Source organism: Methylovulum miyakonense HT12 (assembly GCF_000384075.1).
In the GTDB taxonomy this organism is placed as follows: domain Bacteria; phylum Pseudomonadota; class Gammaproteobacteria; order Methylococcales; family Methylomonadaceae; genus Methylovulum; species Methylovulum miyakonense.
The window spans coordinates 3,057,730-3,114,786 of sequence record NZ_KB913025.1 but is presented as its reverse complement, the minus strand read 5'-3'; the positions used below and the strand labels follow the sequence as shown (position 1 = coordinate 3,114,786).

Annotated in this window: 57 protein-coding genes (1 of these 57 only partly in view); 35 read left to right on the top strand and 22 right to left on the bottom strand. The window is 51.9% G+C overall.

Going from position 1 to position 57,057, the window contains the following annotated elements:
- Positions 1-821, top strand: the end of a protein-coding gene (locus tag METMI_RS0115375) for an Eco57I restriction-modification methylase domain-containing protein (protein WP_029151739.1). The gene continues 931 nt to the left of window position 1, outside the view; only the last 821 of its 1,752 coding nucleotides appear in the window; its start codon lies off the left edge, out of view; the stop codon is at positions 819-821.
- Here METMI_RS0115375 and METMI_RS0115370 read toward each other — a convergent pair.
- From METMI_RS0115370 to METMI_RS0115355, 5 genes are all read right to left on the bottom strand, one after another.
- Entirely contained in the window at positions 798-1,856 is a 1,059-nt protein-coding gene (locus METMI_RS0115370) for a hypothetical protein (RefSeq protein WP_019867186.1), read from the bottom strand. The genes METMI_RS0115375 and METMI_RS0115370 overlap by 24 nt on opposite strands.
- Positions 1,834-2,088 (bottom strand): helix-turn-helix domain-containing protein, encoded by a 255-nt coding sequence (locus METMI_RS26340; RefSeq protein WP_083930339.1) that lies wholly within the window; start codon positions 2,086-2,088, stop codon positions 1,834-1,836. The genes METMI_RS0115370 and METMI_RS26340 overlap by 23 nt, the downstream gene beginning before the upstream one ends.
- A 117-nt stretch (positions 2,089-2,205) precedes the next feature.
- Complete coding sequence (locus tag METMI_RS0115365) at positions 2,206-3,378, bottom strand: beta-ketoacyl-[acyl-carrier-protein] synthase family protein (RefSeq protein ID WP_019867185.1); 1,173 nt, start codon at positions 3,376-3,378, stop codon at positions 2,206-2,208.
- Positions 3,359-3,925, bottom strand: coding sequence for a DUF3261 domain-containing protein (locus METMI_RS0115360; RefSeq protein WP_019867184.1), 567 nt, complete (start codon positions 3,923-3,925; stop codon positions 3,359-3,361). The genes METMI_RS0115365 and METMI_RS0115360 overlap by 20 nt, the downstream gene beginning before the upstream one ends.
- Positions 3,910-5,127 (bottom strand): NAD(P)/FAD-dependent oxidoreductase, encoded by a 1,218-nt coding sequence (locus tag METMI_RS0115355; RefSeq protein ID WP_019867183.1) that lies wholly within the window; start codon positions 5,125-5,127, stop codon positions 3,910-3,912. Before METMI_RS0115355 ends, METMI_RS0115360 begins: the two co-directional genes overlap by 16 nt.
- A 319-nt stretch (positions 5,128-5,446) precedes the next feature.
- On the opposite strand from METMI_RS0115355, the gene METMI_RS0115350 reads away from it, so the two are divergent.
- The 12 genes from METMI_RS0115350 to METMI_RS0115295 all read left to right on the top strand — a co-directional run bounded on the left by METMI_RS0115350 (position 5,447) and on the right by METMI_RS0115295 (position 14,348).
- Entirely contained in the window at positions 5,447-5,668 is a 222-nt protein-coding gene (locus METMI_RS0115350) for a hypothetical protein (protein ID WP_019867182.1), read from the top strand.
- 122 nt (positions 5,669-5,790) lie between these two features.
- A complete protein-coding gene (locus tag METMI_RS0115345; protein WP_040572797.1) occupies positions 5,791-6,492 on the top strand; it encodes a beta-ketoacyl synthase chain length factor in 702 nt (233 codons plus the stop codon).
- Positions 6,477-7,271: a lysophospholipid acyltransferase family protein gene (locus METMI_RS0115340; RefSeq protein ID WP_019867179.1), complete on the top strand. Its 795-nt coding sequence runs from the start codon at positions 6,477-6,479 to the stop codon at positions 7,269-7,271. The genes METMI_RS0115345 and METMI_RS0115340 overlap by 16 nt, the downstream gene beginning before the upstream one ends.
- Complete coding sequence (locus METMI_RS0115335; protein ID WP_019867178.1) at positions 7,261-7,509, top strand: phosphopantetheine-binding protein; 249 nt, start codon at positions 7,261-7,263, stop codon at positions 7,507-7,509. The genes METMI_RS0115340 and METMI_RS0115335 overlap by 11 nt, the downstream gene beginning before the upstream one ends.
- Positions 7,510-7,516: 7 nt before the next feature.
- A complete protein-coding gene (locus METMI_RS0115330) occupies positions 7,517-7,765 on the top strand; it encodes an acyl carrier protein (RefSeq protein WP_019867177.1) in 249 nt (82 codons plus the stop codon).
- A gap of 36 nt (positions 7,766-7,801) precedes the next feature.
- Positions 7,802-8,353, top strand: a complete 552-nt coding sequence (locus tag METMI_RS0115325) for a COG4648 family protein (RefSeq protein ID WP_019867176.1) — start codon at positions 7,802-7,804, stop codon at positions 8,351-8,353.
- Positions 8,343-10,037 (top strand): AMP-binding protein, encoded by a 1,695-nt coding sequence (locus METMI_RS0115320; RefSeq protein WP_019867175.1) that lies wholly within the window; start codon positions 8,343-8,345, stop codon positions 10,035-10,037. Before METMI_RS0115325 ends, METMI_RS0115320 begins: the two co-directional genes overlap by 11 nt.
- Positions 10,038-10,115: 78 nt before the next feature.
- Positions 10,116-10,682 carry a DUF2845 domain-containing protein gene (locus METMI_RS0115315; RefSeq protein ID WP_232215236.1) on the top strand — a complete coding sequence of 189 codons (567 nt, stop codon included), beginning with the start codon at positions 10,116-10,118 and terminating at the stop codon, positions 10,680-10,682.
- A 32-nt stretch (positions 10,683-10,714) separates the two neighbouring features.
- Complete coding sequence (locus tag METMI_RS0115310) at positions 10,715-11,470, top strand: glycosyltransferase family 2 protein (protein WP_019867173.1); 756 nt, start codon at positions 10,715-10,717, stop codon at positions 11,468-11,470.
- Entirely contained in the window at positions 11,467-12,402 is a 936-nt protein-coding gene (locus tag METMI_RS0115305; RefSeq protein ID WP_019867172.1) for an LpxL/LpxP family acyltransferase, read from the top strand. The genes METMI_RS0115310 and METMI_RS0115305 overlap by 4 nt, the downstream gene beginning before the upstream one ends.
- Positions 12,392-13,927, top strand: coding sequence for an HAL/PAL/TAL family ammonia-lyase (locus METMI_RS0115300; RefSeq protein ID WP_019867171.1), 1,536 nt, complete (start codon positions 12,392-12,394; stop codon positions 13,925-13,927). Before METMI_RS0115305 ends, METMI_RS0115300 begins: the two co-directional genes overlap by 11 nt.
- On the top strand, positions 13,920-14,348 hold the full coding sequence (locus METMI_RS0115295; RefSeq protein ID WP_019867170.1) for an acyl-CoA thioesterase: 429 nt from the start codon (positions 13,920-13,922) through the stop codon (positions 14,346-14,348). The genes METMI_RS0115300 and METMI_RS0115295 overlap by 8 nt, the downstream gene beginning before the upstream one ends.
- Before the next feature lie 313 nt (positions 14,349-14,661).
- On the opposite strand, the gene METMI_RS0115290 is transcribed toward METMI_RS0115295, so the two are convergent.
- Entirely contained in the window at positions 14,662-15,114 is a 453-nt protein-coding gene (locus tag METMI_RS0115290; protein WP_019867169.1) for a beta/gamma crystallin domain-containing protein, read from the bottom strand.
- Between the two features lie 502 nt (positions 15,115-15,616).
- Between METMI_RS0115290 and METMI_RS0115285 the strand changes: the two genes are divergently transcribed.
- The 7 genes from METMI_RS0115285 to METMI_RS0115255 all read left to right on the top strand — a co-directional run bounded on the left by METMI_RS0115285 (position 15,617) and on the right by METMI_RS0115255 (position 20,812).
- A complete protein-coding gene (locus METMI_RS0115285) occupies positions 15,617-15,865 on the top strand; it encodes a type II toxin-antitoxin system Phd/YefM family antitoxin (protein WP_019867168.1) in 249 nt (82 codons plus the stop codon).
- A complete protein-coding gene (locus tag METMI_RS0115280) occupies positions 15,849-16,250 on the top strand; it encodes a type II toxin-antitoxin system VapC family toxin (RefSeq protein ID WP_019867167.1) in 402 nt (133 codons plus the stop codon). Before METMI_RS0115285 ends, METMI_RS0115280 begins: the two co-directional genes overlap by 17 nt.
- 149 nt (positions 16,251-16,399) lie before the next feature.
- Positions 16,400-16,609: a type II toxin-antitoxin system VapB family antitoxin gene (locus tag METMI_RS0115275; RefSeq protein ID WP_019867166.1), complete on the top strand. Its 210-nt coding sequence runs from the start codon at positions 16,400-16,402 to the stop codon at positions 16,607-16,609.
- Positions 16,602-16,988 carry a type II toxin-antitoxin system VapC family toxin gene (vapC, locus tag METMI_RS0115270; RefSeq protein WP_019867165.1) on the top strand — a complete coding sequence of 129 codons (387 nt, stop codon included), beginning with the start codon at positions 16,602-16,604 and terminating at the stop codon, positions 16,986-16,988. The genes METMI_RS0115275 and vapC overlap by 8 nt, the downstream gene beginning before the upstream one ends.
- Positions 16,989-17,010: 22 nt before the next feature.
- A complete protein-coding gene (locus METMI_RS0115265) occupies positions 17,011-17,622 on the top strand; it encodes an outer membrane lipoprotein carrier protein LolA (protein ID WP_040573138.1) in 612 nt (203 codons plus the stop codon).
- Positions 17,603-19,960: an MMPL family transporter gene (locus tag METMI_RS0115260; protein ID WP_232215235.1), complete on the top strand. Its 2,358-nt coding sequence runs from the start codon at positions 17,603-17,605 to the stop codon at positions 19,958-19,960. Before METMI_RS0115265 ends, METMI_RS0115260 begins: the two co-directional genes overlap by 20 nt.
- Before the next feature lie 81 nt (positions 19,961-20,041).
- Entirely contained in the window at positions 20,042-20,812 is a 771-nt protein-coding gene (locus METMI_RS0115255; RefSeq protein WP_019867162.1) for a polysaccharide deacetylase family protein, read from the top strand.
- A 128-nt stretch (positions 20,813-20,940) separates the two neighbouring features.
- Here METMI_RS0115255 and METMI_RS0115250 read toward each other — a convergent pair whose 3' ends face one another.
- The gene (locus METMI_RS0115250) at positions 20,941-22,827 is read right to left on the bottom strand and encodes a hypothetical protein (protein ID WP_019867161.1); all 1,887 of its coding nucleotides are present in this window, start codon (positions 22,825-22,827) and stop codon (positions 20,941-20,943) included.
- A 253-nt stretch (positions 22,828-23,080) separates the two neighbouring features.
- Here METMI_RS0115250 and METMI_RS0115245 point away from each other — a divergent pair, with 253 nt between their 5' ends.
- On the top strand, positions 23,081-24,424 hold the full coding sequence (locus METMI_RS0115245; protein WP_019867160.1) for a cytochrome P450: 1,344 nt from the start codon (positions 23,081-23,083) through the stop codon (positions 24,422-24,424).
- An 86-nt stretch (positions 24,425-24,510) separates the two neighbouring features.
- Here METMI_RS0115245 and METMI_RS0115240 read toward each other — a convergent pair whose 3' ends face one another.
- The 6 genes from METMI_RS0115240 to METMI_RS0115215 all read right to left on the bottom strand — a co-directional run bounded on the left by METMI_RS0115240 (position 24,511) and on the right by METMI_RS0115215 (position 28,071).
- Positions 24,511-24,843: a TusE/DsrC/DsvC family sulfur relay protein gene (locus METMI_RS0115240; protein WP_019867159.1), complete on the bottom strand. Its 333-nt coding sequence runs from the start codon at positions 24,841-24,843 to the stop codon at positions 24,511-24,513.
- The gene (gene tusB, locus METMI_RS0115235; RefSeq protein ID WP_019867158.1) at positions 24,834-25,124 is read right to left on the bottom strand and encodes a sulfurtransferase complex subunit TusB; all 291 of its coding nucleotides are present in this window, start codon (positions 25,122-25,124) and stop codon (positions 24,834-24,836) included. The genes METMI_RS0115240 and tusB overlap by 10 nt, the downstream gene beginning before the upstream one ends.
- Entirely contained in the window at positions 25,124-25,444 is a 321-nt protein-coding gene (gene sugE / locus METMI_RS0115230) for a quaternary ammonium compound efflux SMR transporter SugE (protein WP_019867157.1), read from the bottom strand. The genes tusB and sugE overlap by 1 nt, the downstream gene beginning before the upstream one ends.
- Positions 25,445-25,523: 79 nt before the next feature.
- Positions 25,524-25,961, bottom strand: coding sequence for an NUDIX domain-containing protein (locus METMI_RS0115225; RefSeq protein WP_019867156.1), 438 nt, complete (start codon positions 25,959-25,961; stop codon positions 25,524-25,526).
- A gap of 418 nt (positions 25,962-26,379) precedes the next feature.
- The gene (locus METMI_RS0115220; protein ID WP_269634459.1) at positions 26,380-27,342 is read right to left on the bottom strand and encodes a beta-ribofuranosylaminobenzene 5'-phosphate synthase family protein; all 963 of its coding nucleotides are present in this window, start codon (positions 27,340-27,342) and stop codon (positions 26,380-26,382) included.
- 36 nt (positions 27,343-27,378) lie between these two features.
- Positions 27,379-28,071 carry an HAD family hydrolase gene (locus tag METMI_RS0115215; RefSeq protein WP_040573136.1) on the bottom strand — a complete coding sequence of 231 codons (693 nt, stop codon included), beginning with the start codon at positions 28,069-28,071 and terminating at the stop codon, positions 27,379-27,381.
- Positions 28,072-28,272: 201 nt separating this feature from the next.
- On the opposite strand from METMI_RS0115215, the gene METMI_RS0115210 reads away from it, so the two are divergent.
- From METMI_RS0115210 to dapD, 4 genes are all read left to right on the top strand, one after another.
- A complete protein-coding gene (locus tag METMI_RS0115210) occupies positions 28,273-29,121 on the top strand; it encodes a 23S rRNA (adenine(2030)-N(6))-methyltransferase RlmJ (protein ID WP_019867153.1) in 849 nt (282 codons plus the stop codon).
- Between the two features lie 239 nt (positions 29,122-29,360).
- A complete protein-coding gene (locus METMI_RS0115205) occupies positions 29,361-30,137 on the top strand; it encodes a M48 family metallopeptidase (RefSeq protein WP_019867152.1) in 777 nt (258 codons plus the stop codon).
- A 68-nt stretch (positions 30,138-30,205) separates the two neighbouring features.
- Complete coding sequence (gene dapC, locus METMI_RS0115200) at positions 30,206-31,408, top strand: succinyldiaminopimelate transaminase (protein WP_019867151.1); 1,203 nt, start codon at positions 30,206-30,208, stop codon at positions 31,406-31,408.
- An 11-nt stretch (positions 31,409-31,419) separates the two neighbouring features.
- Complete coding sequence (dapD, locus tag METMI_RS0115195) at positions 31,420-32,238, top strand: 2,3,4,5-tetrahydropyridine-2,6-dicarboxylate N-succinyltransferase (RefSeq protein WP_019867150.1); 819 nt, start codon at positions 31,420-31,422, stop codon at positions 32,236-32,238.
- Positions 32,239-32,313: 75 nt separating this feature from the next.
- Here dapD and METMI_RS0115190 read toward each other — a convergent pair whose 3' ends face one another.
- Entirely contained in the window at positions 32,314-36,450 is a 4,137-nt protein-coding gene (locus tag METMI_RS0115190; protein WP_019867149.1) for a DEAD/DEAH box helicase, read from the bottom strand.
- Positions 36,451-36,679: 229 nt separating this feature from the next.
- Between METMI_RS0115190 and METMI_RS0115185 the strand changes: the two genes are divergently transcribed.
- The 4 genes from METMI_RS0115185 (at position 36,680) to METMI_RS0115170 (ending at position 39,144) form a co-directional block, all read left to right on the top strand.
- Positions 36,680-37,192, top strand: a complete 513-nt coding sequence (locus METMI_RS0115185) for a peroxiredoxin (RefSeq protein ID WP_019867148.1) — start codon at positions 36,680-36,682, stop codon at positions 37,190-37,192.
- 31 nt (positions 37,193-37,223) lie between these two features.
- On the top strand, positions 37,224-37,619 hold the full coding sequence (locus METMI_RS0115180; protein WP_019867147.1) for a VOC family protein: 396 nt from the start codon (positions 37,224-37,226) through the stop codon (positions 37,617-37,619).
- Between the two features lie 13 nt (positions 37,620-37,632).
- Positions 37,633-38,403, top strand: a complete 771-nt coding sequence (locus METMI_RS0115175; RefSeq protein ID WP_019867146.1) for an SDR family NAD(P)-dependent oxidoreductase — start codon at positions 37,633-37,635, stop codon at positions 38,401-38,403.
- Between the two features lie 81 nt (positions 38,404-38,484).
- A complete protein-coding gene (locus tag METMI_RS0115170) occupies positions 38,485-39,144 on the top strand; it encodes a pyridoxamine 5'-phosphate oxidase family protein (RefSeq protein ID WP_019867145.1) in 660 nt (219 codons plus the stop codon).
- 88 nt (positions 39,145-39,232) lie between these two features.
- On the opposite strand, the gene METMI_RS0115165 is transcribed toward METMI_RS0115170, so the two are convergent.
- The 4 genes from METMI_RS0115165 to METMI_RS0115150 are packed head-to-tail and all read right to left on the bottom strand — an operon-like array spanning position 39,233 to position 44,825.
- Positions 39,233-41,863, bottom strand: coding sequence for an EAL domain-containing protein (locus METMI_RS0115165; protein ID WP_019867144.1), 2,631 nt, complete (start codon positions 41,861-41,863; stop codon positions 39,233-39,235).
- On the bottom strand, positions 41,860-42,312 hold the full coding sequence (locus METMI_RS0115160) for a hydrogenase maturation protease (protein WP_019867143.1): 453 nt from the start codon (positions 42,310-42,312) through the stop codon (positions 41,860-41,862). The genes METMI_RS0115165 and METMI_RS0115160 overlap by 4 nt, the downstream gene beginning before the upstream one ends.
- Before the next feature lie 3 nt (positions 42,313-42,315).
- The gene (locus tag METMI_RS0115155; RefSeq protein ID WP_019867142.1) at positions 42,316-43,854 is read right to left on the bottom strand and encodes a nickel-dependent hydrogenase large subunit; all 1,539 of its coding nucleotides are present in this window, start codon (positions 43,852-43,854) and stop codon (positions 42,316-42,318) included.
- A 2-nt stretch (positions 43,855-43,856) separates the two neighbouring features.
- On the bottom strand, positions 43,857-44,825 hold the full coding sequence (locus METMI_RS0115150) for an NADH-quinone oxidoreductase subunit B family protein (protein WP_019867141.1): 969 nt from the start codon (positions 44,823-44,825) through the stop codon (positions 43,857-43,859).
- A gap of 206 nt (positions 44,826-45,031) precedes the next feature.
- Here METMI_RS0115150 and METMI_RS0115145 point away from each other — a divergent pair, with 206 nt between their 5' ends.
- From METMI_RS0115145 to msrA, 3 genes are all read left to right on the top strand, one after another.
- Complete coding sequence (locus tag METMI_RS0115145) at positions 45,032-46,144, top strand: ATP-binding cassette domain-containing protein (RefSeq protein WP_019867140.1); 1,113 nt, start codon at positions 45,032-45,034, stop codon at positions 46,142-46,144.
- Positions 46,145-46,360: 216 nt separating this feature from the next.
- Positions 46,361-47,347, top strand: coding sequence for a LysR family transcriptional regulator (locus METMI_RS0115140; protein ID WP_232215234.1), 987 nt, complete (start codon positions 46,361-46,363; stop codon positions 47,345-47,347).
- A gap of 102 nt (positions 47,348-47,449) precedes the next feature.
- The gene (msrA, locus tag METMI_RS0115135) at positions 47,450-48,484 is read left to right on the top strand and encodes a peptide-methionine (S)-S-oxide reductase MsrA (protein ID WP_019867138.1); all 1,035 of its coding nucleotides are present in this window, start codon (positions 47,450-47,452) and stop codon (positions 48,482-48,484) included.
- A gap of 429 nt (positions 48,485-48,913) precedes the next feature.
- On the opposite strand, the gene METMI_RS0115125 is transcribed toward msrA, so the two are convergent.
- Positions 48,914-49,879, bottom strand: a complete 966-nt coding sequence (locus METMI_RS0115125) for an ankyrin repeat domain-containing protein (protein WP_019867136.1) — start codon at positions 49,877-49,879, stop codon at positions 48,914-48,916.
- Positions 49,880-50,543: 664 nt separating this feature from the next.
- Between METMI_RS0115125 and METMI_RS0115120 the strand changes: the two genes are divergently transcribed.
- From METMI_RS0115120 to METMI_RS0115110, 3 genes are all read left to right on the top strand, one after another.
- Entirely contained in the window at positions 50,544-51,746 is a 1,203-nt protein-coding gene (locus METMI_RS0115120; RefSeq protein ID WP_019867135.1) for an NAD-dependent formate dehydrogenase, read from the top strand.
- Between the two features lie 602 nt (positions 51,747-52,348).
- A complete protein-coding gene (locus METMI_RS0115115; RefSeq protein ID WP_019867134.1) occupies positions 52,349-53,278 on the top strand; it encodes a DnaJ C-terminal domain-containing protein in 930 nt (309 codons plus the stop codon).
- Between the two features lie 6 nt (positions 53,279-53,284).
- Entirely contained in the window at positions 53,285-53,602 is a 318-nt protein-coding gene (locus METMI_RS0115110) for a chaperone modulator CbpM (protein WP_019867133.1), read from the top strand.
- Between the two features lie 303 nt (positions 53,603-53,905).
- On the opposite strand, the gene METMI_RS0115105 is transcribed toward METMI_RS0115110, so the two are convergent.
- The 3 genes from METMI_RS0115105 to METMI_RS24280 all read right to left on the bottom strand — a co-directional run bounded on the left by METMI_RS0115105 (position 53,906) and on the right by METMI_RS24280 (position 56,765).
- Positions 53,906-54,523: a nuclear transport factor 2 family protein gene (locus METMI_RS0115105; RefSeq protein ID WP_019867132.1), complete on the bottom strand. Its 618-nt coding sequence runs from the start codon at positions 54,521-54,523 to the stop codon at positions 53,906-53,908.
- A gap of 103 nt (positions 54,524-54,626) precedes the next feature.
- Positions 54,627-55,580, bottom strand: a complete 954-nt coding sequence (locus METMI_RS0115100; protein ID WP_029151731.1) for a UDP-glucuronic acid decarboxylase family protein — start codon at positions 55,578-55,580, stop codon at positions 54,627-54,629.
- Positions 55,581-55,592: 12 nt separating this feature from the next.
- On the bottom strand, positions 55,593-56,765 hold the full coding sequence (locus METMI_RS24280) for a glycosyltransferase family 4 protein (protein ID WP_019867130.1): 1,173 nt from the start codon (positions 56,763-56,765) through the stop codon (positions 55,593-55,595).
- Positions 56,766-57,057: the final 292 nt, after the last annotated feature.

Genomic DNA, 57,057 nt, shown 5'->3' with positions numbered 1-57,057 from the left:
CTACTCAAGCAACAGACACATGGCTGGCGACAGTTGAGAGCAACACTTGGCAGACGTTCCAACGCATTGGCAAGATCAGGGTAGGCGTCAAGTCAACGGCTGACAAGATTTTCATCCGCCATGATTGGGATGACTTGCCAGGCGGATGCCCTGAATTGCTGCGCCCCTTGATAACCCGCCATTGCGCCCGCCGCTTCAAAACGAATGTGCCAACCAATCCTAAGCACATTAAAAAAATACTCTATCCTCACGAGGTGACGGAGTATGGCCGAAGCGCGGTGGATTTAAATCGCTACCCAAAAGCGGCACATTACCTTGAGCAGTATCGTGATGTTTTGGCGGCAAGAAATTATGTTATCCAGGCTGGGCGGCAATGGTATGAACTTTGGGTGCCACAAGACCCGGCGGCATGGCCTTACCCTAAGCTGGTGTTTTTGGACATTTCCGATAAACCGGTTTTTTGGCTAGACACGGATGGCGGAATCGTCAACGGCGAATGCTATTGGTTACGATGTGAAAACGAAAGTGAACAGGATTTGCTATGGCTGGCGCTTGCCGTGGCCAATTCGACTTTTATTGAAACCTTCTACGATCATCGCTTCAACAATAAACTGTATGCCGGCCGCCGCCGCTTTATCACGCAATATGTTGAGCAGTTTCCTCTGCCGGACCCGAACCGCGAAGAATCAAAAACTATTGTTGCTCTGACAAAAGAAATCCATTCTAAAATCCCCTCTGTCGAGGCGGACAACTTGGCGTTGGAACTTGATGGGCGGGTTTGGCAGGTGTTCGGAGTATCACGAGAAAAAGTTACGCGGTAGCGGAATCTGGATTTTACCGTTTCTTATGTTGCCCTCAAAGCGTCGGAATCTCGTAAAAAAATCCTCGCCAGTCGTTACAATCACATGGGTTAAAGTCACGGAAATACCATCAGTATTTGCGTAAAACAGGACGTACCGGACATCACAATGGCGTGGGTGAAAGTTGCCAAGTTGTGGAACATCAAGGAGACTTTCGCTACTCGGCAGCACCAAGCCAAGATCAATTGTTGGTGACGTTTGCAGTTTAACTTCCAGCAATTGATGGCGAATATCAGGGAACTGGCCTTTGTCTTCATAACGACTGTAACCGAGGCGCGAGCAAATCAACTGATGAAGTGCAGCCCCCCGGTTACGTTCTTGATCCATCCCCGGATCGGCAAACGATTGTCCGACCAGAGGCGACAATCGTTCAAAAACTTCATTAATGGAAAGTAGTTTGCCACTTTCTGGATCATCAGTGGGATTGGTGGATGGAGCTAAAAAAATTTTAGGACTGACGTGCGGTAGCATTGGGACGGTATCTTGGGGTGATACCAATTCGTGCGTGTTGGTAGTTGTTTCAAGTCTTGCCTGATATTTTGTTGTGATAGTGCCTGTGGTATCAAGAAGCGCCAGTTCCTGTCCATTAACGACCCGCACTTTTAGCACTACGTCATCTTCTGAGATTTGGATGATTGCGTAACGACGGTTAGGAGCAAGTTCTTCATTCCATATCTGCAAATTCATTGATTTTTGCGCATAGGTGTCAAATTGTTGCCCGACAAAGCGGGGTTGGGTTTTCTTAAAGGATTTCGGAATCGGGTAACCCAAGGCTTCGCAAGCATACATTTTTACAATCTTTGAGCGCGTCCGATTGGGCAGTGTCCTGCCTTGCTCATCCTGTAGGATTTTGCTTTGCAAGCCTTTGTTAAGCAGCGCCTCTAGTTGTATTGTGGGAATCCAGAAATCAGTATCGCCAATTTCAATGGCATCATAGATGGTCTTGCCGGACGATAGGATGAGGTTTTTGTAATCAGTTGGAGTTTTTTGCATCATGCTGGGACTTCGGGGTTAGCAGTTCCGCGACGCTAACACCAAGAACCTCAGAGAGAACTTCTAGCGTACTTAAAGAAACATTTCGCTCTTGACGCTCCACCGAGCCAATGTATGTGCGGTGTAATTGGCAACGATCCGCTAGTTCTTCTTGTGAAATGCTCTGTGCTTTGCGAAAAGCGCGGACATTTTCAGCAAGAGTGGTACGCAATGAAGAGCTTGGGATTCTGGGCATCGTCAAAACAAGTAAAAAAGTACATTATTTCTGACTGATGACTTTGATACTACAGACTATAAGTAGCAAACTTCATTATGGATATTGCAATAACTCGTAAGCCTCGTGTACCTTACGTCACGCCCTCGCAACCACAATAGACAAATTATTCCCGCCAAACGCAAAAGAATTGCTCTGGCAAACCTGAATCCCGCGCCCCAGGCTTTCGCCTTTTTGCACCAGATGCAGCGGCGCTAAGCCGGTATCCGGCTCATCGTCGTTAATATTGGGGATTAACGCCCCATGTTCGCTTTCAGTCAGCAGCAGCCAGCAAAAACCCAACTCCAACGCCGCCGCCGCGCCCAGGGTATGGCCGGTCATACCTTTGCTGGAACTGGCGGCGATTTGGTTGCCGAACACCGCGTTAACGGCCTTGCTTTCCATCGCATCGTTTAAAACGGTCGCCGTGCCATGCAGGTTCAGGTAATCGACCTCGTCCGGCCGCTTGCCGGCGTCGTGCAAGGCCTTTTGCATCGCTGCGATGACGGCGGTGCCGACCGGGTCGGGGGCGGAAAAATGATAGGCGTCGCTGCTTGCGCCTATGCCCAGCAACGCGACCGGCCCCGGTTCCTTGCTCAGCACAAAAAGGCTAGCCGCTTCGCCGATGTTGATGCCATTGCGATGCAGGCCGAACGGTTTGCAATAGCCGTTGCTGAGCGATTCCAGCGCGGCGAAACCGTTAATGGTCAGGCGGCATAAGCTGTCCGCGCCGCCGACGATGACCGCGTCGCATAACTCCAGGTTGATCAGGCGGCGGGCCGAAGCGAACGCCTTGCCGCTGGATGAGCAGGCGGTGGAAATGGTGTAGGCGGGGCCGGTCACGCCTAAGTATTCGCTAAGAAAATCCGCGCCCGCGCCCATTTGCTGCTGTTTGTAATGGAAGCCTTCCGGCAGCGCACCGTGTTTGGCCTGGTAGGCCAGCGCCAGTTCGGTGTTCCTGACGCCGGACGTGCTCGTGCCCAGCACGACGCCGATACGATCTACGCCGAATTTTTCTATCATCCGGTCTACCGTCGTCCTAATCTGGCTTAACGCCGCCAGCAGCAGCTGGTTATTCCGGCAATTGTAGATACGGTAGCGCGGGCCGATCCCGGGTAGTTCGGAGTTGATTTGTCCGACGATGGTGGTAGGGCCGAACGCATCCGTTGCAATTAACCCGGAACGGTCGCCAGCCAATAGACGTTTGATGACCTCGGGCCTGGAATTTCCGGCCGCGCACAACAAGCCTAAGTCATTCAGGTAGAGTGTCATAACTTAGGGTAAGAATATGCAGATGGTAGTGATAGCGATGGTTGGTCACCGACACGTCTTTAGACCACACCGTATCGGGCTGCAAATAATCGACGTCGGCAAGTTTGCCATTATTGTCATACAAGTTGCGATGCTGGCCATCGGTTTCCAAACGCCAGTTCTTGGGCAATATTTTTTGTAATTCGGCCAGCGGCCAATAGACCAGTTGCAGGTCTTTGATGATGAATTCCGGGGAAAAGGCGGCCGGTAACAGCGGGCTCTTGTCCAGAGTTACGGTTTTACCATCATAGCTTAAATTGAACAGGCTGAGGCCGTCGCCGCTTAAGCCCGCTATCGCAATGTGTTGCTTATCGAGTTCCAGCACGCACAGCAGCGATTCCTGCCGGCCCGGCCAGAATGCCGTTATTTGCTGCACGATACGTCTGGCGGGGCCGACTGGCGGGGCCATCGGTAGCAGCTCGGTTGACCCTGAACCGCCAGTTGTCCCTACCAAGGCGCAACCGCTTAAACAAACCAGCATCAGCAAAAAAGCTAATCCGCGCGGCATAACTCGACCAAGGTATCCAGTCTGGAACGGGCGTTTTTGACATAAGGGTTGGCCTCATCCCAGGCGTAACCGGCCAGTATCGAGCAAATCATCGCCTTGACTTCCGGCTGTTGGTTCTGATGGAAAATCACATCCTGGAAACGCCCGTCATACCAAGCATCGACAAACACACGAAAGGTATCGACGCCACGCTGCAAGGGCATGGCATATTCAGTGTTCCAGTCCACGGCTTCCCGCTTGAATTGCCGGTCTAAAACAGCCGCGGCCAAGCTCGCCGATTTCATCGCAATGGTCACGCCGGATGAAAACACCGGATCCAGGAATTCCCCGGCATTGCCGAGCAACGCATAGCCTTTGCCGTACAGGCTTTTGACATTCGCAGAATAGCCGGTGATGGCGTTGATGTCGCCGTCAAACACGGCGTTTTTAAGTAACTCGCGCAAGCTGCCGTCTTGGTTGATGATGTCTTGCAAGGCGGTGGCGTTATCATCCCACGGCTGGTAAAAACCGGCTTCGGCGACCACGCCTATGCTGCTGCGGCCATTGCTGAACGGGATCAGCCAGTACCAAACATCCTTGTGTTCGGGATGGACGGTGATGCGTATCTTGTTACGGTCAAATTGCGCACACCCGATGCGGTCTTCAATATGCCCGAACACAGCCCGCCTGACCGGAAAGCCGGACGGCGATTCCAAGTCCAGCAAGCGCGGCAGGATGCGCCCGAAACCGCTGGCGTCGAGTACAAAATCCGCCTCGTATTCCGTCACTTCGCCGGACGGGCCGCGCACGTCAAGTTTTGGTTTTTCGCCGGAAAAATCCACGGCGGTCACCTCCATTTCCCAGCGTATATCAACCCCCATCCGGGCGGCTTCGTCGGCAAGCAGTTTATCGAACCGGCCGCGCTGGACTTGGAACGTCGTGCCCATGCCTGCGCTAAATTTGTCTTCAAAATCAAACGCCGTGTGCTGGTCACGGAACATAAAGGACGCGCCGTTTTTAAACTGGAAACCTGCGTTGACAACGGCATCCAACATACCGGCCTCTTGGATGAATTCCATGCATTGCGGCAGCAGGCTCTCGCCTATGCTGAAACGCGGGAACAGCTGGCGTTCCAGTATGGTCACCTGATGGCCCCGGTTTTGCAATAATGCACCGGCAATACTGCCCGAAGGGCCTGCACCTATGATAATGACTTTACACATTCGACTTGTTCCGTTTATTGTTGGGGCTTTAGGAAGCGCCTCTAAAACCTGGGGCTGATGGGCTGGCGATGAGCATTTATCGTGACCGGCCCGGGATATTTGGGTATCGGCTGGCTCCTTAAATTATTTTAACCGGATTTTACAGACTTACCGCTGACAAATGTTGTGGTTCCCCATTTTGCCGTTAAACATTCACCTGCAAGTGGACTGGCGCACACTTTATCCGGTCACAGTGGACTTCCGGCACATTGCTGACTATCATGCGGAATCGTTGACGCCCTATGGGAACGTGACGCCCCCTATTTAAGTTGAGGATGACATGACCACACTAATTACAAAATTTTTTACAGGCTTGGCGCTATTATGCCTATTGTCTGCTTGTGCCGAATTAAAAGAAGCAGGCCATTCAATCGGTAACACCACAAAAAACGTGACGACGGATATTGGCCATGGCTCCCGTGACACTGTCCAGGCCATAGGCAAAGGCACAAAAAGGGTTGTCAAATCCATCACCCAAGACCCGGCACAACCCAGCCAATAATTGGCCCGGCCGACTTAATGGATAAGGCCAAACAAGCCATACCTGTTTTCTGCCAAATGGCGGGGCAATCCCCCATCCGGTTAGCAGGAACTCATGCCACAGGGATTTTATGTTGAATATTGATGGCTGATTTTATCTTGTGTAACTGGAGCGCGTGGGCTCCGGGTTTGGAGCGCAAGGATGACAGGCTAATGGGATCCGGTAACGCCGCCGCCCCTAAGTGCGTGCCAAAGACGTTACAGCGCCGCTTAACACCGTTGGCCAAGGCGGTTTTTAATGTCTCCGAACTGTGCGTTGGAAGAGGAATAACACCGCCCGTGGTGTTCAGCTCCGCCCATGGGGAAATCTGCAAATCCTTGGCCATGCTTAAAACCATCCAGGCCGGTGAGGAGCTGTCACCGACGGCCTTCAGCCTGTCCGTGCATAATGCCATCGCCGGGCTGTTTTCCATCGCGTACGGCAACACCCAGGAAATCACCGTGCTGGCGCCAGGACAAGAAGGCATTGCCCCCGCCTTCATTGAAGCGCTCGGAATGCTGCATGAAGGTGCCGGGGAAGTCCTGATGCTGTTATACGACGAACCCATCGCCGATTTTTATCCCATCGCCCCGTTCAACTTGAATACCTCTTCCCCTTGTGTGCTGGCGTTACGCATCGCCTTAACCGGTGACGGCCTGCCTTTGCAATTCTTGCGTTCACCGCAACCTCGTGATGATGGCGAGCATCCTGTACAATTGCTCAATTTTTTAAAGTTCCTTCTTGCTGGGGAGCGGTCGTTGAGTTTAGGCAATCAGGGGCATAGTTGGACATGGTGCAAAAAATAATCCGCAAATTAAGTTATGGCTGGCGCCTTTTGGCCACCGGGTTCAGTTTTGTTAGCTTCGGGGCGGGCGGTTTGTTATTGTGGTTATTGGTGTTTCCGGTGCTTTCGGTGTTGCCCGGCAGCCGTTTGCAACGGATAAGCCGCGGCCAGCGCGTTGTCCACGCCAGTTTTTATTTTTTCATCGGGCTGATGCACCGTATTGGCATCATGACTTATGAAGTGAACGGCCTGGAGAAGCTTAACCGTCCGGGGCAGCTGATCATTGCCAACCACCCTACCCTCGTCGATATTGTATTTTTAATCAGCCGGGTCAGGCAGGCGAACTGCATTGTCAAACACAGCCTCTGGCGCAACCCTTTCATGCGCGGGCCTATTTTAAATGCCGGATATATCAGCAACGGCGACCCTGAAAAAATGATAGCCGACTGTGTCGCCTGGTTGCAGTCCGGGGGCACCATGATCATTTTTCCGGAAGGGACGCGCTCGGTGCCTGGCAAGCCTTGCCGTTTCCAGCGCGGAGCCGCCGCGATAGCGTTGCAGGCCAATAAAACCGTCACGCCCGTGACCCTCTCGTGTTACCCCGGCACCTTAACCAAAGCCGAGCCATGGTACCAAATCCCCGAACGCCGTTTCCATTTGGCCATGCAGGTGGGTGAAGACATTGCCCTGGATGAATTTACCCCAATACAACCCAAATCCATTGCCGTACGCCGCTTTAACCGGTACTTGCAAGATTACTTTACGCAACAAAGAGAACGCTATAAAGACTATGGAAAATGAATTGAAACAATTGATCATTGATGCGCTGGATCTGGAGGACATCAGTGTCGCCGATATAGACAGCCACGCGCCGCTATTCAACGGCGGCCTGGGGCTGGATTCAATAGACGCCCTGGAATTGGGCCTGGCTATCCGCAAAAAATACCAGATAAAAATTGAGGCCGAAAAAGAAGATGTCGTGAAGATTTTTGCTTCGGTTTCGTCTTTGGCCGACTACCTCCAATCCGTACAAGGTTGACACGCCCATGGACAATCGTGAAGAAATTTTAACCGCCATTAAAACCATCATGGTAGAGATGTTCGAAATAGACGAGGAGGCGATCACGCTGGAAGCCCGCCTGAATGAAGACCTTGATTTTGACAGCATTGATGCCGTCGATATGATCGTCAGGCTTAAGGAAATGACCGGAAAAGCGGTGAAGCCTGAAAACTTTAAATCAACCCGGACGGTTGGCGACGTGGTTGAGGCGGTTTATAAGATGTTGCATGAGTGATGGTATGGGCTTGCACGCCTCTTATAGGCCATTGACATGCACATGATGATAAATGGCCTCATCGGCCTATTGACCATGCTCTACCCGTTTGCCGTCTATTTCGGCACCCAATATTTGGAGCCCTGGAAAATAGCGGCGGTGCTGTTTGTGTTGCTGGGCATCAGGCTGGTTGCCAGCTATTCCGTCAGGCATTGGAGTTGCCCGTTGTTAATCGCGGGTATGGTGTATTGCGGGTTTGCCATCTGGAGCAATGCCTTGCTGACCCTGCGGTTTTACCCGGCCATTGCCAACGCGGCGATGTTGCTGTTGTTTTCAGCTAGCCTGTTGTCATCCCAGAGCTTGATCGAACGGCTGGCCCGGCTCCAACATCCTGATTTGCCTCCGGAAGGCATCCTTTATACGCGGCGGGTGACCTGGGTATGGTGTGGTTTTTTTATCGTCAACGGCGGCATTGCCTTGGCGACGGCGCTTTGGGCCAGTATCGGACTCTGGAGTTTATATAACGGCTTTATCGCCTATCTTTTGATGGGGATTTTGCTGGTCGGGGAATATATCATCAGGATGAAGACTCAGAAACATGTCAAATGAATGGTTAGCCTTGCCAGACATCTTGCTGGCAAGCAAAGGGGCGGCAACCCGGATCGCCTATCATGCCGGGCGTTATTATTATGCCGATGAGTTTTATGCCACAGTAAGCCGCCGGGCCGGCCAGTTGCAAGCCCAACCATCCCGGCGTTATGCCTTATTCACCGAAGACGCCTATCCTTTCGCCGTGCTGTTATTTGCGTTGCTCCATGCGGGCAAGCAGGTCTGGATTGCCGGCAACAACCGCCCTGGCACGGCGCAACAACTCCAAGAACACGGATGCCAGTTAATCGGCGACTGGGATCCCGGTAAAACCGTTGATTATACGTTGGAGGGGGCGGAAGCCCCCGCTTTGCCGTTATCGCCCCTAAGCTTGCAACAGACGCAGTTGGTGATATTCACTTCCGGTTCCACCGGGGAGCCGAAACCGATAGAAAAAAACCTAGGCCAATTCCAGCTTGAGGTCGCCACACTGGAACAACAATGGGGCGCGCTGCTTGGTGATGCGGAAGTGTTGGCAACCGTCAGCCACCAGCATATCTACGGCCTGCTGTTCCGTGTGTTATGGCCGCTGTCCGCAGGCCGATGTTTCCATAGCCCAACTTACCTCAATCCTGAAACGCTGGCCAACGCTGTTCATGATACCGCCTGTTGGGTCGCCAGCCCCGCGCATTTAAAACGCCTGGATCAGGGCTCCCCTTGGCGGAGCATTGCCAAATTAAAAGCCGTGTTCAGTTCGGGCGGCGCTTTGCCTGAAACCGCCAAGCAGCAGATTAAAACGCATGGCGGACAAGAGGTGATTGAAATTTACGGCAGTTCGGAAACGGGCGGGATTGCCTGGCGGCAGCACGACAGCCACTGGCAATTGTTTGACGGCATGTGCCTAAACACCACGGATGGCAATTGGCAATTGCATTCGCCTTACCTGCAAAGCCATTCTTTCCAACTGGATGACCAGCTTAGTTTGCAAGCCGACGGGCGGTTCATCCTGCACGGGCGTGTGGACCGTATCGTTAAGATAGAAGAAAAACGCCTGTCCTTATCGGAACTGGAGCGGCGTCTAGTTGACATGCCTTGGATAGCCGAAGCCTTTACCCTAACCCTGGTAAAAAGCCGGGATGTGGTGGCCGCCGCCGTGGTGCTGAATGAAGCCGGTTTGGAATATTTGAAAAACGAAGGCCGGAACGCCTTGGTCAGGCAGACGCGCAGCCATCTGAACCAATGGTTTGATACCGTGGTGTTGCCAAGAAAATGGCTGATGCTAAACACCATGCCGTTGACGGCATTAGGCAAAATTGACCAACCGCTGCTAACAGCGCTGCTGGACACCAACCAGCAAAAGTTACCGCAAGTGCAAAATATTTGCATAACCCCCGGCAGCGTGGAACTGCTGCTCAGGGTGCCTGAAGAATTGGTTTATTTCCCCGACCATTTCGCCGGATACCCGATCCTGCCAGGGGTGGTACAACTGGCTTGGGTGGAGCATTTCGGCAAACTCTTTTTCGCCCTTGATAAATTATCCATGCCTTTTTCACAGATGGAAGTTGTGAAATTTACAAAGACTATCCATCCCGGCGATGAATTGACATTATCACTCAACTGGAAGGCCATATCTGGAAAGTTATATTTTAATTTCAGTTCGGGCGTGGCGGCATATAGTTCGGGGCGGATGATCTATGGGAAATAACAAAGGCCACCCGAATGGTACCTTCAAAAAAACAAATAGATCGCGGTTACACAATGAATTTTTAATACTTAAGGATATATGATGAATATGTTTTTTCGCTACCTCATGGTTGTTATTACCCTATTTGCAACTGCTGGGTGCTCCAAAAGACTCGATGAAACCTCGCTGCCCACCTATATCAGAATCAATGATGTTTACTACACACAAATGTCATTGCAGTTTGAAAATGGCGAGTATTTGACCACCAATTATCGCCGCGGCGTTCTACTGCCCATTAATACTCAAGTCATATTGCAGGAGATAACTGACGACGAAATTTTGTTGGAAATACTCTCCTCACACGCAAAATTACGCATCGAAAATGTGCAAAAGCATACTGGCGACACCACAACACAAGCTTTCCCTAAACTGTTAGCTAAAAATAAAGTTGATCTGTCCAGTTTTTCGGAGTTGGAAAGGGAAAAAATAAATGCAGGGCAAGTCGCTAATGGCATGCGGAAAAAAGCGGTGATTGCGGCAATAGGCTATCCACCCATCACAGAAACACTAACGCTGGAATCTAACCAATGGACATACTGGAGTTCAAGATTTAACAGATTTATTGTTTATTTTGAAAATGACCGCGTAACTCGGATTCAGGATTAATTCCCCGTTGAATGGTCAAGAGGCTTTTAGGAATGCTTGAACATAAATATGCTATGAAACCCTGCATCATCATCCCCGTTTATAACCACGAGCATGCCATTGCCCAAGTCATCGCCAACATCAAGGGTTACGGTATCCCTTGCCTGCTGGTGAATGACGGCAGTTCGGCCGCGTGTTCGGCGGTGCTGGAAGCCTGCGCCCGACAGGAAGCGGGGTGGCTCACGCTAATCAACCGGGCGGAAAACGGCGGCAAAGGCGCGGCGGTTATCGACGGTTTTAACGCCGCCCTAGAGCTGGGCTATACCCATGCGCTACAAATTGACGCCGATGGCCAGCATAACACCGATGATATTCCGCGCTTTCTTGACATCGGCAAGCTGCATCCGAAGGCGATGATTTTAGGCCAGCCGGTTTTTGATGCATCCGTCCCCAAAAACCGCCTGTACGGGCGGCGGGTGACGAATGTCTGGATAGCGATCAACACGTGGTCTTCAGCCATTGCCGACGGGATGTGCGGCTTCCGGCTGTATCCCTTGGCTGCCGTAGACCAATTAATCAGCACGACGCAGATCGGACGGGGCATGGATTTTGATATCGACATCGTCGTGCGCCTGTACTGGCAAGGCGTCGAGGCCATCAATATGCCGACAGCGGTGCGCTACCCATTGGATGGTGTGTCCCATTTCCGGCTTTGGCAGGATAATGTCAAAATTTCCAAAATCCATGCCCGTTTGTTTTTTGCGATGCTGCCACGCATCCCGCAACTTATCCTAAGACGCTGGCGATGAAAGGGCCTAAACATTGGGCGCAAATGGAAGAACGCAGCGTCATCTGGGGGATGCGTCTTTTGTTGCGTGTCTATTTGCTGTTCGGGCGCACGGTTTTGCAAGTGTTTTTATATCCGGTCGTGATTTATTACTGGCTGCTTAACCGCCCTGCCCGGCTTGCCAGCCAGGCGTATTTGGATAGGTTGGCGCAGTTCGTCCCAGACTTAACATTGCATGGCAGCCTGCTCTGGAGCGTCCGCCATTTCATCAGTTTTGCCAACGCCATCATTGACAAACTCGCCGCCTGGTCGGGCGCGTTATCGCGGGACGATGTGCGGTATTTTGGACGGGAAGCACTGGTCGCCCGGCTCCGGCTAGGCCAGGGCGTGGTGTTGCTGGGCTCGCATCTCGGGAACCTTGAAGTGTGCCGGGTCATCGCCGACTTCGATAAAACGCTACGGATTAATGTTTTAGTCCACACTAAACATGCCGAAAAATTCAACCGCCTGTTAAACCAGACCAGTGACAACAGCCGCTTAAACCTGATCCAAGTCACTGAAATCACTGCCGCCACGGCGATGCTGCTCAACGATAAAATTGACGCGGGTGAACTGGTCATTATCGCCGCCGACCGGACTCCGGTGGGCGGCCAGCAACGGGTCAGCAAAGCCGGGTTCCTGGGTACCGAAGCCTTGTTCCCCCAAGGCCCGTTCATCCTGGCGGCGTTGCTGAAATGCCCGGTCTATACGGTGTTCTGTCTCAAACAACAAGGCAAGCATGTCATTTATTTCGACCACTTCAGCGAACTGCTGGACATCCCCAGAAAAACCCGCGAGCAGGCCATGCAGCAAATCATCCAATGCTATGCGGAACGCTTGCAGGCTTACTGTTTAAAAGAGCCGCTGCAATGGTTCAATTTTTTCGATTTTTGGCGTGCGGGGAATGATGACTGACAAAAAATCCATCGTCTTCAATGGCCTGCCGTTAAGCATTGAAGACATCTGCCTGATCGCCGCACGGCAAGCCGAAATTGGGCTCAGCACACACGAAGGCTTCGTCACGCGCATTGATAAAGGCGCGGCATTCGTTGACACGCTGTTGAAGGAACAAGGCTTCGTCTATGGCGTGACCACGGGCTTCGGCGATTCCTGCACCGTATCCGTGCCGCTGCATTTGGTTGAAGAACTGCCCCGGAACTTATACACCTTCCACGGCTGCGGCTTAGGCCAGCATTTCGATGCCCAGCAAACCCGCGCCATTTTGGCTACCCGTTTGACCAGCCTGGCGCGCGGATTTTCCGGCGTGCGTTACCAACTCCTGCAGCAGATAACAACCCTACTGGAACAAGATATCCTGCCCTTGATACCCCAAGAAGGTTCAGTGGGCGCAAGCGGCGATTTGACCCCGCTGTCTTATCTGGCGGCGGCGCTGTCTGGGGAACGGGAAGTTTGGTATCAAGGCGAGCGGCGAACAACGCAGGCGGTTTTTGCCCAATTAAACATCGCACCGCTGGCCTTAAAACCCAAAGAAGGCTTGGCGATCATGAACGGCACGGCGGCGATGACGGGCATCGCCTGCCTTGCTTACCAACGCGCCGGATACCTGTCGCAACTGTGCACCCGCATCACCAGCTTGGCCTCCGTTGCCTTACAAGGCAACGCCTACCATTTTGATGAAAAGCTGTTTTCGGTCAAACCCCATCCCGGACAAAATTGCGTCGCCGGACGCATACGCGCAGATTTGCAAGTCACCGGAAGTGCGCCGCGCAACGACACCCGTTTGCAAGACCGTTATTCGCTACGCTGTGCGCCGCATGTCATCGGGGTGCTGGAAGACTCGCTGCCATGGCTGCGGCAATTTATCGAAACTGAACTGAACAGCGCCAACGACAACCCGATCATCGACGCCGAAGGTGAACATGTGCTGCATGGCGGGCATTTTTACGGCGGCCATATCGCTTTTGCCATGGACAGCCTGAAAACCGCCGTCGCCAACCTCGCCGACTTGATGGACAGGCAAATGGCGCAACTGATGGATCCTAAATTCAACCACGGCCTGCCCGCCAATCTGTCCGGCGCCGATGCCGAACAGCGCATGGTCAACCACGGTTTCAAAGCCCTGCAAATCGCCGTGTCCGCTTGGACTGCCGAAGCGCTGAAATTGACCATGCCCGCCAGCGTGTTTTCCCGCTCGACCGAATGCCACAATCAGGACAAAGTCAGCATGGGCACGATAGCGGCCAGGGATTGCATCCGCATACTGGAACTGGCCGAACAGGTCGCGGCGGCAGTGTTGTTCGCCGTGGTGCAAGGCGTGGAATTGCGGGGTAACGTCGGGTATTTAAGCCCGGCATTGCAACAAACGCTGGATTGGGTGCGCCAGATCAGCCCGTTTTTAAACACCGACCGGGCGTTGGAACAGGAATTGCGGGCGTGTTTGGTGTTGATCCGGCAACAATACTGGCCATTATATGACTAACCCCATCCATCAAACTTCAATCGACCTGCAAATCCCCTTTCACGATGTCGATATGATGGAAGTGGTCTGGCATGGGCATTATGCAAAATACTTTGAAATTGCCCGTTGTGCGGTGTTGGAAAAAATAGGCTACAACTACCCGCAAATGCGTGATTCCGGCTATGCGTGGCCCGTGATTGACCTCAATATGCGCTATATAAAACCGGTGGTGTTCGGGCAGGCCATTACCGTGGAAGCGGCTATCGTAGAATGGGAAAACCGACTAAAAATCAATTACCTGGCTACTGATAAAAACACGGGCGTAAGGTTGACCAAAGGCCATAGCATCCAGGTTGCCGTGGACATGCGGACAAAAGAGATGTGCTTTGAATCGCCTAAGGTTTTGTTCGAAAAGCTGGGGATATTGGCTGCTGGGGCATGAATGCGTACGGATGATAGCCAAATGACGGAAACCGCCCATACAAACTCAAAGCCGATAGCGGGATGGGATTTGTAAGCCATGCCGTTAAGTTAACAAATTAAATAATAAAATCAATGCGTTATGAAATTTCGTAGGTTGGGTTAGCGATAGCGTAACCCAATGCTTGCCGTTCGGATGCTGATTATTTATATATTTTCCATAACTTAACGGTATTGGGTTTGTAACCCGTTCCAACCTAAGGGAATACGCACTCTGGCTGGTGGACGACGGATGTCCGTCATTTGACGGAACCCGTGTCCACTCAAGCCCAAGCTTATTGATTGCACTCGACTTTCAAGGATTTTATTTTATGATGGAAATTAAAATCGCTAAGGTCATGGATCACCGAATTAGGCCTAAAAATCAGTTCTGAATCCTCCAGCACATCCTTTTCCGTCAGCCCCAAGGAACGGAGCAAATCGGGGTATTTTGCCATTTCTTTTAGCGTCAGCTTGAAATTGGTGTTCTCAAAAACCGTCACCGTAGCCTTTGGGCCGACTTTAAGGCTATCAATACGTGACGCCCAATTTTCGCCTTGGACATTGGTTAAATTTTCCAGCTGGACAGACCCTTCGAGACGGAAATGTTCGCCGCCATACTGGCTTTCCTGAAAAAATTCAGCCCAGCAATCTTTATCCTTGGCATAACTGGTTGATACCGACCCCAATAGCGCTACTGCCATAGCCACTGTTTTAAAGGTGCGGGATACTAATTGTGTTGGGTTCATTGATACTCTCCTTCTTATTGTTATTCATTGGATTTACTAAGGTGCTTAGTAAATGGTATTTCAACGGTCACCCGGAGAAAATTCAAACTCAAATCTGAATTGGGGCTGCTATCCATTGCTTCAAGCACAATATGGATAAGCATGATAGCTAAATAGTTTCTACCCCTTAAGCAATGGGCATGCAAGCACTATTATAGAAATCATAGCGTATGTGAATTTTCCACTGATGTGGGGCGCCCGCCTTTTAAAAAGCTGGGGGTTTTGATGGAAAGCTGTCCGCAACCAATGGCGACCATCATTTCCCGGTTCTTCAGCAACTGTAATTCGATAATTCAACCATGTAAAAGCTAGGGTGAGTGTGCGACCCCCAATATTTTGGCCTCGAAATGTCGGGTTAACGATAAAGCCGCTTATATCTCTACACGGTAATGACATTTTTGGTACGCAGTGGGCGCCCTACTTGTTATAATGTACATAAATTTTGTACATATTTAGAGTAGCCATGACCTCAGTAATCAACATCACCGAATTACGTCAGCACTTGCCCGATTATCTTAAACAAGTCCAACAAGGCGAAGAAATTGCCATTACCTCGCATGGCAAAACCATTGCCCGTATCGTGCCGGATCGCCAAGATGACGAACGCGATGCCGCGTTAAAACGCTTGGCGGCTCTACGCGGCAAAATGCTTGTCGGCGATATTCTTAGCCCCCTGGATGAGGAATGGACGGGCGATGCTGACCATTTGTGATACCCATATTTTATTATTTTGGGCTGACGATCCCAGCCGCTTATCCACGCCTGCGTCGGCGGCGCTAGACTTAGGGATTCAATCAGCAACGCTCGCTTGTTCTGACATCAGCCTTTGGGAAATCGCTATGCTTTATACGCGGGGACGTATCAATAACCGAGCGGGTGTCAGTCCGACCGCTTATATGCAGGATATTTTGACGGGCATGGCAATGACCGTGTTGCCGATTACGGCAGAAATAGCCGAATTATCGCAAGGTGCTATATTTAGCCACGGCGATCCGGCGGACAGGCTTATCGCCGCTACGGCACTTGCCCATCGTGCCGCACTGATTACCGCTGACGAAAAGCTTCGCGTTATCCCCAGCCTTCGCTGTATTTGGTAACTTAGCATGTCGAGGTAAGTGTGCGAACGCCGGCATTTTTGGTTTCGAATATTGGGTTTATGATGACGGTATCTGTGGCAAGAGCTGAACCTGAGGCCTACCCAACTATGATTTATCTTTGTTAAAAAACTATTTTTAAGAGATGCGCCATGCAAACAACCGTAACCTTTGATGATCAGCAGTTAAAAAACCTAATGCTTTACACCCATACTAACAATGAATCCGAAGCTATCTATAAAGCTGTCCAAGCCTATTTGCAGCAGGCAAAACAACGGCAAGATTTATTAGCATTGCGTGGACAAGTGGATATTGAAGATAACTGGCAAGCGTTGCGCGAATTGGACATCACTAATGACTGATCGCTTGGTTTTAGTCGATACTTGCGCCTGGATTGATTTTTTACGTTACCAGGAAGGTGAACTAGGAAATCAAGTTGCTGTTTTAATAGAAAATAATCAAGTTGCTATCACAGGCGTGATTATTACCGAATTGCTGCAAGGTATTAAGACTGAAAAACAGCAACAGCAAATTAATTTTTTGACCGATTCTGTCACCTCTTTCCCTACGCAGGAAATCGATTGGATAAATGCCGGAGTGTTATTGCAAAACCTTAGAAGCAGGGGGATAACCTTGCCTTTGACTGATGCGTTAATTGCCGTTATCGCCCAGCGCCATCAAGTAAAAGTATTGACGGTTGATAAACATTTTCACCATTTAGCGGTTGGATTGTATGTTTAAAACCGCTTTGTTCCAGAGTTGTATGGGATTACGCTTTCGCTTTTTCGTGTTTATTTTGTTAAATGCGTTATTACTGTTTTCTCTGTCGTTAGGTCAAAGCCACGCCGCCGATGCATTAGCCAGCATCACCGCACGTCTAGTAAAAACACCAATAACCCAAGGCGATTTCCAACAAGAAAAACGCCTGAAAATCCTACGCAAACCATTAATCTCGACAGGCACGTTCACCTACCATCAAAGCCAAGGCGTGATTTGGAAAACGTTGACGCCTATGCCTTCATTGTTGTTGGTCAATGACACCCGTCTGCTGACCGGGCAAGGCGAGCAGGCGGTTCCGGCGGCGTTTGGCAAGGTGTTCAAGGCCATGCTGGGCGGGGATTTAAAGCAATTGTCCGAAGGCTTTGACATCGCTGCGGAAGACCAAAAAACCGCGTGGCGATTGCGGCTTATTCCTAAAGACGAATTGCTCAAAAAAATCATCGGCACAATGCTGCTGACTGGCGACACCGAGCTACGTTTATTGGAGCTACAGGAAACCAGCGGCAACCTGACGCGCATCCAGTTTGTGAATATCACCCATCCCGACCACCTAAACCCTGGACAGCAAGCTGATTTTGAACGCCTATCACCCTAAAATAACCACATGGCTTTGGCTGCTGATGATGTTGGTCATCGGCGTGCTGGGCAGCCGGACATTGGCCAAAGACTGGCTGGAAACCGGATTTTTGGCGTTGTTGCCGGTCACCGAGCAACAACCGGAAATTGCCCAAGCCATCCAACAGCATAACGCGCAGCTCAACCGGAAAGTGATCTGGCTAACGGGGGCGGCAAGCTCCCAAGCGGCGATTGCCCAGGCGCGGCAGCTTAAACAGCAATTGCAGCAAAGCCAGTTGTTCAGCAAGCTGTTGCTGGAATTGCCGCAACAACAAATCAGCCAACAGTACCGGCAATTATTCCCCTACCGTTATCAGTTACTGGATGCCCGGACGCGGCTTACGCTGGAGAAAAATCCCCAAAACTTGCTGGCGCAAAATCTGGAAACGCTGTATAGCCCGATGGGACAGATGATGGCGGCAGATTTGGAGCATGACCCGTTGTTACTCTTCAGCCGCTATTTTAACGCCCAACATCCGCTCAAGCTGACGGTGGAACAAGGCATAGTGATCCTGCATGACGCAGACAAATTCTGGGCGTTGTTGCTGGGCGATTTGGCAGATGCACATTTGCAGCTGGATAAGCTGGAGACCTTGCTGGCCTTGGTCAACAGCGCCACCACCCAAGTACAGGCGGCAGGCGGTGAATTGATGGTCACGGGGATGCCGCTGTTCACCGCCCAAGGTTCGGATTCCGCCAAACAGGAAATTTCAACGGTCGGTGTCGGCTCCAGCGTGGGCGTTATCATCTTGCTGTTGCTGACTTTCCGCAGCTTGCGGCCTTTGTTGTTGTCGTCCTTGGCTATAGGCTGCGGTTTGTTGGCGGCGTGGGTCGTGAGCGTGTTGGTGTTCGGCAAAATCCACATCATCACCCTGGTGTTCGGCGCCAGTTTGATCGGGGTCGCTGACGATTACGCGCTGCACTTTGTCTGCGACAGCTTCGGCGCCAAAAACTGGCGGCCGCGTGAGGGGCTGAAATACATTTTTCCAGGGCTGGCCATCGGCTTACTGACCAATCTGCTCAGTTATGCGGGTCTGGTGTTTTCCCCTTTCCCAGGTTTGCAAGAAGTCGCACTATTTTCAGCGGTGGGATTGTTGGTGGCTTGGTTGACGGTGGTGTTGCTGTTCCCGTTATTGTTGACCGGTTTTGATCCCGGACATGAACCGGCCATCCTAAAAATCGCCAATTACTGGCAACAACGCTGGCCTATCTGGCTGCTAAAAAACCGCCGCTGGTTGGTTCCGGTGTTGCTGGTTTTTATCGCGGGCGGGCTCTGGCAGCTTAAGCCCCGCGATGACGTGCGCCTGTTGCAATCGGCCCCCGCCGAATTATTGGCGACCGCCAATAAAATCAAGCAATTATTGCCGGTGAGCCAGGAGAACCAGTTTTTTCTGGTGTCTGGGCATGACCCGCAGGAGTGGCACCACAACGAACAGCAGTTGCTCCAGCGTTTACACGCATTAACGCAACGGCATCAATTGATGCAATACCAAGGGCTTAGCGACTACTGGCCTGACGCACAAGACCAGCAGCTGAATTACCAACGGCTGGACACCACCTTGTACCAGTCCGGCCTGGCCCAGCGGTATATGGTGGGGCTGGGCTTTAGCACACAAGCCATTGACGCAGAAATAAAACAGTTTGCAGAGGCAAAAGGCCGCTCGATTTCTTTGCCAGAATGGCTAAAAACCGCCGATGAGGAAAAACAGCAATTATGGCTAGGTTGCGATGCTAGCCGTTGTTTAAGCCGGGTGACCTTGACCGGAACCACTGACTTATCCGAGTTATCCGGTTTGCAAAACCTGCAAGGCGTCACTTGGGTAGACCAGGTCGGGCAATTGTCCTCGTTGTTCGAACGTTATCGGCTCAGCATCAGCGCCTTATTGATCGCCGCGTATTTGTTGGTGTTTGGCGGTCTGGGGCTAAAATTTGGTTGGCACAACGCGGTGAAAATAACGTCGGTGCCTGTGGTGGCGGCATTGGTTGCCTTGGCGATGCTGGGCTGGTGCAACCAATTGTTTAGCCTGTTCAATTTATTCGCGTTGTTGCTGGTGCTGGGCATAGGCGTTGATGACGCCATTTTCTTTTTCATGGCGGACGCGGCCGGACCGCCTGAAACGGATGGTGAGGACCGGCGCGCCAGCACCTCGTTGGCGGTGACGCTATCCGCCTTGACGACCTTGCTGGCGTTTGGCTTATTGGCGCTGAGTTCCACCGAAGTTGTCCATGCTTTCGGGTTTACCGTCGCTTCGGGTATCTTAACGGCGTTGCTGTGTTCGCCGCTGGTTGGGCATCGGGTTCGGGATTTGCGGGCCTAACTCGACTTCCTGGGCCTATAGGATTTTTATATCGGTATAATGGCGTGGACACGCTGCTTTCCCAGACCCGCAACACAGTAAATGACTTTCAAATCGACCCGCATCAGTTTTATTATCGCCATCAGCCTGACAGGCTTGTCACATTGGTTTTTCGGCATCAGCCTAGGCTGGCTGGCCTTGCCTAGCGCCATTTATCTGGCCTTGATCATTTATGGTTCGTCAGTTATCCAAGCCAATTTTTTTACCCACGCCTATTGTTCCTCGGCCCACCCGGAAAAAGCCATCGCCCTATCGTTTGACGATGGCCCCAACCGCGAATATACCCCGCAAGTGTTATCGGCATTGGCGCAATACCAAGCGCCCGCCACTTTTTTTGTCATCGGCAAAAACATCCAAGGTAATGAAAGCATTTTGCGGCAAATAGATGCCGCCGGGCATAGCATTGGCAACCACAGCTACACGCACGCTTTTTTTATGGATTTTAAAAGCTTGCAAGGCTTTAAGGACGAACTCAAGCAAACCGCCGAGGCGGTTTTCAAAGTCATCGGCAAACGTATGAAATTGTTCCGCCCGCCTTACGGGGTGACCACGCCTAACCTTGCCAAAGCCTCGATGCTATTGGACTACCGCGTGGTAGGTTGGAGTGTCCGCCCGTTCGACACCAGCGCCGACAACGCACAAACCATATTCCAACGCGTCCAAAGGCAAATCAAACCTGGCGCCATCATCCTGTTTCATGACACTTCGGACAAAACTGTCCAAGCCTTAAAACAAACGCTACATTTTGCCCAGGAAAATGGCTATAAGATTGTCAGTGTGGAGCAGCTTTTGCAGATTAAAGCTTATGAATAAGTGGTGACAGGTAAAGATGAGGCAAAGGCGGCTGTCCGCAGGACGGGGCTTGTAGCCCCATCCCCAACGTTCCAACTAGGCTTATAGGCAAGCCACAGAATAATTGAACGGTAAAGCCCCAACCAATCTTAATGCAGCTTGGCCAAAAATGCCGGGTCAATCCGGCAGCCGCCAATTTCAGGATGGTCCAGCACATCCTGCTCAAAATCGCGGTAGGCGGGGAGCTGGAAGGCGATACGGTTGATTTTTCCGCCGGAGAATTCAAACTCCATCGCGCCACCTTTAGCCCGCGGGCTATTTTCCTGGGTGGTAAACAACAAAATGCCCACATTGCCAGCCTGTTGCCCAGGCAGGACACGCGCGCAACTCAGTTCGTTGAAGGCCAGCCCGGAAAAAACCTGCGCTAGCTGGTGCGCACTGACAACCAAGCCTTCGCCAGGGATAGGGATAAGGGCGGGGGCTGCCGGTGCCGCCACCGGCCCTGCAGCGACTGGTATGGTCTGGCCGGGAGTTGTTACGGGTGCGGTGGCAACAGGTGCAGGCTGCAATAACTTTTCCAAACCAAAATCACCTAAATGGTTTTGCAGCAGCACGGTGCCGTCACCGTTTTTCGCCGTGTTCAACAAAGGATATATCTGGCTTTCCATTTCCGCCTTGTTGGGGTTTTTAAGCACGGCGACCCACTGCCGTTCTATGGATTTGAGCGGCATAAAAAACTGTTCCTTTTTCTGGCTGGTATCGCCCATTTGCGCCCAATCGGCGTCTGTATTGACGGGCAAGCCCATGATTTTCATCACTGCGTAATCATCCGCGGCAAGGCAGTTGCCAAAATTTTTGCTGCGGTAACTTTGCAGGGCCTTTGCGCTAATCTCATCACCCGACACTTTTTGCGCAGTGATGTTGTAGTTTTTCCAGTCGCTATTATTAGCCAGGAAGTAATAAATAAAAGCGTTACGGTCAAATTTATTGAAGCCCAGATCTTTCATAACCAGCTTCAATTTACGGCAGTTGTTTTGGACATCGTCGTAATTGCCCCAATCCGGTTTTAGATTGGGTTTTTCAGGATGTTTCGACTGTTCGATCAATTGCTGCAAATTGATGTCACCAGTCGCCGATTTTACCGGCGAGTAACTGATTTCATTCAGGGACAAGTCACGCGCATCAGGTATGCCGTTCGTTTGGGTCTTGAGCAGCAAAGACGGGGTGATTTCAGGGTAAATCCTTAATTCGCCCAGCGGCTTGGGATCGGAACCCATGATATTGACCCCGCCTTCGGCGACCGCATAGACCTTGAACACCGTCTCATTCAGCGTGCCGCCCTTATCCGAATACCTGACCATTGCAGGCAAGGAATGGGACTCCGTGCTATGGGTGGCTGAAGGCGCCGTGGCCTGGGCTTGTTGGTTGTTATTTAGCCATTGCCCGGCAAACTGCCCCATCACAGCGACGCCCATGCCCACGCCGGTAAACGCCAACAAACTGCTGGCCGCCGTGGCTTTGTTGACCAACCCGGCCACATCCACGTCGCTATCGGCACTGGAGTAAAAACTGTAGTCGACTTGGGTTTCCTTGCCGGAATCCAGCCGCATCCAGGGTGTCAGGTTAAGCTTTTTGGCATCGAACTTGAAATTACATTGGCCGGCCGCCGTCTGGTACGAAAAACCGGCGGCTTCGTTATTAAATTTGAGGCTGTTATTGCGGACGGTGTAAATAAGCGCGGAAGACGAGTCATTTTTGCCATAAGACGGCACGATGCTGCCGCAACCGCTTTTTAAGGCACTGTCACTTTTAAAATCAAATTCTGAAATCAGGCGGACATAATAATCATCGCCATCAATGCCCTGAAAACCGGGCAAAGCCTGGAAAGGATGCGCTTTGGTGGTTTGTGCGGACTGGGCGCCGTTGGCTTCTGCAGTTGGGTAATCAATGGCGACTTGCCGGGTTTGGGCGCATCCTGCCAACACGGCACTGGCCAATAGACTAAATTTTAAAAATGGGGTGTAACGAATCGTCATGTTTTACCTTGTTCCGTAAGTTTTGCGGCCACTGTATCTTTATAATAGGCGCCCTTTTAAATCGCTTTGTGGATTCTGGGCAAGTGCATAGTTTGACATCAACAAACACTTCGTTCAACTTCGGTGGCTTTTCAAGGACAAGCGCCTATCAATTGGCGCCCTATCCGTAGCAAAAACACTATTTTATTGAAAATATTACCAAATCTCCGTTTTATAACGGCTTATCATTTTACCTTTAACGCAAGAGCAGCAAATGAGTGGATTCATCCCGCCTTATCCGACCCGGCACCCAAAATCCCTTGGGCCTTTGGACACCATCAAACATCTACGCCACAACCTTTTATCCATCTGGCCTGAAAAGGCGTTCAGCCGTCAATTTATAACGATAAAAATCATCAGCCGCCAGATATTCATCGCCAACTGCCCTGACGCGGTGCGGCATGTGCTGGTGACGAAGCAGGCCAATTATGAAAAAAAACTGCCTTTGCTGCGGAAAACCTTGGCCCCTTTGCTTGGCGATGGCTTATTCCTCAGTGATGGCGGGACGTGGCATAAACATAGCCAACTCGAAAAGCCTTTGTTTGGCCCGGAACAAATTGCCCAATTCAGCGAGGTGATGGCCAAAACCACCCGACAATGGGCGGAACGTTGGGCTTCCTTACCCCCCCAAAGCACATTGCCCGTGCTGGAGGAAATGCAAGGCTTAAGCGCGACGATACTTTGCCGCATCTTATTCGGCGAACGTTTTAGCGACCAACAAGTTTCGCAACTGACCAAAGCCATCGCCACCTACCAGAGCGCCATTGAAGACATAGATCTTACCGCCTTTTTCGGCTTGCCAAGCTGGATACCCAGTTTTGGCGGCAACAAACCAGCGAAAGCCGTAAAAACCTTACACGACCTTATCGGCGCGGCCATTAACGCAAGCTCCCCGGAAGACCCCACCTTGGTGGGGCACTTTTTACGGTTAGCGGACGGGAACCTCGACCATCAGCAAATCCGTAATGAAACCATCACTTTTTTTTTAGCGGGATACGAAAGCGCCGCCAACACCCTGGCCTGGGCCTGGTATCTGATCGCACAAGCCCCTGATGTCCGGCAACGCCTGCATCAGGAACTGGACACCGCCCTGGACGCAGGGACTGTGGCTCTCCAGGACTTGCCAAAATTGCCCTATACCCGCGCCATTGTCGAAGAAACCATGCGCCTATATCCGCCCTTCCCGATGTTAATCCGTGAAGTTAGCGCCGACGACACTATCCGTGGCCGCCCTATTCCAGCTGGTTCGGTGATGTTGATCGTGCCGTGGTTATTGCATCGGCATACCGCTTATTGGGACAATCCCGACCATTTCATGCCGGAACGGTTTTTGGAGGATGCGCCAACTAAGCATGACCCATTCACGTACCTGCCTTTTAGCCTAGGCGCCAGGGAGTGTATCGCGAAATATTTGGGTACGGTGGAAACGACCTTATGCCTGGCCTTGCTAGCGCGGCAGTTCCATTTGCAAACCACCCCAGGCCAAATAGCCAATCCCATCTGCCGCCTGATGCTACGGCCTGACAATGATATGCCCATGGAATTAGTGAAAAGGTAAAATTGGTGGGCTAAACGTCATGAAGCAGGCGCATGGGCGCTGTAACTTAAGCCCAATCAGATTTTGAGGTCTTTATCGCCCATGCCCTACAAGCAAGTGGGCGGCTTAGGCAGGCCCGCCAACTTGCAGGTGTATTTCAACGGCCCGTCAGGAAACAATTTTAGCAAATAACGGCTATTGCCCTTGTCTTCCCCTAACGTTTTAGCTATGGCTTTGACGAACACCCGCGCATTCGGCAAGTGCTTATACTGCTGGTAATAATTGCGCATAAACCAGATGAGTTCCCAATGCGCATCCGTTAGCCGGATATGATTGGCCTCCGCCAGACAAATGGCGGCCTTCTCGTTCCAGTCTTCCAGGTTGGCCAAAAAACCTTGTCCTGTGGTTGCCAACACCTCGCCGTCAACCATCAAGACCATGATTGGACCGTTGTGTTTTTAACCGTCAATGCAACCAGCCCGGCATAATCCAGCACGACCAAACCGGCAACCAGATCCTCTTCGGCGATGCCGCGCACTTTTATGTCATCGGCCAATACGAACAACTGGCAAGACGCTGCCAAAGCGTTTAGATGGCCTGCCCAGCGGCTTTTTTTTAACAGGCCCAACACCGCGCTATCGAGAAAAACCACATCATCCCCCGCAGCCAAGCGTTCCAACACGGCAATATCGGGGGGGGAATGAAAAATCAAATGTAACATCAAACGGTGTCCGTCAATTTCAAGCCAATAATGCCAACGATAACCAACAGGATGGAGACCAAACGCAGCCAGTCCGCCGATTCCTTAAATAACACGATACCCAAAATCGCCACACCCACTGCGCCTATCCCCGTCCACACGGCATAAGCCGTGCCTATCGGCAAGGTTTTGATCGCCAACGTCAGCAAGTAAAAACTGACCGCGCCCGAAGCCGCCGTCAACAGGCTAGGCCAAAGCCGGGTAAAGCCCTCGTTGTATTTCAGGCTTATCGCAAAGACGATTTCCACCCCACCGGCCAAAAAAAGCAACAACCACGCCACAAAAACCCCTTTTTATTATTAACAAGGGGGCATTTTACAACAGTATGCACATTTGTTGGGGATGACGTAGGCTATCCGCTTAAAACCGCAACGGCGTGACCTGCCCGGTCGTCAGATAATATTGGTAATCCGCCAATACCAAAGCATGGTCAAATGCCAATTCGCTGGTCAGATTGTCAAAAGTGAAAATGCCGCTGTTTTTGGCGTCGTCACCTGCTTTAGGTGTGCCATTGGCTTCGGCAATGTAAACGGCAGTCACCGTGTGGTTGCGGGTGTCGCGTTTGGGGTCGGAATATAAGCCTAACAACACTTTGAGGGTGACATCCAAACCCGTTTCTTCCTGGGCCTCACGGATCGCCGCCTGCTCGATGGTTTCCCCGACATCGACAAAACCACCCGGCAATGCCCAGCCATACGGCGGGTTGGCGCGTTCAATCAGCACAAAAGGACGGTTAGGCAAGTCGATAAGCTCGATTAAAATATCGGCGGCCAATAACGGCGTGACAGGCTTATACATAGGATTCCTGAGATAAGATAACGTAATAAACCGGTGATTTTACCCTTTAGCTACGGCAAAGGTAAAACCACAGCCGGAAAACCAATGGCTTTCCGATGGCCCGCTACAAATCCCAGGCAATAAAAAAGGCGTTCTATCCGAGAAAATAGAACGCCAGGATGGCACCAAACACAGGCGAACGTGACGGTAAAGCATTTGTTACTTTGGTAACAGCACTATTGATGCCATATAATTAAAGTCATTTAATTACAATAGGTTAACTATTTAACCGCGTTATTTTCAAAATAACCCTTTCTATAAATTGCCTCATTAAGGTTCAATTTTTGACACAAAACCGCTCGTTTTGGTTGTTTTTGGTGCATCCATCAAACACCACCGTTTCAATCCGCCAATATTCCGGGGCTAAACCGCTAGTTACCTAAAAAGCAAGCACTTCCCCACCGCTATTTCTGGCACTGGCGGTCACCATCGTCAATTTTTCAAAATGCGCAAACCGTCCACGCCCTTCTTGGACAAGCGCTTCGGCCAATGCCGGGCTTTTCACCGCACAAAAACCGGTAGGCCCCCAAGAAGTTTGGCCAATCGCGACCGCGCCTTGCTGCGCCAACCACGCCATCACTTCGGCGACTTCCGTGCTCGTGAACACACCGCCTTGCGCGGGGGCAAAATGTTCGCCCACCGACCGTTGCAATTCAGTGATCACCTCGCCAAACTTTTCCAACTCCTGCTCCGCAACGGCGGGCAAGCCTTGCATGAGCAACAGATAGCATAAGCGGGCGGCTTCCAATGCCGAAAACGGCGGTAACTGGCTGAACGCCTGGATTTCCTGCAAACCGTGCAAGCCTTGGCCGCGCTTATCAAACACCAAAATAAAACGCCAATCGTCAGGGATGTCCATGTGCACCAAAACGGGTGGCGTGATGCTTTTTTCACCGCGCCCGCCATCGACCACCAAACCGCCCTGCTCGAAAATGCCGATGCCGATACCGGAACGCAACCCCCTTTCCGTCACGGCGGCAATCTCCCGCACCGATAAACCTAGGCCATAAATGGCATTTAATGCCGAACCTATCGCCAACGCCATTTGCGTGCCTGAGCCCAAACCGACATGCTCCGGTATCGCCGATTCAATTCTGATACTGAGCAGGTCAGGGACTTTCAAAGCTTGGCAAAGCATCGTCAAGCACAGCTCCGCGCGTTCGGACGAAGGCCCTACAATGGCGCGTGAGGTGGCGGGCATTGCCGACAAGCGGGTGCTGATTTCATTCAGGGCAATACCGATACTGCCAAAATTGCGCCCCAAGGAACCGCTTAAATCAAAAAAGCCCATATGCAAACGGGCGGGGGCGATAACGGAAACTTTAGAATATTTAGCTTTCAAAATTGAGGGCATAGAAAGTAGTGCGTAATGGCGAAATTATACCTGATTGCGGTGGGGATAGGGGAACTCGGAGCGGATAGTTGCCAGCAAAGCATGCAAATCAGGCAGCAGCAAATCACATAATGCCGCCGCTTGCGGATCGGTTGGGCTTACCGAAGGGACCAACACCGAAAACGCCCCGGCCTTTTGCGCGGCAATGATACCGGTCAGCGAATCCTCCAGCACCAGGCATTGCCGGATGGGGGTTTGCAGCAAAGTGGCCGCCTGCAAAAACACATCCGGCTCAGGTTTGCCGGCCACCACATCATCACGGGTGACTTGCCGCAAAAAGACCCCGCTAAGGCCAGACAACGCCAGGCATTCCCTAACATTGGCCGCACGGCTATTGGTCGCCAAGGCAAACGGGATGCCCTGCCCATTCAGATAACGCAACAATTCCCGTACCCCCGGCTTTACAGGGATGCCGAAAGCATTGGCACTAGCCCGCCAACACGCACCCGCCTGTTGGTTGAACGCCTGCAAATCGAAATCCGCCCCGCAAACCGCCAGCAATTTAGCCTCCACGTCTTGATAGTGCAGACCGGACAAAGATTGGCAGAAACTTTCCGATAAGCCATACCCCATCGCCTCGGCCGCATGCCGCCAGGCAAGGGTGTAAGTGCTTTCCGTGTCCAACACCAAGCCGTCCAAGTCAAAGATGACGGCTGAGAAAAAAGGGCGGGCGGGCATATTATGATAACAAGGCAGTAATTTTTGATGGGACGCCCCATAATAACGTAAACACAAGCCAATGGGGCGGCAAAGATGCCCTGGACAAGTCCTTTTTAGTGCTGCATGAATATTTAGGGCTGTTGTGGTGCCGGTTGTTCTAAAATACCCGGTACCACAACCTTTATTGCCTTAACCACCACACCTACCTTTTATCGCCGCATGCTCAGTTATCGCCATTCCTTCCACGCAGGCAATTTTGCCGACGTCTTAAAACACACGGTCCTCGTACAAATCCTCCGTTACCTTGGCCAAAAAGACAAAGCTTTTTGCTACATCGACACCCATGCGGGGCCAGGCGATTATGCGCTGGATAGTGACTATGCCTTAAAAAACCGTGAGTTTGACAATGGTATCGGCCGCTTATGGGGACGTGATGATTTGCCCGCCAATGTTGCCGACTACGTGCAATTGGCCAAACAATTCAATGCGGCAGGACAGCCCGCCCGCTATCCGGGCTCACCCTGGTTTGCAAAATCATTGTTGCGCCCACAAGACCGTTTGTTTTTATATGAACTGCATCCGACAGAACAAAAAATCCTGCAAAAATTCGCCGGTAAAGACAAGCGGATCACAGTCTTGCATGATGACGGCTTAAAACACGCCAACGGCCTATTGCCGCCGAAGGAACGCCGGGGACTGGTCTTAATCGACCCGTCTTATGAACTCAAAAGCGATTATGAGTTGGTCATAGAAACACTGGTGAAAATGCATAAGCGTTTTGCCACCGGGACTTACGCGCTATGGTATCCGGTGGTCAACCGCGGGCGCAACCAGTCTATGGAACGGGTGCTGCAACGTAGCGGCATCGCCAATATGCACCTGTTTGAATTGGGCATCCAAAAAGATTCCGAAGCACCGGGGATGACCGCCTGTGGCATGATTGTCATCAACCCGCCGTGGACATTACCCACAGAAATGGCGCACACCTTACCTTGGCTCGCGGATACGTTAGGTATTGAAGGGGCCGGGTTTTACCGTTTACAGGCCTTGTTCAGTGGCGGCATTTGAATAATGGCGCATTTATGCGCCTTTGCTTTAAGGGATAGCTAAACTGAACCGCCACTAGATACCGCCACGACCCCGGGGAATATCCAGGCGCCTTAAAGCCACGCTATCCTGCCCACAACAAGCGCCGTATCCCCCAAATGGCGCTTCACCGCCATCCTAAACCCAAAGCACATTTTTAAACTTCCGGTAACAACTTACGTTAAAATGGCGGCTTTATTTATCACTGGCCGTTTTAGATTATGTTGAAAAAAAATCTCCTCGTTTTACTGGCTGCTAGCCTGTTAAGCGCCTGCGTGACCAGTCCTACAGGCAGAAGCCAATTCATTTTTATGCCTGAAGCACAAATTGACCAAATGGGCCTACAGACCTTTAGCGCCTTAAAAACCCAAAAACCGATCAGCCGCAACCCCCAGTACAATAAGCTCACCCATTGCATCGCCAACGCCATCACCGGGCAAACGGGCGGCAAATGGGAAGTGGTCGTTTTTCAAGACAAATCATCCAACGCCTTTGCCTTACCCGGCAATAAAATCGGCGTGTACACAGGCCTGATCCAAATGGTCGGCGGCAACCAGGACCAATTGGCCGCCGTTATCGGCCATGAAGTCGGCCATGTCTTAGCCAGGCATAGCAATGAACGGGCATCGCAACAAATGGCCGTCCAACAAGGCATGGGCATCATCAGCCAAACAACTTTAGGGCAAAACCCAGCCACCTTGGGGCTACTGGGCCTCGGCGCCCAATATGGCGTATTGATGCCATTCAGCCGCACCCAGGAAAGCGAAGCGGATGTGATCGGCCAAGAACTCATGTCGAAAGCCGGCTTCGACCCCAGACAAAGCATTGTCTTATGGCAAAAAATGGAACAGGCGTCACAAGGCCAGCAACCTGTTGAATTCATGTCCACCCACCCTAGCCACGCCACGCGCATCCAAGAACTGGAACAGCGCATGCCGCAAGCCATGGCATTGTTCCAGCAAGCCCAAGCGGCAGGCAGGCGTCCGCATTGCAATTAACCTGAAAATCACCGTGGCCTCCGATAGATAACGGGTGCCACGTACCTTCTATGCCTTAGTTCCAACCCATGAACCCAAACTTACACTACCTGCACCCTTACCCGTTTGAGAAATTGGCAAAACTTAAACAAGGCATAACGCCGCCGCCTGACAAAGCCCACATTGCCCTGTCCATTGGCGAACCGACCCATCCGACACCGCACTTCATCCAAGAAACCTTACTGGCCCACATCCAAGGCTTGGGTGTTTACCCGACCACCAAAGGCATACTGGAACTGCGCATGGCGATTGCCGGGTGGTTGTCCAAACGCTTCCAAATCCCTGCGGATGCGCTAAACCCTGACACCCAGATCCTGCCTGTCAGCGGAACCCGCGAAGCCTTGTTTTCCTTTGCCCAATGCGTGGTTGACGCCAGCGGTAACGAAAAACCCGTGGTCGTCATGCCCAACCCGTTTTACCAGATTTACGAAGGCGCGGCGTTACTGGCGGGAGCGGAACCGTATTTTGTCAACACCACCGAAGCCACTGGCTATTTGCCAGATTTTGACAGCGTACCGGAAGCTATCTGGCAACGATGCCAACTGCTGTATATCTGCTCGCCAGGAAACCCTAGCGGTGCGGTGATGAACCAAGCTGACCACGAAAAACTGCTGGGCCTTGCAGACAAATATGATTTCATCATCGCTTCCGATGAATGCTACAGCGAATTGTATGACGATGAAACCCAACCACCCGTGGGCTTGCTGGAAACCGCTTACCGTATGGGCAATAGCGCGTTCAAACGTTGCGTGGTGTTCCATAGCCTGTCCAAACGCTCCAACGCGCCAGGAATGCGTTCCGGTTTTGTCGCGGGGGATGCCAAGGTTTTGCAACACTATTTCCAATACCGCACTTACCAAGGCTGCGCAATGCCGCTACCCACCCAACACGCCAGCATCAAAGCTTGGCAGGACGAGCGGCATGTGTTTGAAAACCGCCGTTTGTACCGTGATAAATTCGCGGCGTTCATCACTATCCTATCCGAAGCCTGCGTGGTCAACAAACCACCTGCGAGCTTCTATGTCTGGCTGAAAACACCGATAGATGACTGTGAATTTGCCCAACAGCTGTTCGCTCATGAAAACTTGACTGTCCTGCCCGGCAGCTACCTGTCCCGCGAATTTAACGGCATCAACCCAGGCAAAAACCATATTAGGATCGCCCTGGTCGCACCACTGGACGAATGCATAAAATCCGCCCACCGCATTAAAAATTTCCTCAACACCTTATAAATAGAAAAACCATGACATCATTAGAAAATATCATCAACACCGCTTTTGAAAACCGCGCAGACATCACCCCGGCCAACGCCACCCCCGAAGTGCGCGGAGCCGTCGCCGAGGTATTGGGCTTGCTGGACAACGGCACCTTGCGCGTAGCAGAAAAGATCGACGGTGACTGGGTCACGCACCAATGGTTGAAAAAAGCCGTGCTGCTGTCCTTCCGCATCAACGAAAACCGTCTGATGGACGGCGGCAACACCCGTTATTACGATAAGGTCGAATGCAAATTCTCGACTTACAGTGAAGACGATTTTGCCAAAGCCGGTGTGCGCGTCGTCCCTAACGCCGTCGCCCGTCGCGGTTCCTACATCGCCCCCGGCGCGATCCTGATGCCTTCTTACGTCAACATCGGCGCGTATGTGGACAGCGGCACGATGGTCGACACCTGGGTGACGGTCGGTTCCTGTGCGCAAATCGGCAAGAACGTGCATTTATCCGGCGGCGTGGGCATCGGTGGCGTGTTGGAGCCACTGCAAGCCAACCCGACCATCATCGGCGACAACTGCTTCATCGGCGCACGTTCTGAGATTGTTGAAGGCGTGATTGTTGAAGATGGCTGCGTGATTTCAATGGGCGTGTACATCGGCCAAAGCACCAAAATTTTCAACCGCATGACGGGCGAGATCAGCTACGGGCGTATCCCTGCGGGTTCCGTGGTCGTATCCGGCAACCTGCCTTCTGCCGACGGCAGCTATAGCTTGTATTGCGCGGTGATTATCAAGCAGGTCGATGAAAAAACCCGTAGCAAAACCGGCATCAATGAATTGCTCCGTGATTAATATCGGGTTTGTGATACGTTTTTAGGCCATGGTGTGCAATCCCAGGTTTGCACACCATGGCATTTAAAACAACCGCTAATGGTCCAAATCGCTAATCAGCTCCATCATGTCTGAAACTGACATTTTGCCGCTGACTTCACCGCCTTCCAACAGGCTGTTGGCCAAATCGCGTTTATGTTTATGCAAATCGACGATCTTGTCTTCAATCGTGTCTTTGGCGACCAGGCGGTAAATGGTCACCGGGCGCTTTTGCCCCATCCGGTGGGCACGGTCCGAGGCTTGGTCTTCCACGGCCGGGTTCCACCACGGATCCATATGGATAACGTAATCGGCGGCCGTTAAGTTAAGGCCCGTGCCCCCCGCTTTAAGGCTGATCAAAAATAAATCGCCATCCCCTGACTGAAACGCATTCATGGCTTTTTTACGTTGCGCAACAGGTGTCGATCCGTCCAGATAGTGGTAGGTAACGCCTTTTTTATCCAACAGTTCTCGGATCAACTCCAAATGCCCGACAAATTGGCTAAATACCAAGGCCTTATGGCGGTTGTCCAGCAATTCATCGACCAACTCTTCAAAGGCTTGCAGCTTGGAACTGCCAATCGGGCTTTCTTCCATCACCAAGCGCGGATTACAGCAAGCGCGCCGCAGCTTCATGATTTCCGCCAACACTTTCAATTGCTGGTTACCGGGTTCTTCGGCGGCATCACGGATGGATTTTAAGGCGCTACGGCGCAAGGCCTCGTACATCGCCCTTTCATCCGCACTCAGTTCAATATGCAACGTGACCTCCGTACGCGGCGGCAATTCGGTCAGGACATCGTTTTTCAAGCGCCTCAAAATGAATGGCCGCAGCAATTTTTTCAGGCGTTGCTGCACCGCGTGATCCTGCTGGTTTTCGATGGCATGGGCATAACGTTCGTTAAACCGCGCCAAAGAACCCAGCAAGCCAGGATTGATGAAATTGAACAAATTCCACAACTCACCCAAATGGTTTTCTATCGGCGTGCCCGTGGTGATCAATTTAAAATCCGCTTGCAGGGTCATCGCGGCCTTGGAGCGTTTAGTCAGCGCGTTTTTAATCGCCTGGGCTTCGTCGGCCACTAAAGTATGCCAGTGGACTTGCGCCAGCCGTTCGGCTTCGGTTTGCAATAAACCGTAGCTGCAAACGATCAAATCAAACGCGCCGGCACTATCGAGCATCGCTTGGCGGTCACCATAACCAAAATGCTGCACATTCAAAGTCGGGGCAAAACGTTGGGCTTCCTCAAGCCAATTGATGCACACCGATGTCGGCGCCAGAATCAAGGTCGGGCCTGTTGGGGCCCGGGATAAAATTAAGGCCAAGGCTTGCACGGTCTTGCCCAAGCCCATGTCATCAGCCAAACACGCACCTGCACCCCAGTGCGCCAAACGCGACATCCACTGGAAACCTTCCCGCTGGTAATCCCGCAATTCGCCTTGCAAGGTTGACGGCACTTGCGGGTTCAGGTCACTGATGTCGTTCAGGTGTTTCAACTGGTCTTTCCAAGGTTTGCTGGCGGTCAGCGTCATGCCTTCGGTGATGTTATCCAGCGCCTGCACGGCCAAGGGATGGAAGCGGATTTTGTCGTCCTGCACTTCCCCCAAACCCGTCAAATCATCCAAGCGTTGGCGCAGCTCACGGGTCAAGGCGATGATCTGGCCGTCCTCAAGCTTGAGGAAGCGGCCGGTCGATCCGCTTAACAAGTGCATCAAGCGTTGCATATTGAAGACTTGTTCATCATCAATGACCAAGTCACCGTCAACACTGAACCAGTCTTTTTCCTTACGCACGGAGAAATGGGCTTGCGATAGGCCGGTTTCGCGGCTCAGCCTGATTTTTTTGCCTTTAGGCCATTCCAATAAGGCAAATTCGCCCAGTTCCTGGAAATGCAACAAGGCTTCCAGGGCTATTTCGGGGTCATCCAGCAACCATTTGAAATCACGCTCTTTATACAACTCAGGGCAGTCGGCAAGCAATTGCGCCACATAGGCGTTTTCCAACTCAAAATCTCGGGTCGTTTGGTATTGCTGGCCGTCAATATCCGCCAATACGGTGGCCCCACCGGCACCAGGTTTGTATAAGGGCCCGCCGTTGGCGAACGGCTGGATAAACACTTCAATTTGGATGCCTTGGCCGACGGGCTGCAAATGGATGTGCAGACGGCTATCCACCGGAACTTCAATGGCATGGCGGGAAGTCCCGCCGATATCCGACTGCACGGTCAACATCGACGCTATCGACGCGATTGAGTCTATGACTTGTTGGCGGGCGGAAGCGGGTACGACCAAACCGTCCTTACCGAGGATTTCGGCGACCTGGCGGTGCTGGTCATTGATCATATATAAAATCAGGCCATTATTGGCGGTTTTTTGGGCGATGACCCGTTGCCGGTTAATTTCCGGTATCAGGAACAGCCGCAAATTGGGGAGCTCTTCTTTGACCAGCAATTGTGGTTCGGCAATGCTTATGTCCACAGGCTTGCCGGTCTGTTCCTGGCCCGCCCAATAGACATGGGGATGCCCGGCAGTGGCAAGCAGGCCTTCGATAGTCAATTCATAAACATCTTTTGGATAATAACCATAGTATTCGCTCTCTTTGTTTATGGTGATTTTGGTGCAAATGTTCCGGTCTTGTTCCGAGAGGTAATCGTAGTCCGCCAAATCATGGTAAAGCTTTTTCAAAGCCACCGGACGGCCTTTGCTCCACTGCCCGGCCTTGCTCAGACGCTGCTCTTTAGGCACCAGGACGATACTGCCGGCTTCAAGGCTGATGCTCCAGATCATGCGCAATTCTTGTTGGGATTCGGTGCCGGCCAGCGGTTGGCCGCTTAATTGCGTCAATGCCGTCAAGGCGCGTTCCCATAAGGACACTTTGGGCAACAGGTCAAAAATCGTGCTGAACGGCGTGTCAACGTAATGCAGGGCGATTTTTTCACAATCGGCATTTTTATGGGCCAGCCGCTGCAGGAGTTGGGAGCTGACCGCCGCATACCACACATAGCCTTGTTTATGGGCTTCCGGGCAATACTTTGCCAATTGCTCCAAAACAAAAGCCAGACGGGTATTATTGCCAACGGCATTGAAGTCAACCAACCAATAAAAAATCAAAGCCTGGAATAGGCATTCATAAGGGTAACGCGGGCTTCTGAATTGCCGGACCAGCTCCTCGACACTCGCCTTTGCCTGATAAACATCAACCGCCTTATCCAAAAGGGCGTTGGCCTCGTAAAACGCGTCATAGCCTTTTTTCATCGTCATCGGCAGATGCTGTTTTTTTAGATAAGACAAATGTTCGCCAGTCCTTGAACGCAGCAAGGCCAAGCTAAAAAAATACCCATGCAGGCCATAAAGCGTAATGTTACGTTTGCTGCTTTCCTTTTTTAGCTGTTTAAGCGCCACTTGAAACAAACCGATGGCTTCATCATTACGGTTTTGCAAAAAACACAAGGTCGCCAACAATTTCAAACTTTGGCTTGAATGGTCGCCGTCAAGCCAAATTTCGGCATCCTTAAAATTGCCGCGCAACAAACGCTGTTCAACCAATATCTGGGCGATTTCAGTGCAGACGGGTTTACTGGCCCCAAATAAGCGCTCCAATAACTGGTAGGCCTTCGGGTCATTGGCAAAACCTTTGCAATCGTTTATCACCAAATATTTGAGCGCACCGTATTGGATTTGCACAGGCAAGCCCGTGAACCAATTTTCATCAAAATCGTTGAAAAATACCCGGTTGATATGTTCGGCAAAATATTCGGGATAGCTCGAATGTAGCCTGTCAATATTGGCCATAAAAGCGGTGACGCTGCCTTGATATAAAAACAGCCGCAATTGTTTGACGATATGGCAGGCAATGATCCGATGCGACGGGTAGTAGCCGCCATCGGCTATCAGCAACGGCGCCAGCTTTTTAAACCAAGGCTGGTCAACGGCATTGCGCATCAATGCCTCACTGCATTCGGGATGGCAAGCCCAACCATCGTTACTGGCAATGATCAATTTGCTTTTGTGCAATTTTTCTTTGAGGGCCTTATCCACGAGGCGGACAGTTTTAAGGTCAAAACCACCGGCCTTGGATAATAGGTTCTGGAAATTAGTTTGGCTAATGGGGGCGTAAATCACCGCTAAGGCCATGACAATATCTTGTTCCGCTGTAGTAAGCGTGGTAAACGTAGCAGGTAACTTGTTATTCATTTTTTACGTCGTTTGTCCTTAGGGTTAAGACTGCCGCTATGGGGCATTGTAAAGGCGCTAAATTATTTCTTAAGTTTATGATTTTACGATGATAAGTCTTCAAACGAATTTTACGATTTATTATCTGGACATTCACTTGACAGCTATCTATCATGCCACACACGGGACGCGCAGGTGGCGTGCCGTCTATGTCCAATAATTATTTATCAGTTCAAATGAGGAGTATTTTATGCTGGAAAAACAACAATATGCACCGATGTTCAGGGCGTTGGACCAAAACAATCAATTAGTCAGTTTAACTGATTACTCCGGAGAAAAGAACATCGTCCTCTACTTTTATCCTAAAGACGACACCCCTGGCTGCACCATAGAAGCAAACCAATTTACCCAATTGGCTGATGAATTTGCGGACCTGGATACGGTTGTGATCGGCATCAGTAAGGACACCTGCGAAAGCCATACCGATTTCATTAACAAATACGGTTTAAAAGTCAAATTGCTGGCCGACACCCGTGGTGAGATGTGCGAAAACTACGGTGTTTGGCGGGAACGGGAAAAGGAAGGCGTAAAAAGCATGGCCATTTTCCGCTCGACGTTCATTATTGATAAAAACGGGGTGTTGGCCGATGTCATCTATGGGGTCACGCCTGAAGGCCATGCCCAAGAAGTCTTAGAAAAAATTAAGGCATTGGCCAATCCAGACATGACTGTGGCTGAAGAAGCCCCTGTTGAGGCCGAATAATGGGCGCCATGCCAATTTCTAAGGTGTAGGTATGGACATATCTGGCATCAACCATATCAATATCGTCGTCACGTCCGCGCAATTGCCGGACGTGGTGGCGTTTTACGAACAAATCATCGGCTTAAGGCAAGGCCTGCGGGCGGTTTCCAAGCGTAACGGCGCATGGCTTTATTGCCATGACACGGCGATCATCCATCTGTCGGTCGTGGAACAAGCGCCTTACACTGGCAAAGACACCCTCTTTAACCATGTCGCCTTAAGCTGTAGCGGCGTTACCGGTTGGGTGAGCCACTTAAACCGTCACGCCGTCCATTTTGACATTGACTACCGCCCGTCACCGGAAATGACCCAGCTGTTTCTCTACGACCCTGTAGGCATACGTATCGAATTGAATTTTGCCGGTGAACGTTTGGAACCATCAGCTTAAGGGGGAACCCGTTATGATACCGGAACAAAACTTAGATCTAACTGGCAAAGTCGCTTTCATCAGCGGCGCCGCCGTCGGCATAGGCCGTGCCGTTGCCTTAAGGTTGGGCAAGGCGGGCGCGACTATCGGCCTGCATTATTACTCCAGCTCGGACGCAGCCAACGCTTTGCTGGCTGAATTGGCCGCAGCAAATATCAAAACCCTATTGCTGCCTGCCGACCTGACACAGGAAGGGCAAGCCAACGCGGCTATTGATAAGTTGGTCGCTGAAACAGGCCGTCTGGATATTGTCGTCAACAACAGCGGCGGCTTGGTCAAACGCGCCAAAATTGAAGATTGCCTTTTAGAAAATTGGAACAAATCGCTGGACATTAACCTGACCAGCGCATTTTTGGTGACCAAACGCGCCATCCCGCATTTGCGTGCCTCAGGCAATGGCAGCATCGTGAATATCCTGTCCTTGTCCGTACAAACAGGCGGGGCCAACGGGGGCGGGGCTTATGCCGCCGCCAAAGGCGGCTTGATGGTGTTCACGCATACGCTTGCCAAAGAACTGGCCCCACTGGTACGCACAAACTCCGTCATGCCAGGCACCGTCGAAACCCAGCACCATGAAATCCACTCGACCCCGGAAATGATGGAAAACTACCGCAAACAAACCCCCTTGGGCCGCAACACCTACGCCGAAGAAGTCGCCAGTTCGGTGCTGTTCCTGTCCAGCAATATGGCTTCCCATATCAACGGCGCATTGATAGACATTAGCGGCGGACGGTTTTTGCGTTAACCATTTAGTGTGGGCGGACGGGAGCCAACCCGTCCGCTTTAGCACAGCCAACCCCATTAAAAGCAAACTTTCGGATAAATTATGAGCACAATTTACGGCGAACAACATAGGCTCTTGCAGCAAGAGTTTGATACCACAAGATTGGCGGATAGGGTTAAGGAACTGATTGTGTTGCCGGAGATCACCGACAGCCATAAACCTTTTATTGAAAGCCGCGACATGTTCTTTCTCACGACTATCGACCACCGTGGCTACCCCACTTGCTCCTATAAAGGCGGCGCGCCTGGTTTTGTCAAGGTGATAGATAACAACACCATCGCATTCCCAAGTTATGATGGCAACGGCATGTTTCTATCCATGGGCAATATTACGGCCAACAACAAGGTCGGAATGTTGTTTATTGATTTCGGGACACCCCACCGGATCCGGGTGCATGGCACCGCCAGCGTTAGCCAACAAGACCCGCTAATCGGGGAATTCCATGGGGCGGAATTGCTTGTGCGCGTAACGGTCACTGAAATTTTCGTCAATTGCCCCCGCTATATCCACAAATACGGGCGCATACAAAACTCCAAATACACCCCCCAAGCCGACTGCGAAACACCCCCAGCACCGCAATGGAAACGTATTGATGCGATACAGGACGTCCTGCCCGAACGTGAAAAGGATGTCGCGGGGAAATTGGGGGGGACTATCACACCGGAAGAATACGGCCTGCTAGTGATGGAAGGCAAAGCTTGATAAGAATGCAACCCTAAGGGATGACAGCTTGGCAGGGCGCCCTTACCCGCCCTGACCCCCTCTTCCGCATGGACAAAAATGGCCCGCCCTACCCGGCTGGTTCAATCCAACGCCTCTGGAACTCGTCCGCAGGCAGCGGCGGCGAAAGATAATATCCCTGGATCTCGTCACAGCCGAAAGATTGCAGCAGCTGCAATTGGGATTCGGTCTCCACACCTTCGGCGACAACTTTCATGTCCAGGATTTTCCCGAGGGACACTATGGTCTTGATAAATGCCGCTTCGTTCGAGGCGGGGTCGCCCCTATAAACCTGGATGAAGGAACGGTCGATTTTAAGCGTATGGATGGGCAATTTTTGCAGATAGGATAAAGACGAATAGCCGGTGCCGAAATCATCCATCGCGACCTGGATGCCGCGCTGGCGGATTTGTTGCAAACGCTCGGCCGCTTTTTCGACATCATGCATGACCAGGCTCTCGGTCACTTCCAATTCAATCCATTCCGGCCTTGTTTGGGTTTCTGCCAAAATATCGTCGAGGATGGCGATAAAATCATCCGCCAGCAGTTGCCGGGCCGAGAGGTTGACCGCAAGCCGGAACCCTGCCCGTTTGTTAGCCCAAATATGGGCCTGCAAACAGGCGGCCTTCAGTATCCAGGTGCCTAGCGGAATGATCAATGCCGTTTCTTCGGCGACGGTAATGAAACGGTCGGGCGGGACCATCCCAAAACCAGGGCGCCGCCAGCGGACCAAGGCTTCGGCGCCCGTTATCCGGCCGGAAACACACGCGGCTTTGGGCTGGTAATAAAGTTGGAATTCCCCCCGTTCTATCCCCAGCCGCAAGGCGTTTTCCAGCGACAGCCTCTGATACGCCGCCTCATTCATGCCCGTTTCGAAGTATTGGAACATGCCGCGCCCTTGGGCTTTGGACGCATACATCGCCGTGTCCGCATGTTTGGTCAGGGTGTCGAAATCGGTGCCGTCATCGGGAAACACCGCAATGCCGATGCTGATGCCAACGTAGACGGTATGGTCCTTAATCTGCACCGGTTCCGAGATGGCCTCGACCAATTTCCGGGCCAGCTCGGTGGCAGTGGCAATGCCGACCAAATTGGGCAGGATGATGGTGAATTCATCCCCGCCCAAACGGGCGACCGTATCCGTTTTACGTAAGCAACTTTGGATGCGGACGGCAATGATTTGCAATAAATAGTCGCCCGCCCAATGCCCAAGGGTATCGTTGATATTTTTGAAATGGTCCAGGTCAAGAAAAAGCAACGCGAGCCGGGTGTTATGGCTTCGCGCCAATAGAATTTCCTGCTCAAACCGGTCTTTGAACAGAAACCGGTTAGGTAGCCTGGTGAGCACATCGTAATGCGCCAGCTGCTGGAGTTCCTGTTCCGTTTGTTTCTGGTGGCTAATATCCGTGGAAATCGCCACATAATGGGTAAGCAGGCCATGCTCGTCGGTGACGGCATTGATGCTGAGCAGCATCGGGCAGAGTTCGCCATTTTTCCGGCGGTCCCATATCTCGCCTTTCCAAACCCCCTTGCCCAATAACGCTTGCCATAACCGTTCGTAAAACGGCGGGTCGTGCATGTGCGATTTCAATATCCGGGTGCTTTGGCCCAGCACTTCGGGCCGCACGTAACCCGTGATTGAGCAGAAGGCGGCATTGACATCCAAAATGACGCCTTGCGGGTCGGTGATGAAAATGGCCTCGCTGCTGTTCTCGAAGACTTTGGCGCTTAAGCGCAGCCGTATTTCCCGGTCTTTCAGCTCGGAGATGTCCAAAGCGGTCACGACCGCGCCTTCCAGTTTGCCCTGTTCCGAATGCAGCAAACCCCCTTTCAGCCAATAAATGGCTGCGGGTTTATCCCCATTTTTGCCGAGCAGCCCATGCTCGCCAGTGTAGTTCCCGTGCAGCCGGACGGTTTCCAACAGCACGGATTGGACGGGCCAAGGCAGGGCCGGCAATTGCCCGGCAAGCTGCTGCCGTTCCGCAGGCGGCAACAAGCCGTCAATGCCGCACCCTAACAGTTCGGCTTCGGAAAACCCAAGCTCGCGCCCCACTTCCGTATTCACCCGCCGGATCCGCCCTTCCGTGTCAATGACGAACAGCAGGTCATCCATGGCATCCATGACCCGGGCAACAAAGCGGCTGAGGCTATGCTGCTGGTCTGCTTTTTCTTTAATTTTTTGCTGCTGCTGTTGTGATTCACTGAGCATGGCATCCATGCTTTGGGTGATGACGAGGATTTGCCTTTCCTGTTTCAGATTGGCTAACCGTAGATTTTCGATTTCCTCCCGTAACTTGGCCAAGGTTTCCGGGCCACCCTTAGCACCATTGGCGGAGGCGATAAACCCAAGTCCATTTTCAATTGTTCCGGGAAGCCTAGTTCCGTCCAAGGGCAACAGAAATTGGTCGCCGTCCTTTTCCACACGGAACCCGGACGTTTTTAGGTCGATGCGCAGGCTATGCGCCGGGCAAACCAGGGTGTGGCCGTCAAGCAGCGGGCATTGCGCCAAATGGTAGCCTTCATGCGGACATAAGGCCGGGATAGCCAGGAATTCCCCGGCAATGTCAAAAACCAGGACATCCATAGGCTGATGCCCGTCAGGCCGCCGTAATTTGCCCGTCCAACGCGGGGGATCAGGCGTGTCGAGGAAGCTCAGCGATTCGATGATGGCATTGCGGAAATAGGGGCTTTGGCGGCTCATTCCGACAAAAGGCTCCGTATCAATTGGAGGGTTGTAGGTACGGCCTGTTCGGTTTTGGCGGACAGGCCAGGGGAAAAGGGTTTGGCAGCGGTTACTTCGACCCCCACGATCAGGATCTCCGGCACTGGCCCCCGGAGGCTTTTAAAGGCCTCCAACAAATAGGGAAGCCCCAGGCCATGGCCGCTAAGCCGTTGGGGCCGGTTAGCCAATTCTTCAGGCCTCACCAGGCAAACGTCACCCGGCTTCCCGAAGTTGGCCAGCGCATCGACCAGGATCGCCTGCCGGCAACCCTCCAGAAACCTTAGCGCATCAAGCCCGGCGATACCGGCATTGAACACTTCGGCATCGCTGGCCCACGCCAATTGGCAAAGCTCCGTGTAGATGCGGGGACCAAAGCCGTCATCCCCGTGCAGCTCATTGCCAAAACAAATGATATGGCGCCCGCCCATAACTTAAGGCCATACGGTGAGGCGTTTGCCCGTATCGAGCAAATGCACGGTGCAGACCAGGCAGGGATCGTGGGAACGGATGATATGGCCAATTTCCACAGGGTCATCGGGATCATCAACCGTCAGGCCGATCAGGCTGCTCTCCCAATGCCCGCGGCGGCCTTCGCTATCCTTGGGCGAGGCGTTCCAGGCGGTGGGCGTGATGACTTGATAACGGCTAATGGCGCCATCGGTGATTTGCACCCAATGGCCTAGCGCGCCACGCGCCGCCGTCACCAACCCAAAGCCTTCGCCGTCAGGGATTTCCTTTTCGACGGGGGAAACCATGTGCGGGCCATCAGGATGCGCGGCCAACTGGTGCAGGGTTGTGCGCATTGTCTGCAACAGCCGCGCGGTACGGCGTAAACGGGCGAACTGGCGCAGCCAGGCATTGCCGCCCTCAAGCTGGTATAAGGAACGGATCAGCGGCTCGCCGTCGATAAGCGCATCGGCCAACGGGCCGCATTGCACGACTTTATTTTGATAGCGGGGCGCCTTGCACCAAGTATAACGGTCAGAATGGGGCTGGTAATCCGGGATGGTTTGCCCCTGAAACGGATGGCGGCCACCTGCGTAGGGCTGGAACCAGGAATAGCGCACATGTTCGGTAATTTCGGCTTGCTCGAATGGCTTAAGCTCACCGGTGTCGCCATCCAGGAAACCGGCCCTGAACAAGTGCTTGCGCTGCGGCGGGGGAGTTTCCGCATCATCAGGGTCGTCATAAGCGCCATAGCTGAGCATGTGGGGTGTGCCGAAGCCCAAACGGTGCAAGCCGATGTCCCGGCCTATCAACGAGAACAGGCCGATGGCGCTGTCGGAGTGGGCGTCTTTTGCCGCCAACCAAGAGAAAAAGTCATCGGCGGTTTCTAAGGCTAGCCAGTTGTCCAGGCCAGTCCCGATCACATCCTGTTCGAACCAGCGGGTCAATTTGTTGAGGATGGACAGGCTGTCGATGATGTGGCGGCTATTCGCGGGCGCGGTCACGCCACCCGGCAGCATGTACGACGAATGCGGCCACTGGCCGCCAAACAGGGCGATAATTTCGACAATATGGCGCGAATGCTCAAGGGCGCCACGGTGGACTGAACCTTTGAACGGCAAGAACGCGGCCCGTGCCGTTTCATAAAAGCCACGCTGGCTGTATTTGGGATGGCAAAAATCGGCGGTGAAGAATAAAAAAGATTGCCGCAAATCGCTTTGCACCGTCTCCGCCATCAGGCACAGGTTGCGGATGCGGATGGCCGTGGGCGGCACGGGGATGCGGCCGATCTGTTCCAAGGCCAGCACCGCCGCGTTGAGTTGCGCGGTGCCACAAATGCCGCAGATACGTGGCGTGATCACCAACGAATCTTTAGGCTTGCGGGTCACGAGGATTTGTTCGAACCCCCTGTAGAGCGAACCGATACAGCGGGCATCGACGACGGTATTGCCTTCCAGTTCCAGTTGGAAATCCAGGTCGCCTTCGACGCGGTTAAGGTCGATTTGGATGGTTCTTCTGGCCATGCTCAAGGATCCATGGTCTTGTTAAGCACCCGTTCAGGCGCCGCTTCATGGGCCAGGCTTTTGTAGGCCATATAATTCGCCCGCTCAACGCCCAGCGGCAGATGTAACGGGATAGGGCCGATTTTTTCGGTGCGGAACAAGTCGTGGTCTAGCGGGAAATCCGGGGACGTGCAACCGAAACACGGCACACCGGCGCGGGTCTTGCTGCTGCGGCCATTCCACAATTCGGTGTTGCATACCGCCATCGTGACCGGCCCTTGGCAACCTAGATTAAAGAACATGCACGCTTTGCCGCCGAACTCGGCGTCTTCCACGTCATACTCATGGTATTCGTTACGGGTGCAGCCCTGGTGCACCGTGGTATTGAAAAAAGCTTTGGGACGGTTGAGATGGTCGAGTTCCACGGCCAACCCCAAAGCCAGCATGGCCAAGGTTTTGGTCATCGCATTGGGGTGCGCGGGGCAACCGGAAAGATTGATGACGGGCAGGCCTTTGCGGGAGCGCCATCCGGCCGGCAATAGGCCTCCGGGGGAGTGTTTGTCGAACTGCAGACCCAGGCAGTCGGTGGGGTTGGGTGGTGCGGCATGGACACCGCCGTATGCCGCGCAAGTGCCCATAGCCACCACATATTGCGCCTTTTCGGCCAGTTGCCGGACCAGGCCCATTTTGGAACGCCCCCGGTACGGGTCATACATGCCTGAACCATTGGGGCCAGTGATGATGCTGCCTTCAATGCACAAAATGTCCAAGTCCTGTTGGCCGGCGATGACCGCTTCGACCAAGGCGTCCAATTTGCCGGCAGGCCCTAAGGACAAGGAGGGCTGCCAGAGCATTTCGATGCCATACTCATCCACCAGCTCTTCCAAAGATGGGCTGTCGGCGCACAGGAGTGACATGGTGTCGCCACCACAAGAGCCAGTTTGTAGCCAGAGTAATGCCGCCATAAAAATCTCCGTGATACTTTGTTGCATGATAGTGCATATGGCTTACATTATCTATCGGTTTGGCCATTTGACCCGTCACCAAACCCTGTTTGCATTCCCGCCCTAATTTTTATGCCCTGGGATAGCCAACCATAACGCCCCACCTATCGGGCTATTTTAAACCGGCCAAATATGGCTCATTTAATGCTTGCATTTCGTTATTTACTTAAACACATAATGAAAAGGAGCATACTATGTTGCTAGAAATGAACGTCTCCATGCGGCGCGGCAATTTTGACCTGACCACCGATTTGTCGATACAGGACGAAAGCATGGGGTTGATCGGACGTTCCGGTGCCGGGAAGAGCACTATCTTGGGCCTGTTGGCCGGAACCCTGATGCCGGAAGAGGGGCGGATAGTGTTGGATGGCAAAATCCTGTTTGATAGCCGCAAAGGCATCATGGTGCCCCGTGAACAAAGGCCTATCGGTGCCGTGCTCCAAGATGACCGGTGGCCATCCGACGGGACCGTAAACGATGGCCTGTCTTCGGCCCACGAACGCACGCTCAAGCAGCGGCGCACCTTAAAACCGAAACACCTGATCGAATTTCTCGATATCGGGCATTTATTGGGGCAAGCTATGGGGCATTTGTCCACTGGAGAGCTCCAACGGGTCTTGCTGGCAAGGGCCCTGTTAAAGTCGCCCGCCTTGTTATTGCTGGACGATCCCTTGGCGACCATGGGGTATTTTGCCAATTCCGTGACGCCGTTCCTAAAACGGGTGCGTAGCGAGCTGAACCTGCCGTTGTTCTACGCCAGCCACGCATTGGGCGATATTGTCGAATTCAGCGACAAAATCGTCGTGGTCGCCGAAGGCCGCGCCATCCAAGTCGGCTTGATAACGGAACTGCTGCAAAACGCCGAGCTGATACAAAAAATTGGCTTGGGGCTTGTCGAAAACAAGATACCGGCCATGGTGACCGGGCATGACCTCATGGATGGTTGCACGCTGGCAAAAACCTATGGCATTGAATTGGTGTTGCCTTTGCGCCGCGATTTGCCTATGGGTTCTTGGGTCACGGTCAGCATACCCGCCCATGAAATCGCCTTGTCGCGCACTTACCTCCCTGGCATTTCAATACAAAACCAAGTCAAGGGACGGATTTGCGCCTTAATACCCCACGGCAACGGGATCTTGGTGCAAATTGACTGCGGCAAAACCTGGTTGGCCGGCATTACCTTGAGGGCTTGCCGGGAGATGAACTTACAAGAAGGCGACACCCTTTATTGCTTGGCTAAAACCCAGGCATTTTCTTATTGCCCCCAATCCGGCCTGGATGCGTTTAGCCAGTTGTTCAACAAATAAGGCGGACCACCAACAAGACCGGATGGATAGGTTTATAGGCTGGCCATAAAAACGCTTTTCAGTGTGTCAAAATACCGACAAGCCCGACACGGTTTGTCGCATTTGATACAGATAGCGGCAATGCCTGAAAATAGGCCATTCGCCTTACCTCCACCAAGGCTGTTGGTTTTTTATGGGCCTGGGTCAATTGGGGGCTGTCATTCTATGGCGTTTGCTTTGGCAATCCCAACCCTTAACCTTACTGGCCATCACCGCATGTTTATCCGCCAAATCCACTATCTGCTCGCCCTTGCCAAAACTGGCCATTTCGGTCGTGCGGCGCAAACCTGCCACGTTTCCCAACCCGCCTTGTCCACCGCGCTACAGCACCTTGAAGAAGAGCTTGGCGTCACTATCATCAAACGCGGGCAACGTTTCCAGGGCTTTACTGAAGAAGGTGAACGGGTGCTGCAATGGGCGCGGATTTTAGCCCAAAACTGGGAAGGGATGCGGCAAGCGGCGGCGCAATACAGCCAACAACTGACTGGCGTGTTACGGATCGGCGCGATACCGACCACGCTGCCCGTCACGCCGTTATTGACGCAACCTTGCCAAGCCGGATACCCCGGTATCGCCATCAAATTGCTATCCCTTTCCGCCGAAGAACTCATCCGGCAATTGGACAATTTTGAGCTGGACTTAGGTTTGACTTATCTGGATGACCCCCGTCTGAAAGGCTTCAAGACCCTGCCGCTGTATCTTGAACGCTATGTGCTGCTGGCCCGTAACCCTGCTCCCTGTTTGTTGAAAAGTGCTTTGCATTGGCGCGATATTGCCAGCTTGCCTTTATGTTTGTTGACCCAAAACATGCAAAACCGCCGCCTGATTGATGCCGCCTTTCGGGAAGCAAACGTGATCCCAAATGTCATGCTGGAAACCGATTCCATCTTCGCCTTATATGCCCATGTCCGCAGCGCCGGATTATATTGTGTGGTCCCGCACAGCATGTTGAACCAGTTCGCCCTCCATGAGGACATCACCGCATTGCCCTTAACACCGGAACTGTCAAGGGAGGTAGGGCTGATCGTCCGCCGCCAGGATTTGCCGTCCCCCATCCAAGATGCCGCCTGGAACATAGCCCGGCAGTTGGATTTGCAACACCGCTTCGATTCATTGATGGCGGCTGGCCATCTTACCCTCCGGCAAAGCGCTGCTGTAAGGTAAGATGGTTTCATTTGCAACAATGGCAATTACGGGTATAACGTTTGCAACTAACAACATTAACCCAAATTGCTTTATAGGTAGCTGAATTTGAAAGCAAGATATATGAATAGATGGCTGCGTGCATTTTGGGCCTTACTCACCCTAAGCCTGTTAGTGCTTCCCGCCGCGCTGTTGCCTAACTCGGCCTTAGTGGCCGGTAACCCTGCCAACCCTGCGTTGGACAAAACCAAGGTCGGCCCGGATACCCCTTATATCGTCTTGGGCATGGGCTGTTTTTGGGGGGCGGAAAAACGTATGCAAGCTTTGGCGGGCGTCTTGGATGTTGAGGCCGGTTACGCGGGTGGCGATATTGCCAATCCCGGCTACGAAACGCTGCATGACACCGAAGCGGCCATACAACAAGGCCAAGCCATAACAAACCATGCCGAAGTGGTGAAGGTCTATTTCGACCCCCAGCAAACCACGCTTGAGCGGGTCTTGATCCAATTTTGGGAAAGCCACAATCCCACCCAAGGCAACCGTCAAGGCAATGACACGGGCAGCAATTACCGCAGCGCCGTGTTTTACCGGACGGATGAAGAACGCCAAATGGCGGAAAAAACCCGCGCCATTTATCAAGGCAATTTAAAAACAGCGGCCATCGCCGAAGCAATCACCACACAAATTGCCCCGCTAAAAAACTACACGGCCGCCGAAGATTACCATCAGGATTATTTGCAGAACAACCCGCTGGGTTATTGCGGTTTGGGCGGGACTGGCGTGGCCTATGCCGACCCCGCCAGCGGCATCAATCCCCACACCCCGTTAACGGGAAAAAACGCCACCACCGAACCGAGTTGGCAAAACAGCCAACTGAACGCCGCAGAACAATTGATTGCCTTTGAGTCGGTCGAATGCGGCTACTGCCGATTATTCGACAAAGAGGTGTTGTTGAATTGGAAGAACCCCATCCCCATCGTCGCCACCCATGCAACCACACCGCCAAACGGCTGGACGCTGACCCAGCCCTTATTTGCCACGCCAACCATTGTGTTGTTTAGAAATAAGCAGGAAGTGGCCCGTTACACTGGCTATCAAGGGGCGGCGGCATTTTGGCAATGGTTGGGTGGGGTGGCATCCGGCAAGGCCATGCCCTAATCCGTGTCCATGAAATTTTCATAGTCGCTGGCCGTTAAAATAAAACTAGTCAGGATAAATTTATCTGAAAGCAGATATAGGTAGCTATGGATTGGTGTAATTTTGACCGACGGATGGCGACCCATAGCTGCCTGCTGCAATAGCGATGTTTGTCGGACTGCTATCGTCTACAAAGCTGACATAAACATCAGCAACATCAAAAATTATATGTTGAAGTGGCTGACAGATCCTTTGGATGAAGTGCCGCAACCTGAACGACAATAACTTGTTCTCAGGAGCTATAGGTTGAGGATTATGTAATTCGGAACCCTAAAATAACGCTGATAAAAAATTTGATACGATTTTCGTAGGTTCAGAGCTACACGGTTAAGTAGCAGCATGCGAGTAATTTCCACATGGCATCCTTTTTTGGCTATACCCAATGTAGGCTCAGCGGCATAGTTGTTTAGCTTTATGGTCGGGATCTGCTCCGGCATTCAGAAGCAATTGAATCATGGTGGCATTTTTATGGAGTACTGCCATGTCAAGCGCTGAGTCGCAGAATTTATTAGTCGCGTTGACTGCGGCTCCGTGGTCTATAAGCAACTGCACCAATTTCTCATTGCCGTTTTGGGCAGCCGTTACAATCACTGGGTTGCCGCTCAGTGAATCCCTAAAGGTATAGTCCGAGTCCACCTTAACACTGCCGTGACCACTTTTGTTCTCCCGTGTATTAGGATTGGCGCCTTGCTCTAGCAGGGTGTGCGCAGTCTCCACATGGTTGCGTCGCACAGCAATGTGCAGAGCATCCAAACCTGCTTCATCTAAGGCATTGATGTTTGCATCTTCCGCAAGCAGTTGTTGCACCTGCGTTGTATCCCCCTCGTAAGCTGCGAGCAATAGAGCCTGGGATTTCGGGCCGATATTAAAATGGAAATGGAAGTGGAAACGTCCTTGCTGTTCATCCCATAATATGGCGCCAGTCAATGCCGTTAGTAAAGACGCTACCATGAATACCATTTGTATTTTTTTGTTTGTAACGCCATAAGAAAGTGTGACATTCATTGCTGTGACTGCGGCATAGATGAAGGAGACAGTGACGACGATAAAGGTGGATGCAAAGCCAAACACAGTAGAGCCTATGACAAATACCAAATAGGCTAACGTCAAACAAGACAGGATTATTAAAATTGGCTTCTTGTCGCTGGTGCGAATGGTTAGGATAATTGCGTTTACTGATGTCGCAAGCACTGAGAGCAAAGCGATAAGCGTAATGGGCCAGATTAGAATAAGTAGGAATCCAAACTCGGGATCATCCAGAACATCATAACGCACTGATACAGCAGTCAATAATGCAATGAGTAGCGAGTTAAGGAGAAAGACGGCTTCCGGTTGGCGTTTAGTCGGACTTTTCATCGAATTCACCCTGTTGGTGTAGCCAAAACTCTAACATACCATAGTGTAGAGTTGTTCAATTAGATGCTGTGATTGTCTGTAATTGTTAAGGGTTGATAGATCGCTACTCCGCATATTCCCGGGTTCTGCATATCCTCGAAAAGATAAAAATTAGCAATGGAACTCAAAGTGGAGATTAGGGTAAAGATTTCTGACTCTCTGGACTTTCAAAAAATCACGCCAAGCTTTAAAAAAAATATAACATATTGATTTAAAATAACTATTGCATTAATCAGAATTCTTTTTTAGAATCATGGGTAGCAAGTCTACGACTGGTTTAGCACAGATAACAGCCACTCAATTTCCATGAATTTTGGCATACTGACCGGCAGAAAATGGCCGAAACCGCCCTACCACTCCCAATAATTGCCAATGACGGCTTGTGTCTGGTAATAATTAACTTTAGGACAAAACCCCATTAGTTCTGGTGGGCAAAACACCATAAGCACTTGCCAAACAACATGTGATAAACCGTTAATAACCGCAAACTATCAAGCCATACCTGCAAACGATTGGACGTCCCGCGTCGCTAACGCAGACAATACGGTTACCCGGCCGGGATACACTTGGGCATACCGCAAAACGGACTGCCTAACCATCCAATCAAAATTCAGGTAATAATAAAATGGCTAAAATTGTTTGTGTGCTTTACGACGACCCTATCGGCGGTTATCCCACTGCTTATGCGCGTGATGATTTGCCGCAACCGGAACGTTACCCCGATGGGCAAACCCTGCCTACCCCCAAAGCCATAGATTTCCAGCCCGGCGCATTGCTAGGTAGCGTGTCCGGCGAGTTGGGCCTGCGTAAATATTTGGAATCTAATGGTCACCAACTGGTGGTGACGTCCAGCAAAGACGGTGCCGACAGCGTTCTCGACCACGAACTACACGATGCTGAAATCGTCATTTCCCAACCGTTCTGGCCCGCTTACATGACCGCCGCACGTATCGCCAAGGCCAAAAACCTGAAAATGATCGTCACGGCGGGCATCGGCTCCGACCATACCGATTTGCAGGCGGCCATGGAACGCGGCATCACCGTGGCCGAAGTCACCTACTGCAACAGCAACAGCGTCGCCGAACATGTCGTCATGATGACGCTGGCGTTGGTGCGCAATTACCTCCCGTCTTACCACTGGGTCATTAAAGGTGGCTGGAATATCGCCGACTGTGTGGCGCGTTCTTATGATTTGGAAGCGATGCATGTCGGCACGGTTGCCGCCGGACGTATTGGATTGCGGGTGTTGCGCTTGCTGAAACCGTTCGATGTGAAGCTGCATTATCTGGACCGCCACCGTTTGCCGGAAGCGGTCGAGCAGGAACTCAACCTGACTTACCACTCCAGCCTGGAAAGCTTGACCAAGGTCTGTGACGTGGTGACGTTGAACTGTCCGCTGCATCCTGAAACCGAGCACATGATTAACGAAGCAAGTTTGAAAAACTTCAAACGCGGCGCCTATTTGATTAACACGGCACGCGGCAAGCTGTGCGACCGTGACGCGATAGTCAACGCGCTGGAAAGTGGACAATTGGCGGGTTATGCAGGTGATGTCTGGTTTCCGCAACCCGCGCCGAACGACCATCCGTGGCGCACCATGCCCAACCACGGCATGACCCCGCATATCTCCGGCACGAGTTTGTCGGCACAAACCCGTTATGCGGCGGGTACGCGCGAAATTCTCGAATGCCATTTCGAAGGCCGCCCCATCCGCGACGAATATTTGATTGTCCAAGGCGGGCAATTGGCGGGGGCCGGTGCGCATTCCTACAGTAAAGGCAATGCTACGGGCGGTTCGGAAGAAGCGGCCAAATTCAAGAAAGATTGATTGGCCACAGAGCCTGAACCAGGGATGCGGTTATCACATCCGTATCCCTTTTGGCCAAATTGCGGGCATAATCATAAATGGAGGCAATGGCCGTCCGCCCAAACCCAGTTACCTGGCAACCCTTGCCAATCAGCAAAATAAGTGTAACCGTCCAGAAGTCTTTTGACATTTTGTACCAACCACGAAGGATACGAAGATCACGAAGCTACCATTTCTTCGAGGTGAACAAGGGGGGAGAAAATCAAATTAAAAGACTTTTGCCCGCTTACTTAGCCCCCCCCCTGCAAAGGGGCAAAACAGGCTTATCAAACTGCTGTACCAACCCCGTTTGGCCATAAGCCGTTGTAAATCACCTTCGGACGGCTACCCTCCTTTTTGAAATCCCGCCCCAAGGGCTATTGCAAACTGCCAAAGCTGGCCTACAATGATTTCCCATACCGCCCGGACTTAAAGAAAACAGATTCGGCGGCTGGTTGGGGATGATACGAGGTGAACAGGGTTCTTTACCGCCCGAAGCTGACTACTTATCGGTAAGCCTCCCATCTACGCCCAAGGGGGCTTATCAACAGGCATTTCATTGTAATTGGCTAGAGACCACCATCATGCAATACAAAGATTACTATAAGGTCATGGGCTTGTCGCGGGATGCCAGTCAGGACGACATCAAACGCGCTTACCGTAAACTGGCCCGCAAATACCATCCCGATGTCAGCAAAGAAGCCAATGCCGAAGCCAAATTCAAGGAATTGGGGGAAGCTTATGAAGTCCTCAAGGATCCCGAAAAAAGGCTGGCTTATGACCAACTCGGTGCGAATTGGAAATCCGGCCAAGACTTCAGGCCGCCGCCCAACTGGGATGAAGGCTTTGAATTCAAAGGCGGCGACACCAATAGCTTTAGCGATTTTTTCGAGCAGTTGTTTGGGCAAAAGGGTTTCCACGCCACGGGGCAACAACACGGTGGCCATGCGCGTGGGCAGGACAGCCATGCCAAAATCCATATTGATCTGGAAGACAGTTTTCACGGGGCGACGCGCTCCATTTCTTTAAGCACACCGGAAATGAACGCGCAAGGCCAAGTGCAGCTTAAGCACAGGAACCTAAATGTCAAAATCCCCAAAGGCATAAAGCCAGGCCAACATATCAAGCTGGCAGGCCAAGGCAACCCAGGCTTAGGCAGCGGACAGGCGGGTGACCTGGTCCTTGAAATTGAATTTAACCATCACCCGCTCTACCGGGTTTCCGAAACCGATGTCTATCTGGACCTTCCCGTCACCCCTTGGGAAGCGGCTTTGGGTGCAAAAATCAAAGTGCCCACACCGGATGGTTATGTTGACCTGAAAGTGCCGCCCAATTCCAAACAAGGCGGCAAACTGCGTTTGCCAGGCCGGGGGCTACCCGCCAAAACGCCCGGTGATTTTTATATCGTGCTGCAAATTGCCTTGCCGCCCGCCAATACAGATGCGGCCAAAGCCGCCTACCAACATTTGCAGCAGGCGTTTGACTTTAACCCACGCCAGTCTCTGGGAGTGTAGATACCGATGAACTCAAACAATCTCTATGTCATCCACACCGGCACGATCATTGAGGATGACACGTTAACTTTAGAACAGTTGTGCAATGCCTGCGGCGCCCCTACCGACTGGGTGATCAGCTTGGTCGATGAAAGCATCATTGAACCCGATGGTGGAGAAGTCCATTCATGGCGTTTTTCGGGGGACAGCCTAGTGCGGGTCCGTTCCGCCCTTAGTTTGGAACGTGATTTGGGCGTAAACTTGCCGGGCATCGCTCTGGCCCTGGATTTAATGGAAGAACTGGAGCGTTTACGTGCGCAAATAAAAGTAAAATGCCCGGTCTGAGGATATAAGATTGGCCGATTTTGAAGATTTCAATATTGGATGTAGGAAGGTGTGCAGTCTTTCTGCACACCCTTTTCAAATACTTGAAGTTTTAGCCATGATGACTTAACTGCTGTCATGATCGCTGACATTAATCAGCGCGGTGGTTTGGCGTGAGGAACAAACCACCAACGCATCTAAGCCGCAAATGTTGGGGTTCGCAAACCCACCACCGACCTACCATCTAATAACCGAAAATAAAACATAACCATCGGGCCATTCAAACCTAACACACCAACTCACCAGACTTTTCAGGGGAAACAGTTAGATGCTGTCAGAACGGGGCTGCTGTTTTTCAGGCGGGGCGGGGGTTTCCAGTTGACGGCGAAATTCCTCCAATTGCCGTGTCAATGCTTCACCGAAGGATTGGATTTGCTTCTCAAACAAAGGGATCTGTTGTTCCAGCCCCTTGTTAATGGCTTCGCCTATCCCTTGCAAACTCTTAAAAATATCCCCGAAAGGCAGGCTAAAAAGATTATTGAGCGTTCGCTGATAATCGACTTTCCATCGGCCATTTTCTTGTAACAAAACGCTGTCAAAAGACAACACCTTATTGTTGCCAGGTTTTGTTAACGTCATGGTCGTCGATACCCTTGCATTGGCACCGTCGATTAAAACCGCCCCGGTCTTTACAGCCGCCCCTTCTAGGTTTTGCTGTTTAATTACAAGATGTTGGCTCTCCTCGGTAGCATATTTCCTGGCCGAATCAATATCCCCTTCCGCCATCGCTTCCCAAAATGCCGTAGTGGCCTGTTCTGGGGTTAATACGTCCTGGCAGCCACCCAGCAAGAACAATAGGCTTAAAAATACCGCCAATCCGGCCAGGCTTTTCTTGGTATAAAAATAGGAAAAATGCTTTAACGGCATGTTAATTGTAGCCATCGGAAACTCCAGGAATTTGCAGCAAATTCAAGAAAAAATTATTTGAAATAGTCAAAAGCCTAGCAGGTGGGGCAAAAGCCAGTTTATGGCATTGATGCCGTTGCTAGGCTGAAAGGTATTGTTCGAAATGCCTGACCGTCAATTCCAGCCCCTCTTCTAGCGAAATTTTAGGGCTCCAGTTAAGGGTTCCTGTTGCCATAGCAATGTCGGGTTGGCGTTGGCGCGGGTCATCGGAAGGCAAAGGCTTAAACACGATAGCCGATCGGGAGCCCGTGATCCGTATGACCAGCTCGGCGAGCTGGTAAATGGTGAATTCCTTAGGGTTGCCCAGGTTCATGGGGCCTGTGATATCGTCAGGTGTGTCCATCAAGCGTAAGAGGGCTTCGACCAAATCGTCGACGAAACAAAAAGAGCGGGTTTGCATCCCGTTCCCGAATAGGGTGATAGGTTCGTTTTGCAAGGCCTGCATAATGATGTTCGAGACCACCCGGCCATCGTTCGGGAGCATCCTTGGCCCGTAAGTGTTAAATATCCGGGCGACTTTGATCCGTAAATGGTGTTGCCGGTGGTAATCAAAGAACAGCGTTTCAGCGCAACGCTTGCCTTCGTCATAACAAGACCGTAAACCGATGGGATTGACTTTACCCCAGTAACCCTCATGTTGCGGGTGGATTTCCGGATCCCCATAGACCTCGCTGGTTGAGGCCTGGAGCACTTTGGCCTTGACCCGTTTGGCCAAACCCAGCATATTGATGGCGCCTAAAACAGATGTCTTGGTCGTTTGCACCGGGTCAAACTGGTAATGGATGGGTGAGGCCGGGCAAGCCAAGTTAAAAATCTCGTCCACTTCAACATAGAGGGGAAAGGTCACGTCGTGCCGCTGAAGCTCGAAATGGGGGTTACCGATCAGATGTGCGATATTGTCCTTCGTCCCGGTAAAAAAATTGTCCACGCATAGGACATCATCCCCCCTCTCCAACAAACGTTCGCACAAATGGGAACCCAGGAATCCGGCCCCTCCAGTCACCATTATCCGTTTTCGTATAAATTTCGGCATATTTTTTCCTGATTAAAGCGTTTGTCCAAAAGCCCCGGATCCAGCGGCCCTATGGATAACTTTCGCGGCTTGTTTGCCCCATGCATCCCAGTTTAGGTCAGTATCAAAACGTGCCCGGCTTGCGTTGCTTAACTCATCCAGGTATGCGGGGTTACGCCAAAGTTCTGCGATTGACTTGGCATAATCCTCGCCGCTGGCGTCCAAAGGGAATAGCCGCCCCGTCTCCCCATCGCCAACCACCGAAGGGACTCCCCCCGTCGCCGTTGCAAACGCCGGAAGCCCATAGGCCGCCGCCTCGCAAAACACAATCCCCATGCATTCCGCGCGGGTGGGCAAAATGAAAATATCTGAATCCAGGTAAAGTTCGGACAGTTGTGTGCGTTGGGCCGGATCGTTCTTATTAAGGAACGGGATTACCGTCAATGCAGGATGTGAAACACCAGCAGGGGGGACACATCCCACGATGGTGAGGCGGGCCGGGATGCCCATACGTCCAAGGGCAACCAAGGTATCAAAAGCCACCGGCCCGCCTTTCCTTTGCCACTCCACACCGACGAACAGCAAGCGGAGGCATTCTCCGCGCCGGCGCCGGGCAATATCTTCCCGCAAAGGCAAGGCATCAACGTTGGCACCCATGGGGAAAATATGGACGTTCCCCCCGTCCGCCCCATAGTCTTGGATTGCTGAATCTGCGGCCCATCTGGACGGATAAATCAATTGCGCCGCTTTTTGGATTGCCAGCCGTTCCGTGAGATTGGCCTCGATCCTGGAAATGGCCATGAACTCCGAATATCCGGGGTAATACCCCAACATCGCCGCCATTGTGGCGTCGGACATATAGACAATCGGGATGGGGGTCTTGAGCATGGCAATTTCTGTGGAGGCCACAGGGGCAAAAATGACATCGACCGGATTTTGCCGCAACCGTGCGTTGAACAATCGGGCATAGCCCATCGACAGGTAAAGGCTATGGCTACAATCGTAGCCCTTACCGAACCACTGCCTGGCTTTCCAATCTACGGTCTTAACGTGGTCTTCACGTCCGGTCAAGGCCGGCCCTAATGGAATGACCTCCCCGGCATGCCGCTCCAGTGAACTTGCCAGATAATGGATAATCCCCGACCACGCCCGCCGGTCCGCCGGATCATGGGCCGTTAAAAAACCTATTTTAAGTTTGTGCTTCATCAATAACGGATCCTTGAGGCCTTGCCCATATCATTTTTAAGGTGGTTTGGGGATTTTGTGGCAAACGGTTAAAAAGATAAAACCCGTAAGACACATACCGTAGGGTGCAATAGGCGACAGCCGTATGCACCGCATGTTGGCCTTCAATCATCCGGCGCATTACGCTATCGAGACTGTGAAAGAATTATTTTATGTCCACGAAAATCACGAAAAAACACGAAAGTGTAAAACCAGATTAAATATAAGTTATTGAAAGTTAACATTTAATTGTTTAGTGTTTTTCGTGGACAAT

Coding starts and splice junctions, on each gene's coding strand:
- METMI_RS0115370 (WP_019867186.1), bottom strand. CDS start 1,856: ATGATGCAAAAAACTCCAACTGATTACAAAAACCTCATCCTATCGTCC.
- METMI_RS26340 (WP_083930339.1), bottom strand. CDS start 2,088: ATGCCCAGAATCCCAAGCTCTTCATTGCGTACCACTCTTGCTGAAAAT.
- METMI_RS0115365 (WP_019867185.1), bottom strand. CDS start 3,378: ATGACACTCTACCTGAATGACTTAGGCTTGTTGTGCGCGGCCGGAAAT.
- METMI_RS0115360 (WP_019867184.1), bottom strand. CDS start 3,925: ATGCCGCGCGGATTAGCTTTTTTGCTGATGCTGGTTTGTTTAAGCGGT.
- METMI_RS0115355 (WP_019867183.1), bottom strand. CDS start 5,127: ATGTGTAAAGTCATTATCATAGGTGCAGGCCCTTCGGGCAGTATTGCC.
- METMI_RS0115350 (WP_019867182.1), top strand. CDS start 5,447: ATGACCACACTAATTACAAAATTTTTTACAGGCTTGGCGCTATTATGC.
- METMI_RS0115345 (WP_040572797.1), top strand. CDS start 5,791: ATGGCTGATTTTATCTTGTGTAACTGGAGCGCGTGGGCTCCGGGTTTG.
- METMI_RS0115340 (WP_019867179.1), top strand. CDS start 6,477: ATGGTGCAAAAAATAATCCGCAAATTAAGTTATGGCTGGCGCCTTTTG.
- METMI_RS0115335 (WP_019867178.1), top strand. CDS start 7,261: ATGGAAAATGAATTGAAACAATTGATCATTGATGCGCTGGATCTGGAG.
- METMI_RS0115330 (WP_019867177.1), top strand. CDS start 7,517: ATGGACAATCGTGAAGAAATTTTAACCGCCATTAAAACCATCATGGTA.
- METMI_RS0115325 (WP_019867176.1), top strand. CDS start 7,802: ATGCACATGATGATAAATGGCCTCATCGGCCTATTGACCATGCTCTAC.
- METMI_RS0115320 (WP_019867175.1), top strand. CDS start 8,343: ATGTCAAATGAATGGTTAGCCTTGCCAGACATCTTGCTGGCAAGCAAA.
- METMI_RS0115315 (WP_232215236.1), top strand. CDS start 10,116: ATGATGAATATGTTTTTTCGCTACCTCATGGTTGTTATTACCCTATTT.
- METMI_RS0115310 (WP_019867173.1), top strand. CDS start 10,715: ATGCTTGAACATAAATATGCTATGAAACCCTGCATCATCATCCCCGTT.
- METMI_RS0115305 (WP_019867172.1), top strand. CDS start 11,467: ATGAAAGGGCCTAAACATTGGGCGCAAATGGAAGAACGCAGCGTCATC.
- METMI_RS0115300 (WP_019867171.1), top strand. CDS start 12,392: ATGATGACTGACAAAAAATCCATCGTCTTCAATGGCCTGCCGTTAAGC.
- METMI_RS0115295 (WP_019867170.1), top strand. CDS start 13,920: ATGACTAACCCCATCCATCAAACTTCAATCGACCTGCAAATCCCCTTT.
- METMI_RS0115290 (WP_019867169.1), bottom strand. CDS start 15,114: ATGAACCCAACACAATTAGTATCCCGCACCTTTAAAACAGTGGCTATG.
- METMI_RS0115285 (WP_019867168.1), top strand. CDS start 15,617: ATGACCTCAGTAATCAACATCACCGAATTACGTCAGCACTTGCCCGAT.
- METMI_RS0115280 (WP_019867167.1), top strand. CDS start 15,849: ATGCTGACCATTTGTGATACCCATATTTTATTATTTTGGGCTGACGAT.
- METMI_RS0115275 (WP_019867166.1), top strand. CDS start 16,400: ATGCAAACAACCGTAACCTTTGATGATCAGCAGTTAAAAAACCTAATG.
- vapC (WP_019867165.1), top strand. CDS start 16,602: ATGACTGATCGCTTGGTTTTAGTCGATACTTGCGCCTGGATTGATTTT.
- METMI_RS0115265 (WP_040573138.1), top strand. CDS start 17,011: ATGGGATTACGCTTTCGCTTTTTCGTGTTTATTTTGTTAAATGCGTTA.
- METMI_RS0115255 (WP_019867162.1), top strand. CDS start 20,042: ATGACTTTCAAATCGACCCGCATCAGTTTTATTATCGCCATCAGCCTG.
- METMI_RS0115250 (WP_019867161.1), bottom strand. CDS start 22,827: ATGACGATTCGTTACACCCCATTTTTAAAATTTAGTCTATTGGCCAGT.
- METMI_RS0115245 (WP_019867160.1), top strand. CDS start 23,081: ATGAGTGGATTCATCCCGCCTTATCCGACCCGGCACCCAAAATCCCTT.
- METMI_RS0115240 (WP_019867159.1), bottom strand. CDS start 24,843: ATGGTCTTGATGGTTGACGGCGAGGTGTTGGCAACCACAGGACAAGGT.
- tusB (WP_019867158.1), bottom strand. CDS start 25,124: ATGTTACATTTGATTTTTCATTCCCCCCCCGATATTGCCGTGTTGGAA.
- METMI_RS0115225 (WP_019867156.1), bottom strand. CDS start 25,961: ATGTATAAGCCTGTCACGCCGTTATTGGCCGCCGATATTTTAATCGAG.
- METMI_RS0115215 (WP_040573136.1), bottom strand. CDS start 28,071: ATGCCCGCCCGCCCTTTTTTCTCAGCCGTCATCTTTGACTTGGACGGC.
- METMI_RS0115210 (WP_019867153.1), top strand. CDS start 28,273: ATGCTCAGTTATCGCCATTCCTTCCACGCAGGCAATTTTGCCGACGTC.
- METMI_RS0115205 (WP_019867152.1), top strand. CDS start 29,361: ATGTTGAAAAAAAATCTCCTCGTTTTACTGGCTGCTAGCCTGTTAAGC.
- dapC (WP_019867151.1), top strand. CDS start 30,206: ATGAACCCAAACTTACACTACCTGCACCCTTACCCGTTTGAGAAATTG.
- dapD (WP_019867150.1), top strand. CDS start 31,420: ATGACATCATTAGAAAATATCATCAACACCGCTTTTGAAAACCGCGCA.
- METMI_RS0115190 (WP_019867149.1), bottom strand. CDS start 36,450: ATGAATAACAAGTTACCTGCTACGTTTACCACGCTTACTACAGCGGAA.
- METMI_RS0115185 (WP_019867148.1), top strand. CDS start 36,680: ATGCTGGAAAAACAACAATATGCACCGATGTTCAGGGCGTTGGACCAA.
- METMI_RS0115180 (WP_019867147.1), top strand. CDS start 37,224: ATGGACATATCTGGCATCAACCATATCAATATCGTCGTCACGTCCGCG.
- METMI_RS0115175 (WP_019867146.1), top strand. CDS start 37,633: ATGATACCGGAACAAAACTTAGATCTAACTGGCAAAGTCGCTTTCATC.
- METMI_RS0115170 (WP_019867145.1), top strand. CDS start 38,485: ATGAGCACAATTTACGGCGAACAACATAGGCTCTTGCAGCAAGAGTTT.
- METMI_RS0115165 (WP_019867144.1), bottom strand. CDS start 41,863: ATGAGCCGCCAAAGCCCCTATTTCCGCAATGCCATCATCGAATCGCTG.
- METMI_RS0115160 (WP_019867143.1), bottom strand. CDS start 42,312: ATGGGCGGGCGCCATATCATTTGTTTTGGCAATGAGCTGCACGGGGAT.
- METMI_RS0115155 (WP_019867142.1), bottom strand. CDS start 43,854: ATGGCCAGAAGAACCATCCAAATCGACCTTAACCGCGTCGAAGGCGAC.
- METMI_RS0115150 (WP_019867141.1), bottom strand. CDS start 44,825: ATGCAACAAAGTATCACGGAGATTTTTATGGCGGCATTACTCTGGCTA.
- METMI_RS0115145 (WP_019867140.1), top strand. CDS start 45,032: ATGTTGCTAGAAATGAACGTCTCCATGCGGCGCGGCAATTTTGACCTG.
- msrA (WP_019867138.1), top strand. CDS start 47,450: ATGAATAGATGGCTGCGTGCATTTTGGGCCTTACTCACCCTAAGCCTG.
- METMI_RS0115125 (WP_019867136.1), bottom strand. CDS start 49,879: ATGAAAAGTCCGACTAAACGCCAACCGGAAGCCGTCTTTCTCCTTAAC.
- METMI_RS0115120 (WP_019867135.1), top strand. CDS start 50,544: ATGGCTAAAATTGTTTGTGTGCTTTACGACGACCCTATCGGCGGTTAT.
- METMI_RS0115115 (WP_019867134.1), top strand. CDS start 52,349: ATGCAATACAAAGATTACTATAAGGTCATGGGCTTGTCGCGGGATGCC.
- METMI_RS0115110 (WP_019867133.1), top strand. CDS start 53,285: ATGAACTCAAACAATCTCTATGTCATCCACACCGGCACGATCATTGAG.
- METMI_RS0115105 (WP_019867132.1), bottom strand. CDS start 54,523: ATGGCTACAATTAACATGCCGTTAAAGCATTTTTCCTATTTTTATACC.
- METMI_RS0115100 (WP_029151731.1), bottom strand. CDS start 55,580: ATGCCGAAATTTATACGAAAACGGATAATGGTGACTGGAGGGGCCGGA.
- METMI_RS24280 (WP_019867130.1), bottom strand. CDS start 56,765: ATGAAGCACAAACTTAAAATAGGTTTTTTAACGGCCCATGATCCGGCG.